At 68.9% G+C, this 54,774-nt stretch carries 61 protein-coding genes (2 of these 61 running past the window's edge); 32 read left to right on the top strand and 29 right to left on the bottom strand.

The annotated features are described in order from the left end of the window. Positions 1–200 carry the 5' portion of a DUF6412 domain-containing protein gene (locus tag ACWIBS_RS02935; protein WP_376125418.1) on the bottom strand. 100 nt of this gene lie to the left of the window's left edge, so the window shows 200 of its 300 coding nt (coding positions 1–200); the start codon lies at positions 198–200; the stop codon falls past the left edge of the window. A 147-nt stretch (positions 201–347) separates the two neighbouring features. On the opposite strand from ACWIBS_RS02935, the gene ACWIBS_RS02930 reads away from it, so the two are divergent. Next, positions 348–1,094 (top strand): sulfurtransferase, encoded by a 747-nt coding sequence (locus ACWIBS_RS02930; RefSeq protein ID WP_376125420.1) that lies wholly within the window; start codon positions 348–350, stop codon positions 1,092–1,094. Here ACWIBS_RS02930 and ACWIBS_RS02925 read toward each other — a convergent pair. The 8 genes from ACWIBS_RS02925 to ACWIBS_RS02890 all read right to left on the bottom strand — a co-directional run bounded on the left by ACWIBS_RS02925 (position 1,051) and on the right by ACWIBS_RS02890 (position 6,720). Next, positions 1,051–1,665, bottom strand: coding sequence for a hypothetical protein (locus tag ACWIBS_RS02925; protein ID WP_376125423.1), 615 nt, complete (start codon positions 1,663–1,665; stop codon positions 1,051–1,053). The genes ACWIBS_RS02930 and ACWIBS_RS02925 overlap by 44 nt on opposite strands. Next, complete coding sequence (locus tag ACWIBS_RS02920) at positions 1,662–2,489, bottom strand: endonuclease/exonuclease/phosphatase family protein (protein WP_376125425.1); 828 nt, start codon at positions 2,487–2,489, stop codon at positions 1,662–1,664. The genes ACWIBS_RS02925 and ACWIBS_RS02920 overlap by 4 nt, the downstream gene beginning before the upstream one ends. After that, complete coding sequence (locus ACWIBS_RS02915) at positions 2,486–3,238, bottom strand: glycosyltransferase family A protein (RefSeq protein WP_376125615.1); 753 nt, start codon at positions 3,236–3,238, stop codon at positions 2,486–2,488. Before ACWIBS_RS02915 ends, ACWIBS_RS02920 begins: the two co-directional genes overlap by 4 nt. 31 nt (positions 3,239–3,269) lie before the next feature. Next, a complete protein-coding gene (locus ACWIBS_RS02910) occupies positions 3,270–3,428 on the bottom strand; it encodes a hypothetical protein (RefSeq protein WP_376125427.1) in 159 nt (52 codons plus the stop codon). A gap of 131 nt (positions 3,429–3,559) precedes the next feature. Continuing rightward, positions 3,560–4,474, bottom strand: a complete 915-nt coding sequence (locus ACWIBS_RS02905; protein WP_376125429.1) for an ABC transporter substrate-binding protein — start codon at positions 4,472–4,474, stop codon at positions 3,560–3,562. Positions 4,475–4,496: 22 nt separating this feature from the next. Further along, positions 4,497–5,213: an ABC transporter permease gene (locus tag ACWIBS_RS02900; RefSeq protein ID WP_376125618.1), complete on the bottom strand. Its 717-nt coding sequence runs from the start codon at positions 5,211–5,213 to the stop codon at positions 4,497–4,499. Then, positions 5,210–5,884: an ABC transporter permease gene (locus tag ACWIBS_RS02895; RefSeq protein ID WP_376125431.1), complete on the bottom strand. Its 675-nt coding sequence runs from the start codon at positions 5,882–5,884 to the stop codon at positions 5,210–5,212. The genes ACWIBS_RS02900 and ACWIBS_RS02895 overlap by 4 nt, the downstream gene beginning before the upstream one ends. Then, on the bottom strand, positions 5,881–6,720 hold the full coding sequence (locus tag ACWIBS_RS02890; protein ID WP_376125434.1) for an ABC transporter ATP-binding protein: 840 nt from the start codon (positions 6,718–6,720) through the stop codon (positions 5,881–5,883). Before ACWIBS_RS02890 ends, ACWIBS_RS02895 begins: the two co-directional genes overlap by 4 nt. A gap of 151 nt (positions 6,721–6,871) precedes the next feature. On the opposite strand from ACWIBS_RS02890, the gene ACWIBS_RS02885 reads away from it, so the two are divergent. Beyond that, entirely contained in the window at positions 6,872–8,302 is a 1,431-nt protein-coding gene (locus ACWIBS_RS02885) for a dihydrolipoyl dehydrogenase family protein (protein ID WP_376125436.1), read from the top strand. Here the strand turns inward: ACWIBS_RS02885 and ACWIBS_RS02880 are convergent. Next, complete coding sequence (locus ACWIBS_RS02880; RefSeq protein ID WP_376125439.1) at positions 8,287–8,889, bottom strand: flavodoxin family protein; 603 nt, start codon at positions 8,887–8,889, stop codon at positions 8,287–8,289. The genes ACWIBS_RS02885 and ACWIBS_RS02880 overlap by 16 nt on opposite strands. A gap of 112 nt (positions 8,890–9,001) precedes the next feature. On the opposite strand from ACWIBS_RS02880, the gene ACWIBS_RS02875 reads away from it, so the two are divergent. The 17 genes from ACWIBS_RS02875 to ACWIBS_RS02795 all read left to right on the top strand — a co-directional run bounded on the left by ACWIBS_RS02875 (position 9,002) and on the right by ACWIBS_RS02795 (position 25,234). Beyond that, entirely contained in the window at positions 9,002–9,664 is a 663-nt protein-coding gene (locus ACWIBS_RS02875) for a DUF1345 domain-containing protein (RefSeq protein ID WP_376125441.1), read from the top strand. Between the two features lie 172 nt (positions 9,665–9,836). Further along, positions 9,837–10,439: a GyrI-like domain-containing protein gene (locus ACWIBS_RS02870; protein ID WP_376125443.1), complete on the top strand. Its 603-nt coding sequence runs from the start codon at positions 9,837–9,839 to the stop codon at positions 10,437–10,439. A gap of 103 nt (positions 10,440–10,542) precedes the next feature. Next, positions 10,543–11,106, top strand: a complete 564-nt coding sequence (locus tag ACWIBS_RS02865) for a PadR family transcriptional regulator (RefSeq protein ID WP_376125446.1) — start codon at positions 10,543–10,545, stop codon at positions 11,104–11,106. A gap of 38 nt (positions 11,107–11,144) precedes the next feature. Further along, positions 11,145–12,821 (top strand): ABC1 kinase family protein, encoded by a 1,677-nt coding sequence (locus ACWIBS_RS02860; protein ID WP_376125449.1) that lies wholly within the window; start codon positions 11,145–11,147, stop codon positions 12,819–12,821. Between the two features lie 219 nt (positions 12,822–13,040). After that, positions 13,041–14,765, top strand: coding sequence for a nitrilase-related carbon-nitrogen hydrolase (locus tag ACWIBS_RS02855; RefSeq protein WP_376125451.1), 1,725 nt, complete (start codon positions 13,041–13,043; stop codon positions 14,763–14,765). Continuing rightward, positions 14,762–15,631: a branched-chain amino acid ABC transporter permease gene (locus ACWIBS_RS02850; RefSeq protein ID WP_376125453.1), complete on the top strand. Its 870-nt coding sequence runs from the start codon at positions 14,762–14,764 to the stop codon at positions 15,629–15,631. The genes ACWIBS_RS02855 and ACWIBS_RS02850 overlap by 4 nt, the downstream gene beginning before the upstream one ends. Continuing rightward, a complete protein-coding gene (locus ACWIBS_RS02845; RefSeq protein WP_376125456.1) occupies positions 15,628–16,656 on the top strand; it encodes a branched-chain amino acid ABC transporter permease in 1,029 nt (342 codons plus the stop codon). The genes ACWIBS_RS02850 and ACWIBS_RS02845 overlap by 4 nt, the downstream gene beginning before the upstream one ends. Beyond that, positions 16,653–17,426 (top strand): ABC transporter ATP-binding protein, encoded by a 774-nt coding sequence (locus tag ACWIBS_RS02840; protein ID WP_376125458.1) that lies wholly within the window; start codon positions 16,653–16,655, stop codon positions 17,424–17,426. Before ACWIBS_RS02845 ends, ACWIBS_RS02840 begins: the two co-directional genes overlap by 4 nt. Beyond that, positions 17,423–18,142 carry an ABC transporter ATP-binding protein gene (locus ACWIBS_RS02835; protein ID WP_376125460.1) on the top strand — a complete coding sequence of 240 codons (720 nt, stop codon included), beginning with the start codon at positions 17,423–17,425 and terminating at the stop codon, positions 18,140–18,142. Before ACWIBS_RS02840 ends, ACWIBS_RS02835 begins: the two co-directional genes overlap by 4 nt. Before the next feature lie 67 nt (positions 18,143–18,209). After that, entirely contained in the window at positions 18,210–19,370 is a 1,161-nt protein-coding gene (locus ACWIBS_RS02830; protein ID WP_376125461.1) for an ABC transporter substrate-binding protein, read from the top strand. After that, on the top strand, positions 19,367–20,182 hold the full coding sequence (locus ACWIBS_RS02825; RefSeq protein ID WP_376125463.1) for an SDR family NAD(P)-dependent oxidoreductase: 816 nt from the start codon (positions 19,367–19,369) through the stop codon (positions 20,180–20,182). The genes ACWIBS_RS02830 and ACWIBS_RS02825 overlap by 4 nt, the downstream gene beginning before the upstream one ends. Continuing rightward, on the top strand, positions 20,179–20,970 hold the full coding sequence (locus ACWIBS_RS02820) for an SDR family NAD(P)-dependent oxidoreductase (protein WP_376125466.1): 792 nt from the start codon (positions 20,179–20,181) through the stop codon (positions 20,968–20,970). The genes ACWIBS_RS02825 and ACWIBS_RS02820 overlap by 4 nt, the downstream gene beginning before the upstream one ends. 32 nt (positions 20,971–21,002) lie before the next feature. Beyond that, a complete protein-coding gene (locus ACWIBS_RS02815) occupies positions 21,003–22,787 on the top strand; it encodes an FAD-dependent monooxygenase (protein WP_376125468.1) in 1,785 nt (594 codons plus the stop codon). A 42-nt stretch (positions 22,788–22,829) separates the two neighbouring features. After that, a complete protein-coding gene (locus ACWIBS_RS02810; protein ID WP_376125471.1) occupies positions 22,830–23,576 on the top strand; it encodes a maleate cis-trans isomerase family protein in 747 nt (248 codons plus the stop codon). Between the two features lie 19 nt (positions 23,577–23,595). Next, on the top strand, positions 23,596–23,907 hold the full coding sequence (locus tag ACWIBS_RS02805; RefSeq protein ID WP_376125472.1) for a Dabb family protein: 312 nt from the start codon (positions 23,596–23,598) through the stop codon (positions 23,905–23,907). Next, positions 23,904–24,536 (top strand): isochorismatase family protein, encoded by a 633-nt coding sequence (locus tag ACWIBS_RS02800; protein WP_376125474.1) that lies wholly within the window; start codon positions 23,904–23,906, stop codon positions 24,534–24,536. Before ACWIBS_RS02805 ends, ACWIBS_RS02800 begins: the two co-directional genes overlap by 4 nt. Next, positions 24,533–25,234 (top strand): SDR family NAD(P)-dependent oxidoreductase, encoded by a 702-nt coding sequence (locus tag ACWIBS_RS02795; protein ID WP_376125477.1) that lies wholly within the window; start codon positions 24,533–24,535, stop codon positions 25,232–25,234. Before ACWIBS_RS02800 ends, ACWIBS_RS02795 begins: the two co-directional genes overlap by 4 nt. A 24-nt stretch (positions 25,235–25,258) precedes the next feature. Here ACWIBS_RS02795 and ACWIBS_RS02790 read toward each other — a convergent pair whose 3' ends face one another. Then, positions 25,259–26,050: an IclR family transcriptional regulator gene (locus ACWIBS_RS02790; RefSeq protein WP_376125480.1), complete on the bottom strand. Its 792-nt coding sequence runs from the start codon at positions 26,048–26,050 to the stop codon at positions 25,259–25,261. A gap of 56 nt (positions 26,051–26,106) precedes the next feature. Between ACWIBS_RS02790 and prpB the strand changes: the two genes are divergently transcribed. Then, positions 26,107–26,997 (top strand): methylisocitrate lyase, encoded by an 891-nt coding sequence (prpB, locus tag ACWIBS_RS02785; protein WP_376125483.1) that lies wholly within the window; start codon positions 26,107–26,109, stop codon positions 26,995–26,997. A gap of 57 nt (positions 26,998–27,054) precedes the next feature. Beyond that, positions 27,055–27,828, top strand: coding sequence for an IclR family transcriptional regulator (locus ACWIBS_RS02780; protein WP_376125485.1), 774 nt, complete (start codon positions 27,055–27,057; stop codon positions 27,826–27,828). A 55-nt stretch (positions 27,829–27,883) separates the two neighbouring features. Here the strand turns inward: ACWIBS_RS02780 and ACWIBS_RS02775 are convergent, their stop codons facing one another. The 5 genes from ACWIBS_RS02775 to ACWIBS_RS02755 are packed head-to-tail and all read right to left on the bottom strand — an operon-like array spanning position 27,884 to position 33,308. Then, the gene (locus tag ACWIBS_RS02775) at positions 27,884–28,969 is read right to left on the bottom strand and encodes a Zn-dependent alcohol dehydrogenase (protein ID WP_376125487.1); all 1,086 of its coding nucleotides are present in this window, start codon (positions 28,967–28,969) and stop codon (positions 27,884–27,886) included. 16 nt (positions 28,970–28,985) lie between these two features. Further along, entirely contained in the window at positions 28,986–30,011 is a 1,026-nt protein-coding gene (locus ACWIBS_RS02770) for a sugar ABC transporter substrate-binding protein (RefSeq protein WP_376125490.1), read from the bottom strand. Between the two features lie 32 nt (positions 30,012–30,043). Next, complete coding sequence (locus ACWIBS_RS02765; protein WP_376125493.1) at positions 30,044–31,024, bottom strand: ABC transporter permease; 981 nt, start codon at positions 31,022–31,024, stop codon at positions 30,044–30,046. Then, complete coding sequence (locus ACWIBS_RS02760) at positions 31,021–32,532, bottom strand: sugar ABC transporter ATP-binding protein (protein WP_376125496.1); 1,512 nt, start codon at positions 32,530–32,532, stop codon at positions 31,021–31,023. Before ACWIBS_RS02760 ends, ACWIBS_RS02765 begins: the two co-directional genes overlap by 4 nt. Continuing rightward, the gene (locus tag ACWIBS_RS02755) at positions 32,529–33,308 is read right to left on the bottom strand and encodes an SDR family NAD(P)-dependent oxidoreductase (protein ID WP_376125499.1); all 780 of its coding nucleotides are present in this window, start codon (positions 33,306–33,308) and stop codon (positions 32,529–32,531) included. Before ACWIBS_RS02755 ends, ACWIBS_RS02760 begins: the two co-directional genes overlap by 4 nt. Positions 33,309–33,425: 117 nt before the next feature. Here ACWIBS_RS02755 and ACWIBS_RS02750 point away from each other — a divergent pair, with 117 nt between their 5' ends. Then, complete coding sequence (locus ACWIBS_RS02750) at positions 33,426–34,883, top strand: aldehyde dehydrogenase family protein (RefSeq protein ID WP_376125502.1); 1,458 nt, start codon at positions 33,426–33,428, stop codon at positions 34,881–34,883. A gap of 69 nt (positions 34,884–34,952) precedes the next feature. Here the strand turns inward: ACWIBS_RS02750 and msrA are convergent, their stop codons facing one another. Continuing rightward, the gene (msrA, locus tag ACWIBS_RS02745) at positions 34,953–35,495 is read right to left on the bottom strand and encodes a peptide-methionine (S)-S-oxide reductase MsrA (RefSeq protein ID WP_376125503.1); all 543 of its coding nucleotides are present in this window, start codon (positions 35,493–35,495) and stop codon (positions 34,953–34,955) included. Between the two features lie 92 nt (positions 35,496–35,587). Between msrA and ACWIBS_RS02740 the strand changes: the two genes are divergently transcribed. The 4 genes from ACWIBS_RS02740 to ACWIBS_RS02725 all read left to right on the top strand — a co-directional run bounded on the left by ACWIBS_RS02740 (position 35,588) and on the right by ACWIBS_RS02725 (position 38,510). After that, a complete protein-coding gene (locus ACWIBS_RS02740; RefSeq protein ID WP_376125506.1) occupies positions 35,588–36,943 on the top strand; it encodes a serine hydrolase in 1,356 nt (451 codons plus the stop codon). A 173-nt stretch (positions 36,944–37,116) separates the two neighbouring features. Beyond that, positions 37,117–37,521 carry a DUF3054 domain-containing protein gene (locus ACWIBS_RS02735; RefSeq protein ID WP_376125509.1) on the top strand — a complete coding sequence of 135 codons (405 nt, stop codon included), beginning with the start codon at positions 37,117–37,119 and terminating at the stop codon, positions 37,519–37,521. 38 nt (positions 37,522–37,559) lie between these two features. Further along, the gene (locus ACWIBS_RS02730) at positions 37,560–37,943 is read left to right on the top strand and encodes a PPOX class F420-dependent oxidoreductase (RefSeq protein WP_376125512.1); all 384 of its coding nucleotides are present in this window, start codon (positions 37,560–37,562) and stop codon (positions 37,941–37,943) included. Positions 37,944–38,036: 93 nt separating this feature from the next. Beyond that, the gene (locus ACWIBS_RS02725) at positions 38,037–38,510 is read left to right on the top strand and encodes a hypothetical protein (protein WP_376125514.1); all 474 of its coding nucleotides are present in this window, start codon (positions 38,037–38,039) and stop codon (positions 38,508–38,510) included. A gap of 8 nt (positions 38,511–38,518) precedes the next feature. Here ACWIBS_RS02725 and ACWIBS_RS02720 read toward each other — a convergent pair whose 3' ends face one another. Continuing rightward, positions 38,519–39,493: an aggregation-promoting factor C-terminal-like domain-containing protein gene (locus ACWIBS_RS02720; RefSeq protein ID WP_376125517.1), complete on the bottom strand. Its 975-nt coding sequence runs from the start codon at positions 39,491–39,493 to the stop codon at positions 38,519–38,521. A 204-nt stretch (positions 39,494–39,697) separates the two neighbouring features. On the opposite strand from ACWIBS_RS02720, the gene ACWIBS_RS02715 reads away from it, so the two are divergent. Continuing rightward, positions 39,698–40,441, top strand: a complete 744-nt coding sequence (locus tag ACWIBS_RS02715; RefSeq protein ID WP_376125520.1) for an NUDIX hydrolase — start codon at positions 39,698–39,700, stop codon at positions 40,439–40,441. Positions 40,442–40,450: 9 nt separating this feature from the next. Here ACWIBS_RS02715 and ACWIBS_RS02710 read toward each other — a convergent pair whose 3' ends face one another. Both ACWIBS_RS02710 and ACWIBS_RS02705 read right to left on the bottom strand, forming a co-directional pair. Beyond that, positions 40,451–41,707, bottom strand: a complete 1,257-nt coding sequence (locus tag ACWIBS_RS02710; RefSeq protein ID WP_376125522.1) for an RNA polymerase sigma factor — start codon at positions 41,705–41,707, stop codon at positions 40,451–40,453. Next, on the bottom strand, positions 41,685–42,104 hold the full coding sequence (locus tag ACWIBS_RS02705; protein ID WP_376125523.1) for a YciI family protein: 420 nt from the start codon (positions 42,102–42,104) through the stop codon (positions 41,685–41,687). The genes ACWIBS_RS02710 and ACWIBS_RS02705 overlap by 23 nt, the downstream gene beginning before the upstream one ends. Before the next feature lie 107 nt (positions 42,105–42,211). On the opposite strand from ACWIBS_RS02705, the gene ACWIBS_RS02700 reads away from it, so the two are divergent. Continuing rightward, a complete protein-coding gene (locus tag ACWIBS_RS02700; protein WP_376125526.1) occupies positions 42,212–42,613 on the top strand; it encodes a PPOX class F420-dependent oxidoreductase in 402 nt (133 codons plus the stop codon). Positions 42,614–42,678: 65 nt separating this feature from the next. Here ACWIBS_RS02700 and ACWIBS_RS02695 read toward each other — a convergent pair whose 3' ends face one another. From ACWIBS_RS02695 to ACWIBS_RS02675, 5 genes are all read right to left on the bottom strand, one after another. Continuing rightward, entirely contained in the window at positions 42,679–45,090 is a 2,412-nt protein-coding gene (locus ACWIBS_RS02695; protein WP_376125621.1) for a M14 family zinc carboxypeptidase, read from the bottom strand. A gap of 328 nt (positions 45,091–45,418) precedes the next feature. Further along, the gene (locus tag ACWIBS_RS02690; RefSeq protein WP_376125622.1) at positions 45,419–46,225 is read right to left on the bottom strand and encodes a M14 family zinc carboxypeptidase; all 807 of its coding nucleotides are present in this window, start codon (positions 46,223–46,225) and stop codon (positions 45,419–45,421) included. A 233-nt stretch (positions 46,226–46,458) separates the two neighbouring features. Then, positions 46,459–47,463 carry a TIGR03557 family F420-dependent LLM class oxidoreductase gene (locus ACWIBS_RS02685; protein ID WP_376125528.1) on the bottom strand — a complete coding sequence of 335 codons (1,005 nt, stop codon included), beginning with the start codon at positions 47,461–47,463 and terminating at the stop codon, positions 46,459–46,461. 10 nt (positions 47,464–47,473) lie between these two features. Then, positions 47,474–47,962 (bottom strand): Dps family protein, encoded by a 489-nt coding sequence (locus tag ACWIBS_RS02680; protein WP_376125625.1) that lies wholly within the window; start codon positions 47,960–47,962, stop codon positions 47,474–47,476. Between the two features lie 190 nt (positions 47,963–48,152). Beyond that, positions 48,153–48,449 carry a DUF503 domain-containing protein gene (locus ACWIBS_RS02675; protein WP_376125530.1) on the bottom strand — a complete coding sequence of 99 codons (297 nt, stop codon included), beginning with the start codon at positions 48,447–48,449 and terminating at the stop codon, positions 48,153–48,155. An 88-nt stretch (positions 48,450–48,537) separates the two neighbouring features. On the opposite strand from ACWIBS_RS02675, the gene ACWIBS_RS02670 reads away from it, so the two are divergent. Further along, entirely contained in the window at positions 48,538–49,032 is a 495-nt protein-coding gene (locus tag ACWIBS_RS02670; protein WP_376125532.1) for a bifunctional nuclease family protein, read from the top strand. 51 nt (positions 49,033–49,083) lie between these two features. On the opposite strand, the gene ACWIBS_RS02665 is transcribed toward ACWIBS_RS02670, so the two are convergent. Beyond that, on the bottom strand, positions 49,084–50,136 hold the full coding sequence (locus tag ACWIBS_RS02665) for an LLM class flavin-dependent oxidoreductase (protein ID WP_376125535.1): 1,053 nt from the start codon (positions 50,134–50,136) through the stop codon (positions 49,084–49,086). Positions 50,137–50,243: 107 nt separating this feature from the next. On the opposite strand from ACWIBS_RS02665, the gene ACWIBS_RS02660 reads away from it, so the two are divergent. Next, positions 50,244–50,912 carry an NAD(P)H-binding protein gene (locus tag ACWIBS_RS02660; RefSeq protein ID WP_376125536.1) on the top strand — a complete coding sequence of 223 codons (669 nt, stop codon included), beginning with the start codon at positions 50,244–50,246 and terminating at the stop codon, positions 50,910–50,912. A gap of 48 nt (positions 50,913–50,960) precedes the next feature. Here ACWIBS_RS02660 and arsB read toward each other — a convergent pair whose 3' ends face one another. Next, a complete protein-coding gene (arsB, locus tag ACWIBS_RS02655) occupies positions 50,961–52,079 on the bottom strand; it encodes an ACR3 family arsenite efflux transporter (protein ID WP_376125539.1) in 1,119 nt (372 codons plus the stop codon). Positions 52,080–52,125: 46 nt separating this feature from the next. Next, positions 52,126–52,476, bottom strand: a complete 351-nt coding sequence (locus ACWIBS_RS02650; RefSeq protein WP_376125541.1) for a metalloregulator ArsR/SmtB family transcription factor — start codon at positions 52,474–52,476, stop codon at positions 52,126–52,128. A gap of 86 nt (positions 52,477–52,562) precedes the next feature. Between ACWIBS_RS02650 and ACWIBS_RS02645 the strand changes: the two genes are divergently transcribed. Continuing rightward, on the top strand, positions 52,563–53,879 hold the full coding sequence (locus tag ACWIBS_RS02645; protein ID WP_376125543.1) for an NAD(P)-binding domain-containing protein: 1,317 nt from the start codon (positions 52,563–52,565) through the stop codon (positions 53,877–53,879). Positions 53,880–53,952: 73 nt separating this feature from the next. Continuing rightward, complete coding sequence (locus ACWIBS_RS02640) at positions 53,953–54,360, top strand: arsenate reductase ArsC (protein ID WP_376125546.1); 408 nt, start codon at positions 53,953–53,955, stop codon at positions 54,358–54,360. Between the two features lie 4 nt (positions 54,361–54,364). On the opposite strand, the gene ACWIBS_RS02635 is transcribed toward ACWIBS_RS02640, so the two are convergent. Beyond that, a protein-coding gene (locus ACWIBS_RS02635; protein ID WP_376125549.1) for a SulP family inorganic anion transporter crosses the window boundary here: on the bottom strand, positions 54,365–54,774 show its end. It continues 1,108 nt past the right edge of the window; only the last 410 of its 1,518 coding nucleotides appear in the window; the start codon falls outside the window, past its right edge; the stop codon is at positions 54,365–54,367.

Here is a 54,774-nt window from a genome sequence, read left to right as displayed (position 1 = left end):
AGCGGATGCGGCGGAGAGGCACCGCCCGCTGCGGGGTGCGTCATCGCGACGACGGTGAGCAGCACCGCCGCCGCTGCGAGCACCGCGACGGTGAGCGCGAGGGCGCCCGTCATGCCGCCGAGGGAAGCGAGGTCGACTCCGCCCGCGAACCCCAGGACCGAGAGCAGAATCTGCACGGAGGACAGCAGCGTGTCGAACATGCGCCTCCTCCTCGTCTCGGTTTCACGCTAACAGCTGCGCGGCTTGGGCTCGCGTGGACAGGAACCCGGAGAGAGGCCGCGCCGGATCACCCGTTCTCACACCGACGACTCCCACCGCTGCGGGCGCGAACTCGTAGGCTGGAGGCCGTGGCATCCGTTCTCAACATCTCCGCGTACCTCTTCACGAGGATCGACGACGCGACGGCTCTGCGCGCACCCCTGCGTGAGCGTGCCGTCGCTGCCGGGCTCGCCGGCACGATCCTCCTCGCCGAAGAGGGGATCAACCTCTTCCTCGCTGGAGACGCGGACGCCGTGCGGGGCTTCGTCGCCGACCTGCGCGCCGATGAGCGCTTCGCCGCGCTCACGACGAAGGAGAGCTGGTCCGCCGATCAGCCGTTCCGCAGGATGCTCGTCAAGGTCAAGCGCGAGATCATCCGCATGGACCACCCCACGATCCGCCCGGAGCACGGTCGCGCCCCCGCGGTGTCCCCGCAGACGCTGCAGCGCTGGCTCGACGACGGTCACGACGACGACGGCCGGGAGGTCGTCCTGCTCGACACCCGCAACGCGTTCGAGGTCGACTACGGGACGTTCCGCGGCGCCCTGGATTGGCGCATCGAACGGTTCACGCAATTCCCGGATGCCGCTGCCCGAGCCCGCGCCGACCTCGAGGGCAAGACGGTCGTGAGCTTCTGCACGGGCGGCATCCGCTGCGAGAAGGCGGCGCTCTATCTGCGCGAGCAGGGTGTCGACGCGCGGCAGCTCGAGGGTGGCATCCTCGGCTATTTCGAGCACGTCGGCGCGGAGCACTGGGCGGGGGAGTGCTTCGTGTTCGATGAGCGGGAATCGCTCACGCCCGAGCTCGCACCCGCCCTGCAGGGTTCGCCGCGCTGAGATCGCGGTCGAGGCGCACGTACGCGAGCAGGATGCCGGCGGCCAGCGCGCCGAGACCGCCCGCGGCCATGTCGCCGATCGTGTCGACGTAGGTCACGTAGATCTCATCGGTGATGAACGCGTAGCCGGCCCACTCGACCATCTCCCACAGCGCGCTCAGCGCGAGGCCGATGACCGTGACGAGCACGATCGGCACGCGGCGCGAGAAGGCGGGGCTACGCGGCTCCGGCACGACGCGCAGCCGCGCGAGCGCGAGGTATGCGACGGCGGCCATCACCGCCGTGCAGATGGCGTGGGCGGGGATGTCCCACCATGGGACGGAGCGGTACAGGTCGAGCACGTTGCTCCATGTCGCCAGCAGCACGGTGAGACCGTACGTGATGTCGAACCACGCCCGCACGCCGACGAACCTCGGCAGGAGGAGCCCGGGCAGAGCGAGCGCGAGGATGCCGGCATCCGTCGCCGAGAACCAGATCGCGGCGACGACGATGCTGAGGGCGCCGGCGACGCGCACGGCGTCGGCCGCGATCTCGCCGGGAGTCCTCGGCACGCGCAGGAAGCTCTCGATCACGACATCACCCCGATGCGCACGCGGGTCTGCACGGGGAGGTGGTCCGAGGGCCAGCCGCCCTCGATGGGACGGGCGTTGATGCCCGCTGCCACGACCTGCACGTCGGGCGTCACCGCGACGATATCGATGCGCGCGCCGCCGGAACGAGGCCGCCGGTAGTCGGCGAACGTCCCCCATGCCGGCGTCAGGCGCTCCTCGGCAGCGGGCCACGTGTCGCGCAGCGCGCCGCCCGCGAGGAGCTCGCGCACGGCCGCGGAGCCGGGCGCCGCGTTGAAATCGCCCGTCACGATCGCCGGAAGAGCGCCGCCCGCGACGATCCGACGGATGCGGTGTGCCGATCGGATCCGCGCCCAGGGTGAGAAGGGGTCGAGGTGCGTGTTGACGGCGACGAAGCACGCGCCGGTCGCGCGGTCGCGCAGCGTCGCGCGCACGAGCACGCGGGGCAGGGGCGCGCCCCACGATCGGGATCCCGCCCGCGCGGGCGTGGTCGACAAGGCCTCTTGCGAGTGCTCGAGCAGCTCGAGCCGCGTGGCGTCGTAGAAGAGGGGGCAGCCTTCGCCCCGGCCGTCCGCTCGTCGTCCGCGGCCGACGAACCGGTAGTTCGCGCCGAGCGCCGCACGGATCGCGGCCGCCTGATCGGGAAGGGCCTCTTGCGCTCCCACGAGCGTCGGCTGCTCCGCAGCGAGCAGCGCCGCCAGACGAGGCTGACGCGCCGCCCACCGGTCTGCGCGCCGCACGAGCGGAGCGTCGATCCGCCGGCGCACGTTGAACGTCATGACGTGCAGGTCGGGAGGAGCGGCGGGGCCGATGAGCGGATCGGTCATGCGGCGGCGCTCCGGGGCCGTCGAGGCCGCTGGCCGACGCCGAGACGGCGCAGCGCGAGCTTGACCCAGCGAACGGGCGGGAAGTCGGCCGGCCAGTGGACCACGACGGTGCGGGCCCCGCGCCACAGCCGCCGGGCGAAGGCGCGCCGACTCGCGAACGGCCTCATCGACATGCCCATCCCCGTGTCGCGCAGGTAGCGGATGCGGTGCCGTTCGCCGACGTGGAAGGCGAGGTCCAGATCGTCGTGCAGGTCAGGGTCGTCGCGATGCACCGATGAGCGGATGCCGCGCCACACCCTGCGCCGGAAGCCGAGGTTCGACCCGAAGAGGGGCAGGTGGCCGAGCGTCGGCGTGAGCACCGCGACGTAGGCGCCGAGGTACACCGCGGCGAGCGGAACCCGCAGCATCCGGGGGCCGTCGTCGAAGCGCGCCCCGCCGGTGATGAGGTCGACGTGGGGTCGGGCCGCGAAGGCGTCGATCATCGCTTCGACCCAGCCCTCGGTGGGGAGACAATCCGCGTCGAGTCGCAGCACGAGGTCACCCGTCGCGTGGTCGTAGCCGTGGGCGGCGGCGGCGGGGATGCCCGGTTGGATGCAGCGCACGACCTGCGCCCCCGCCGCCCGGGCGACATCAGCCGAAGCATCCGAGGAGCCGTTGTCGACGACGATGATCTCGTCCGGCCGGCGGGTCTGTGCCGCGAGTGCCCGCAGACAGCGGGCGAGTTCGCGGTCGTCGTCCTTCACGGGAATGACGACCGAGACGGTCCGCTCTCTGGCCGCCTCAGGCGCCCCCGGCGCGCGGCTGCGTCGGAAAGCCCGGCTCGTCGGGCGTGGGCGCGAGGGGCTCCTCCGGAGTCGGGGCGAGCGGCTCCTCGGGGTGCGGCGGCATGGGCTCGGGGCTCGTCGGGTCGCCGGGAGGGGGTGGGGTGGACATGCTCATGGCTGCTCCTCGGGGTACGGATCGGCGTGGCGGTCGATCCTTTCCAGAGTGGTGCCGGCACCGCCGGGCCGACAGCCCCTTGACCTCGTGCGCGGCGCCCGTTAGACCGCCGCGCACGAGGTGGACGGATCTCAGACGAGTCCCTCGGCGGCGAGCCAGTCGGCGGCGATGTCCGCGGTGGAGCGCTGATCGACGGTCGATTCGACGTTCAGTGCGACGAGGGCCTCGGGAGTGAGGGCGGCGCTCACGGCGTTGATGATGTCGGCGATCTCGTCGGCGATCTCGGCGCCCGCGACAGGCACGACGTGCGACGCGAGGAACAGCCCCTCGGGGTCTTCGAGCGTCACGAGATCCTCGGTCTCGATGCGCGGGTCGGCGCTGTACACGTTGGCCACCTGGATGTTGCCCGCAACCAGTTCGTCGACGGTCGTGTCGCCCGTCGCCTGGAACTGCACGTCGACGTCGTAGATCTCGGACAGGCCGCTCGGGCCGTACGGGCGCTCTTCGAGCTCGGGCGCCCCGCCGAGCACGAGACCCTCGACACCGGCGAGGTCGGCGATCGAGGTGAGACCGTTGTCGGCGGCGAACGCGGCCGTGACGTTGTACGAGTCCTGATCGGTCGCGGGGGACTGATCGAGAACCGTGAGGCTTTCGGGCAGCGCATCCTGCAGAGCCGCATAGACCTCGTCGGTGGCCGTCGCGGTCGCGGTGTCGTCGTAGTACTGCAGCAGGTTTCCGGTGTACTCGGGGAACAGATCGATCGAACCGCTCTCGAGCGACGGCATGTACGCGTCGCGCTGGCCGATGCTGAACTGGCGGTCGACCTCGAAGCCGGCGTTCTCGAGGGCCTGCGCGTAGATCTCTGCGATGATCTCGTTCGAGTAGTACGCCTGCGAGCCGATCACGATCGTCGACGTGTCACCGGACCCGCCGGGATCGCCCGTGTCGCCGCCGAGCGGGTCGCTCGAGGCGCAACCGACGAACGCGACGGTGGCCAGCACAGCGCTGCCGAGGGCGAGCGCGGCGCGAGTTCGTGAAGTGAGCATGGGATTCCTCCTGTGTGGGGGCTCAGGGTGAGGGGGTGAATGCAGGTGTGCGGGGTCTCGACGCGGCGCGCACGGGCAGGGCTGTGCGCGGTACGGCGAATCGGGCGAGCAGGGCGAAGACCGCGTCGAGCACGAGCGCGAGGGCCACGACGACGAGCGAAGCGCCCAGGATCTGATCGAAGCGCTGCAGGGGGATGCCCTGCAGGATGTAGAACCCGAGACCGCCGAGGCCGATGTAGGTCGCGATCGTGACGGTCGCGACGACCTGGAGCGTCGCCGAGCGCAGACCGCCGATGAGCAGGGCGAGACCGAGGGGCACCTCGATCTTCCACAGCACCTGCCACGGCGTCATCCCCATGGCACGCCCGGCGTCGATGACGGATCTGTCGATCGCCTCGATGCCGGCATAGGCGCCCGCGAGGATCGAGGGGATCGCGAGCACGACGAACGCCACGATCGCGGCCTCGGTCTTGAACGCGACGCCGAGCACGAGCCACAGCAGCACCACGAGCCCGAGGGAGGGCAGGGCGCGTGCACCGCCGGACAGGAAGACGGCGATCTCACGCCCCCTGCCCGTGTGACCGATCGCCCAGCCGGCGGGGATCGCGATAGCCGCCGCGATGAGCACCGAGATGAAGGTGAACCCCAGGTGCTGCGCGATCGCCGTCGGAAGGGGGAGCGAGCCGGTCAGCCGGTCGGGGGAGAAGATCCACGCGAACGCGTCGAAGAAGAGGTTCATGCCGCGACCGCCCGTCCCGTCGCCATGGGCCTGACCGTCGTGCGTCGTGACCACGGCATGAGCAGGCGGCCCAGCAGCAGGAGCAGCATGTCGATGACGAGCGCGATCAGGACGACGGCGACGACCCCCGCGACGACCTCGGCGATGATGCGCCGCTGCGCGCCGTTCGTGAACAGGTAGCCGAGGTTGGTGACGCCGATCAGGATTCCGACGGTCGCGAGCGAGATCGTCGAGACCGACGTCACCCGCAGGCCCGCGAGGAACACGGGGCCGGCGAGCGGCACGTCGACCGTCCAGAACCGCCGCCAGGAGCCGAAGCCGACGGCGACCGCTGCGTTGCGTGTGATCGGATCGACCGACGCCAGCCCGTCGGCCACCGAGCGCGTCATTATTGCGACGGCATAGATCGTGAGGGCGACGACGAGGTTGATCTCGGACAGCATGGGTACGCCGAAGACGGCGGCCAGAACCGCGAACAGGGCGAACGAGGGGATGGTGTACAGCAGCGACACCGCCGTGAGCACGGCGCCCCGCAGGCGCGAGTAGCGGAACGCCGCCCACCCGAGCGGGAGCGACAGGATGCTGCCGGCGACGATCGCGATGACGCTCTGCCGCAGGTGGTCGATCGTCAGCCGTCCGATGAGGTCGAGGTTGTCGATCACCCAGTTCACGGCGGGTCCTCTGCGGAGGGGTCATCGACGAGGACGCCCTGCGTGCGCCCCGCGCCGTCGACGAGCACGATGCCGCGCGGTGTGCGCTTGGCGCGCAGGGCACGGGCGCCGCGCTCGACGCCGATGAAGTCGGCGACGAAGTCGCTCGCGGGGTTCTCGATGATCTCGCTCGGGCTGCCCTGCTGCGCGATCCGGGCTCCTTTCTCGAGGATCACGACCTGATCGCCCAGCAGGAACGCCTCGTCGATGTCGTGCGTCACGAAGACGATCGTCTTGTCGAGTTCGCGCTGCAGCCGGGACGTCTCGCTCTGCAGCTCGCGACGCACGATCGGGTCGACCGCGCCGAACGGCTCGTCCATCAGCAGGATGTTGGGGTCGACCGCGAGAGCGCGCGCGACGCCGACGCGCTGCTGCTGACCGCCGGACAGCTGACTCGGGTAGCGCTCGGCGAGGGCGCGGTCGAGGCCGACCACGTCCATCAGCTCGAGGGCCCGTTCGTGCGCGCGCCGACGGCGCACGCCGGTCAGCACGGGGACCGTCGCGATGTTGTCGAGGACCGAGAAATGGGGCAGCAGGCCCGCGTTCTGCAGGACATAGCCGATTCCGCGGCGCAGGGTGACGGCATCCCTGTCTCTGATCGGCTCGTCGTCGATCGTGATCTCACCGCTCGTGGGCTCGACGAGGCGGTTGATCATGCGCAGCAGGGTCGTCTTGCCGCACCCCGACGAGCCGACGAGCACGGTCGTGCGGTGCGCGGGGATCACGAGACTGAAATCGTCGACGGCGAGCGTGCCGTCGGCGAACCGTTTCGTGACGGAGCGGAACTCGATCGCCATGGGATCCTTTCGGCCGGTTCCAGAAAACCACACGCCTCGGACATCGCGTGGTACCGGGCGCGGGGTTGACGCGATGCGCTCCGTGTGCTGGGCGATCGCGCCGCCTGTCAAGACCTCGCCCCTGTCGGTGACGGGGGCTACCGTGGCGGCCATGCGAACAAGCGAATACGACCTCGTCGTGATCGGGGCAGGGCCCGTCGGTGAGAACGTCGCCGATCGAGCCGCGCAAGGAGGATTGTCGGTGGCGATCGTCGAGCGCGAGCTCGTCGGCGGGGAGTGCTCGTACTGGGCGTGCATGCCGTCCAAGGCCCTCCTGCGCGCCGGCAGCGCGCTGCGCGCGGCGCGCGATGTCGACGGCGCGCGGCAGGCCGTGTCGGGCTCCGTCGACGTCCCGGGCGTGCTTCGCCGGCGCGACGAGATGGCGAGTCACTGGGACGACGCGTCGCAGGTCGAATGGCTCGAGAGCGCCGGGATCGACCTCGTGCGCGGGCACGGTCGGCTGGGCGGCGCGCGCGAGGTGATCGTGACGGATGCCGCGGGCGAGAGCACGACGCTCGTCGCTCGGCACGCCGTCGCCGTCTGCACGGGCTCGGCGGCGCTGCTTCCCGACATCCCGGGACTCGCCGATGCGGCGCCCTGGACGAGCCGGGAGGCGACGGCCGTCCGCGACGTGCCGACGTCGCTCGCGATCCTCGGCGGGGGAGTCGTCGGGGCCGAGATGGCGACGGCCTTCGCGTCGCTCGGGTGCGCCGTCACGCTCGTCGCCCGATCCGGGCTGCTCGGCGCGTGGGAGCCGTTCGTCGGCGAGACGGTGCAGAAGGCACTCGAGGACGCGGGGGTCGACGTGCGCACGCAGGTCGAGCTCGAGCGCGTCGCCCGCGTCGGCGACGACGTCGTACTGACGCTGTCCGACGGCGCCGAGGTGCGGGCGGCGGAGATCCTCGTCGCGACGGGCCGCGTGCCGCGCACCGACGACATCGGCCTCGAGACGGTCGGCCTCGAGCCCGGCGAATGGATCAAGGTCGACGACACGATGCGGGTCGTCGACCGCGACGGGCTCTATGCCGTCGGCGACGTCACCCACCGCGCGCTCCTCACCCACCAGGGCAAGTACCAGGCGCGCGCGGCGGGCGACGCGATCGCGGCGCGGGCCCGCGGCGAGACGCTCGATGACGGCCCGTGGGGGCGCCACGTCGCGACGGCCGACCACTCGGCCGTGCCCCAGGTCGTCTTCGCCGACCCCGAGGTCGCATCGGTCGGCCACACCGAGGCCTCCGCGATCGAGGGGGGCCTGCGCATCCGGGTGCTCGATCAGGACCTCGCGGCGATCGCGGGCGCGACGGCGCACGCCGACCACTTCGCGGGGCACGCGCGGGCGATCGTCGATCTCGATCGCGGAACGATCGTCGGCGCGACCTTCACGGGACCCGACATCGCCGAGCTGCTGCACGCCGCGACGATCGCGGTCGTCGGCGAGGTGCCCCTCGACCGTCTGTGGCATGCCGTGCCGGCGTTCCCGACCGTGAGCGAAGTGTGGTTGCGCTGGCTCGAGCAGTACGGGCGGCCTCAGCCGGCAGGGTAGGGGCGTTCCTTCAGCAGCGTCGCGAGGTGCGCCGCGTTGCGCGCGGCGTCCGCGGTCGTCTGCGCGACCTTCTCGGGCGTCTCGGCGAGATCCTTGTAGTCCGTCGTGTGCATCGCCTCGCCGTTCCAGTACACGCCGCCGAGCGGCGGGATCGTGAAGCTCAGGTCGGCCAGCGCCTGGTGCGCGTCGGCCATGATGGCGTGCGCGCCGTCCTCGTTGCCGAGCACGACCGTGAGCGCGACCTTGTCCGAGAGGATCGGGCGGCCCTGCGCGTCGGTCTCGGACAGCTCGGCGTCCAGGCGCTCCAGCACGCGCTGCGCGACGCTCGACATGTGCCCCATCCAGGTGGGCGTGGTGAACACGAGGATGTCGGCAGCGAGCACCTTCTCGCGGATGCGCGGCCACTCGTCGCCTTCCCCCATGTCCTTGTCGACCCCCGGCGCCACGGAGAAGTCCACGACACGCAGCTGTTCGCCGTGCACGTCGTGCCCCGCGAGCGCATCGAGCATCTGCTGGGCGAGCAGGTCGCAGCTCGAGGCTGCGGGGGAGGGTTTGAGAGTGCAGTTGAGCGCGAGGGCGCGAAGCATGGTGCATCCTTCCTGTCTGCCTGGCACGTTACGGGTGCGATCGGCGTCGGTCCCAGGGCTTGACACGGCGCCGTGCACGCGGCATCCGACGTCGCGGCGATAGCGTGGTCGCGTGTCGAAAGGGGTGCGCGTGGTCGGAGGCGTGATCGTCCGTGTCGTCGATCTCATCGTGCAGCTGGCGCTCATCGCCATCGGGGTGCTTCTCATCGACCCGAGCGACGACGGGCTCACGGTCGTTCTGCTCCTGCTGTGGTGTCTGCTCGGGACGGCGTACTGGGCCGCCTCGGCCATCGCGGTCGGGATCAGCGTGCGGCTCAGGCCGGCGGCATCCGATCGGTTCCGCCGGCTGGAACTGCACCCGGTCGTCGCGGCGATCTCGACCACGGCCACGTTCCTCACGAGCGTCGTGGGTCTCGTCGCCGTCGCGACGATCCTGCTGCTGCGCAACGACCCCGAATGGGCCGGGTGGGTCGAGCCGGTGGCCGTCTGGGCGATGCTCGTCTCGTGGGCGCTGTTCCACTGGGGGTTCGCGCGCATCTACGACCGCCGGTACCGACGTGCCGCCGATCCGCCGCTCGTGTTCCCGGGCACGCCGTCTCCGCGCCTGGTCGACTTCGTGTATTTCTCGTTCACGAACGCGACCGCCTTCTCGGTCTCGGACGTGCAGGTGACCTCGAGCCGCATGCGCTGGACGGTCGTCTGGCACACGACGCTGAGCTTCTTCCTCAACGCGCTCATCATCGTCCTCGCCTTCAGCACGATCATCAACGCCTGACCTTTGACCGCGAGACTGCAACGGCGCGCCGAGACAGCGGGTGACACCCGCAGTCTCGGCACGCACGTGCAGTCTCGCGGTCAGGGGTAGGGCGGGCGAGGGGGCGGGCGGGAGGGCGGCGCGACCCCCCGGTCTGGCGCCGCGGGCCGGCATCGGCCACGATGGCGAGAGCATGAAGATCGACCTGAAGAAGACGGTGCCCACCTACTCGGCGCGCGCGGGCGCGTTCGCGATCATCGAGGTGCCCCCGATGTCGTACCTCATGATCGACGGGGAGGGCGACCCGAACAGCGCACCCGAATACGCGGATGCCGTCCGCTCGATCTACAGCGTCGCCTACAAGCTGAAGTTCCTCAGCAAACGCGAACTCGATCGCGATTACGTCGTGCCACCGCTCGAGGCCCTGTGGTGGGCCGACGACATGGACAGCTTCACCGCGACGCGCGACAAGTCGCGGTGGCACTGGACCCTGCTGAACCTCGTGCCCGACTGGGTGGAGCCCGGCCTCGTCGATCGGGCCCGCGAGGCCGCCGACGCGCCCCTCGGTGAGCGGCTGCGTTTCGCCGTGCTCGATGAGGGGCTGTGCGTCCAGACGCTGCACGTCGGGTCGTACGACGACGAGGCTCCTGTCCTCGCCGCGATGCACGACGAGTTCATCCCCGACGAAGGCCTGCGGATGACAGGCCGCCACCACGAGATCTATCTCAGCGACCCGCGTCGCGTCGCCCCCGCCAAGCTGCGGACGATCCTGCGCCAGCCCGTCGAGCGCTCCTGAGTCTTTGCCATGGATGCCACCGTGCGATGACCGAATCGACGGGCATCCGATGTTCAGCGATATATCGTCATGTATCGGTAGGGCAATCGCGAGGAGGAGTGTCATGAGCGGATCATTCATGGGCGACGGGGTCGGCGGTCGCGGACGAGGCCAGGGCTGGCCGACGGCCGGCATCTGGGAGGCGATGGAGCAGCTGCGCGGTGCTTTCGAGCAGAAGGCGGGCCCGCGGATGGGCCGCGGCGACGTCCGCGCGGCGGTTCTGGCGTTGCTCGCCGAGCAGCCGATGCACGGCTACCAGATCATTCAGGAGATCAGCGAGCGCAGCGGTGGAACGTGGAAGCCGAGTCCGGGCTCGGTGTATCCGACCCTGCAGCTGCTCACCGACGAAGGCCTCGTGAGCGCCGAGGAGTCCAGCGGTCGCAAGACCTATTCGCTCACCGAGGAGGGCCGAGAGGCCGCGGATGCCGCGGGTGAGCGCACGGCGCCGTGGGAGACCCCCGGCGCTGCGGACAGCGCACGGATCATGGCGCTGCCGAAGGCGGGCATCGAGCTCGCGCAGGTGACCGCCCAGGTGGGGCGGACCGGATCGTCCGAGCAGGTGCAGCAGGCGGTCGCCGTGCTCGACGAGGCGCGCCGCAAGCTCTACGCCATCCTCGCTCAGGACTGACCGGATGCGGCTCGGCACGTCGGCTCCGGGGAGGCTCGATGACCGCCGCCGGTGATCTGCGTTCGCGGCGGGGGAGGATCCTGCGGTTCGCGGCGCGCTACCTCGTGCAGACGTGGTGGTTCGAGTTGCTGCTTCCCCGGGTGGGGCTCGGCAGGATCGCGGAACGCACGCGCGCCGCGCGCATGACACGCATCGCACAGCGGTTCCACGTGCTGGCGGTCGAGCTCGGCGGCCTCATGATCAAGGTCGGGCAGTTCATGTCGTCGCGCCTGGATGTGCTGCCGCCCGAGATCACGAAGGTGCTCGAAGGACTGCAGGACGAGGTTCCTGCCGTGCCGTTCCCGGCGATCCGAGCGCTCGCCGAGGCGGAGCTGGGCGTGCCGCTCGGCACGGCTTTCGCGTTCGTGGACGAGGTTCCGCTCGCGGCCGCATCCCTCGGGCAGGCCCATCGCGCCGTGCTCTCTGACGCGGATGCCGTCCAAGCGGGGATCCGCGACGTCGTCGTGAAGGTCCAACGCCCCGGCATCGACCAGGTGGTCGACGTCGACCTGACCGCGCTGCGGCGCGTCGCGCAGTGGCTGAGCCGTGTGCGCGTCGTGGCGAACCGCGTGGATGCGCCCGCCCTCGTGGAGGAGTTCGCGCACACGAGCCTCGAGGAGATCGACTACGTCCACGAGGCCGCCGGAGCGGAGCGGTTCGCAAACGACTTCTCGGGCGATGATCGTGTGAGCTCGCCCGAGATCGTGTGGGAGCGCACGACGCGGCGCGTGCTGACTCTTGAGGACGTCACGGCGATCAAGGTCAACGACGTCGCTGCGCTTCGGGCGGCGGGAATCGACCCGGCCGAGGTGGCGGCCGAGTTCGCGGCCGTGATGTTCGACCAGCTCTTCGTCAACGGGTACTTCCACGCCGATCCGCATCCCGGCAACGTCTTCGTCACGCCGACGCCTGGGGGGAGGCGTTCGTGGCGCTTCACCTTCATCGATTTCGGAATGATGGGCGAGGTTCCCCAGGATCTGCGCCGGGGCCTGCGTCGGATCCTCGTCGCAGCCGCGTCAAGAGACGGAGCGGGTCTGGTCGATGGGATCCGCGACGTGGGGGTGCTTCTGCCGACGGCCGACACCGCAGAGCTCGAACGGGCGATGACCAAGCTCTTCGCGCGTTTCGGCGGGATGGGCTTCGCACAGCTGCAAGAGGTCGACCCTCGCGAATTCCGCGAGTTCGCCACCGAATTCGGTGATGTCGTGCGCTCGCTGCCGTTCCAGCTGCCCGAGAATTTCCTGCTCATCATCCGAGCGATGTCCCTCACATCGGGCATGTGCAGCTCGCTCGATCCCGCCTTCAACATCTGGGATGCCGTCGAGCCCTACGCTGACCGGATCGTCCGCGACGAGAGCGGCAACGTCGTGCAGGCGTTCGCCCAAGAAACCGTGTCGACGCTGTCGGTGGCGGCAGGGCTCCCGCGCCGCCTGGACACGCTCACGACGCGGCTCGAGAGCGGCAGGCTCACCGTCGACACCTCGAAACTCGAGCAGCGCCTCCGGCGCATCGAGAAGGTCGGGCGACGGGCCGTCTCGGCGATCCTGTTCGTGGGACTGCTGATCGGCGGCGCGATCCTGCTTCCGGTCGCTCCAGTGGTCGGCACCGTGCTGATGGTGGCGTCCGCGCTGCCGCTGCTGCACGCCCTGCTCGCGGGCGTGACCGACCGGCGCTGACCGGCACCGCGCCTGGTGACGGCGGGTTCTTAGGTCAGGCGGCGGTTGCTGCCGTCCGGCCTGCCGCCGTCGGTGATCTTCGGGGCGCGCTGGCGTTTCGAATCGGGCGAGCGCTGATGCGCGCGCTATCCCAGCTTGACAACAGCTCGGGAAAGCCGTTGGATGACTTTATTCCACGTTACAGGATTACAGTTCCTATTATATGAGAATGGATCGAATGTGACGGTCTCCATCAAAGATGAGCGGGGCGCCACCGTACGAGTGGCCACGGCACAGTTCTTCTCGGGCACCGACGTCGCCGCAAACCTCGCGACCGTCGTCGGATACATGCGCGAAGCGGCCGCCGTCGGCGCTCAGCTGCTGGTCACCCCGGAGAACTCCAACCGGGTGCGCGATTTCGCCGACCGAGCGGAGTGCTTCGAGCGCAGCGAGACGCTGGACGGCGCTTTCGTGAGCGGGGTGCGCGCCGCAGCGCGCGAGCTCGGCATCATGGTCGCGCTCGGCGTGGACCTGCGCGGCGAGAATGCGCCCGACGTCTACATCACGCAGATCCTCATCGCCGCGGACGGCGAGATCCTGCACGTGCACCACAAGACGGTGTTCTGGGACTACGAGTACACCCTCTTCACCCCGGGTACGAAAGAGCTCGAGGTCATCGAGACCCCGATCGGACGCATCGGGATGCTGCTGTGCGCCGACGGCATCGTCCCCGAGGTGCCGCGCGTCCTGGCGCTCAAGGGTGCCCAGATCCTCACCAACTCGCTCAACTCGCGCGGACCCGACGAGATGCGCGTCCACGAGCCCCTGCGCGCGATCGAGAACCACGTCTGGCACGTCGCGGCGAACACCGTCGGCGGCCCGGCCGACGGGTACCCCTGGACGGGCGGATCCCAGATCATCTCGCCCACCGGCGAGATCCTCGCCAATGCCGGTGAGACCGAAGAGGGGATGGTGTGGGCCGACATCACGCCCGCCACGAGTCACCCCAAGCGTCTTGGCGCGATCGGCTCGCTCGATGCGTTCCGCCGTCCCGACCACTACCAGGAGCTGCTCGCCGACAACGACACTCATGTCGCGGCCGCCATGTACGGCCCTGTTCCCGACGATGCGCCCGCGCGGCCCCTGCGCGTCGCGACGCTGCAGACGTCGTGGTACCACTCCACGGAATGGACGCTCACGCGCGCCGCAATGCAGGTGGAGTACGCCGCGCGGCGCGGAGCGCAGCTCGGTGTCTTCCCCGAGCTGTTCATCCACGAACGCGGATCGATCGAGGCCGACGTCGCCGCAGCAGCCGACCTGTCCGAGCGCGCGCTGCAGATCGTGCGCGATGCGGCAGGCCGTCACGGCGTCTGGATCGTCGTCAACCTGATCGAGCGCGCCGGTGACCGCTATCACCTGACGGCGTTCCTCATCGGCGACGACGGCGAGATCGCCGCGCGCTACCGCAAGCTCCATCTCACCGAATCCGAGCGCGCGTGGGCGACACCGGGGGAGGACTTCGTCGTCGCCCGCACGCCCATCGGCAGCATCGGGCTGATGATCGGCGATGAGGTGTGGCTGCCCGAGGTCGCTCGCATCCTGACCCTCCGCGGCGCAGAGGTCATCGCCCACCCCGCCGATTGGGACCGCCTCGAGGCGGCGACGATGGCGGCGACCGAGCGCACGGAGGAGAACCGCACCCACCTCGTCTCGGTGGCCCGCACCGACAACGCCGCGCAGTTCGGGAGCCAGGTCGTCATCGCCGACCGGTTCATCCCCGGCCAGCCTGTCGCCGTCATGCGTTATCCCACCGCGGTGTGGTCGCGCACCGGCTTCGAAGAAGACCTCTTCGTCGACCTCGACCTCACCGACGCGCACAGCAAGGTGCAGGGTCACCATCTCGACCCGCTCGCCACACGCCAGCCCCACCTCTACGGTGCATTCCTGAAGGACACCACGTCGTGATCCTGCAATCGGTCGTCAGCGGCCTCGCGATCGGCGGCATCTACGCGTTGCTCGCCGTCGCGTTCCTCCTCACCTATCGCGTGGCGGGCGTGCTCAACTTCGCGCAGGCCGAGTTCGTCATGATCGCGGCCTTCGTCGCCGCGACACTGGCCGGCGCCGGCGGCGTGCCCCTGTTCGCCGCGGCGCTCCTGGGCATCGCGGCCTCCGCCGGCATCGGCGCGCTCATGGAGCGCGTCACCTACGCCCCGCTGCGCAACGGCCCCCCCGCGTCGATGATCATCTCCACCGTCGCGGTGGGCATCATCCTGCAGCAGGCCGCCCACCTCATATGGGGTCCCGACCCGCGCTCGCTGCCGTCGCTCGTGCCGAACATCTCGCTGGAGCTGTTCGGGAGCCGCATCAGCACGGTGTCGCTGTTCATCGTCGCCGTGTCGATCATCCTGATCATCGGGCTCAACCTGCTGCTGGCCAAGACCCGGCTGGGTCTGCAGATGCAGGCGACGTCCGTCGACTCCGACACCGCCAAGCTCATGGGCATCCGCACCGGCGGCATCGTCATCGTGGCCTTCATGATCAGCACGGCGCTCACGGGAGCCGCTGGTGTGCTGGTCGCCCCGATGTTCTCGGTCACGATCCACGTGGGCATGCTCATCGCCCTCAAGGCTTTCGCGGCGTGCGTCATCGGCGGCTTCGGCAACCTCACGGGAGCCGCCATCGCCGCTTTCGGGCTGGGCATCGTCGAGAGCCTCGCCGGCACCTTCATCGGCACCGAGAACAAAGACCTCCTCGCCTTCGCCCTCATGATCGTGTTCCTCCTCGTCCGTCCTCAGGGCATCTTCGGTTCGAAAGTCGGTGAGAAGCTGTGACCACGACCATCCTCTCCCCGGCTCCGGTCGGGCAGACCAAGCTCGTCTCGATCACATCGTGGGCGGTGTGGCCCGTTCTGCTGGCCGTCGCCGTGCTCATGCCGACCTTCATCGACAGCAACTACTGGCTTCAGGTCGCCGTCAACGCCGAGATCATGATCATCGCCGCGGTGGGGCTCTACGTCACCTTCGGTCTGTCCGGTCAGGTCTCGCTCGGTCAGGCCGGGTTCTACGCGATCGGCGGCTACACCGCCGGACTGCTCGTGACCAAACTCAGCATGGACTACGGCATCGCCCTCGTGCTCGCGATGATCGCGAGCATCCTCGTCGGACTGGCGATCGGCATCCCGGCTCTGCGTCTCAAGGGCCACTATCTGGCGTTGGCCACTCTCGGGTTCGGCCAAGTCGTCATGCTCATCCTCGTGAACTGGTCCTGGCTGTCCGGGGGAGCACTCGGCGTTCGGGGGATCGTCGCACCCGTCTTCGGTTTCGAACTCGTGAAGGTCTCGGACTGGGCCATCTTCGTCGGGGTCATCGCCGTCCTGGCGATCTACGTCGTGCAGCGCATCCGTCAGTCCTCGTACGGACGAGCCATGCAGGCCGTGCGCGACAGCGGCATCGCTGCTGCCGCGATGGGCGTCTCGCTGCCGAAGGTCAAGGTGCTCGCGTTCGTCGTGGGTGCAGCCTTCGCCGGCCTCGCCGGAGCGCTCAACGCCGGCTTCGTGACCTACATCAGCCCCGGAACGTACGACCTCGCGCTGTCGGTGTCGATCCTCGCGATGGTCGTCGTCGGCGGCTCCCGCAGCCCCTGGGGAGCCGCGCTCGGCGCGATCCTGCTGACGTTCCTCCCCGAGCTGCTGCGTTCGTTCGAGGCGTACTACCTGCTCTTCTACGGCGTCCTGCTGCTGGTCATGGTCGCCTTCGTGCCGTCGGGCATCTGGGGCGTCCTGCAGTGGATCGGCCGCTTCCTGCGCGACAAGCTGCGCCGAGGTCCCAGCCTCGCTAGCGAAGGAGGGGTCCGATGAAGGGCGCACTGGAGGTCTCCGGGCTGGTTCGCCGATTCGGCGGCGTCACCGCGGTTGCCGGGGTCGACATGACGGTCGAGCCGGGCCAGGTGCGAGCGCTCATCGGGCCCAACGGCTCGGGCAAGTCGACGATGATCAACTGCATCTCCGGCGTCGACCGGTGGGACGAGGGCACGATCGTGCTCGATGGTGTGCCGGTCAAGCCGGCAGCATCCACCGTCGCCGCCCGCCGGGGGATCGCCCGCACGTTCCAGACGCTGCGGCTGTTCGACGACATGACGGTGCTCGAGAACGTGCTCGTGGCGATGCATGACCGGCGCGGGTACGGCCTGCTGTCGGCGATCACGGGGATGCCGCGCTACGGCAACGCCGAGAAGCGCATGCGCGGACGCGCCCTGGAGCTCCTCGACTTCGCGGGCGTCGCAGAAGACGCGCATCGTCTCGCCGGCACGCTGCCCTACGGGCACCGTCGCCTCGTCGAGATCGCCCGTGCGCTGGCATGCGATCCCGCGCTGCTGCTGCTGGACGAACCCGCAGCCGGCATGAACGACAGCGAGACGGTGCGTCTGGCGCAGCTGGTGATCGAGATCGCGAAGGGCGACCTGTCGGTCGTCGTCGTCGAGCACAACATGGACTTCGTCGCCTCGGTCGCACGGCAGGTGACCGTGCTCGACAACGGCCATGTCATCGCAGAGGGAACGCCCGCGCAGGTACGTGCGGACCCCGAAGTTCTGCGCGCCTACCTGGGTGCGAGTGAGGAGCAGCAGTGACCGCGATCCTCGAGGTCACAGACCTCGTCCTCAGCTACGGTGCCGCGCGCGCCGTGCGCGGCCTGAGCCTCACCGTCGATGAAGGCGAAGTGGTCACGCTCATCGGCGCGAACGGCGCCGGCAAGTCCACGACTCTCAAGGGCATCGTGGGCCTGGTCAAACCGCAGTCCGGCAGTATCCGCTTCCAGGGCCGGAACGTTACGGGTCGACGGACGGACTGGTTCGCGCGCAACGGGCTCAGCCTCGTTCCCGAGGGCCGTCGCGTGTTCGCGGGGCTTACGGTCGAGGAGAACCTCGATGTGGCGGCGACGGCGAGCCGGCTCCGCGGCGCCGCGCTCCGTGACGCGATCGATGAGGTCATGTCGGTCTTCCCGCGACTCGAAGAACGGCGCAAGAGCCTGGCCTGGACGCTCTCAGGCGGCGAGCAGCAGATGCTCGCGATGGGTCGCGCGATCCTCGCGCAGCCCAAGCTCCTGCTCCTTGACGAGCCGTCGCTGGGTCTTTCGCCCAAGCTCGCTGTCGAGGTCGTGAAGCTCATCAGCGGCTACAGCCGCGATCACGGACTGTCGGTCCTGCTCGTCGAGCAGAACGCGCAGCTCGCGCTCGGCTCGTCTGATCGGGGCTATGTCATCGAGCACGGACGCATCGCGACCGAGGGCCCCTCGGCGTCGCTGATCCATGACCCCGAGGTGCGCAAGGCCTACCTCGGCTCCTGAACCGGTTGGCACGCAGGAGTGCACAGCGCGGTTTCGTCTTTCACTGACACTCACACAAAGGAACACCATGACTCGAAAGTTCACCTTCGCCGCCGTCGCCGCCCTCGCGGTGAGCGGGCTGGCGCTGTCCGGCTGCGCCGGTTCGGATGACGCGGGCTCCGGCGCCGCCGGCGAGGAGATCGTCGTCGGCGTCGCGCTGCCCACGACGGGCGGATCTGCTGTCCTCGGCGAGCCCATGAAGCACGGCATCGAGATGGCCGTCCAGGCGATCAACGACGCCGGCGGTGTCGACGGGGCCATGATCAAGGTCGTTCATGAGGACACCGGCGCCGACGACGCGACCGCCCTCAACGCCTTCAACCGGATCACTTCGTCCGACCCCGCCGCCGTGATCGGATTCCCGGTCTCGACGCAGGGCTTCGCCGTCATGACGCAGGTCGACCGCACCGGCATCCCGGTCATCGTGGGTGGCACGAACTCGAAGCTCGCCGACGCGAGCGACTGGGCGTTCTCGATGACGTCGCACGATGGCATCACGTCGACGGCCGCCGTGGAGTTCGCCTCGCAGACGCTCGGCGTGAAGAAGGTCGCGCTGCTGCGCGAGAGCGGCGAACTGGGCACGGGGGCGGCCGAGGTCGTCAAGGATGCGGCCGACGAGTTCGGGTACGAGGTCGTCACCGACCAGATCTTCCAGACCGGCGACGTCGACATGTCGACCCAGGCCAACAACCTGCGCTCCTCGGGCGCCGAGATGCTCTTCGTCTACGGCCAGCAGGCCGACTTCATCGTCGCCGCGAACGCCCTCGCCACGGCGGGCGTGAAGGTCCCGACCCTCCTGGCGGGCCTGCAGCCCGGTACGTACGCCGAACTGAACTACGACGGCTTCGAGACCATCTACAACCGCAACCAGTGTGTCCCGTCGGCTGCCACCGAGGGTGCACTGGCCGACTGGGCCGCCGCGTACGAGAGCGAGTTCGGGGCTGCCCCGACCGAGTACGCCGCGATCGCCTACGACGGCATGATGCTCCTGGGCGACGCGCTCGCTGCGGCGGGATCGACCGACCCCGAGGCCGTGCGCGACGCGCTGACCAACCTGCCCGCGAGCGAGGGCATCTGCGGGGCGCACTCCGGCAGCGAGTCCGGCCAGCTGTCCTTCGGTGTGACGATCGGACACTACGAGAACGACACGTACGTGGCCGACGAGACGCTGAGCGTGGACGTCGAGTGACACACGTCCTCATCACCGGGGGTGCGTCGGGGATCGGTCGATCCCTGGCGCACCGCCTGGCGGCGCTCGGACACCGCGTGTCGGTGCTCGACCGTCTCACCGGGCCGGATTGGTGGCTCGCACTGGCCGCCGATTCGCGCGGTGTATGGGTCATGGCGGACGTCACGGACACGGATGCCGTCACGGCGAGCATCGCCGAAGCAGAGGCCATCGCCCCCCTCACGGGGCTGGCCACGTGCGCGGGCATCGTCACGAATGACAGCGCGCTCGATGTCAGCCGCGAGGCGTTCACCGACGCCATCGACATCAACGTCTGGGGCGCGCTCGGCACCGCCCAGGCGTTCGCCCGGGTGCTCTGCAGCGCCGGTCGACCCGGCGCGATCGTCACGGTCTCCTCGACGGCGGGTCTGGGCTATGTCGCCGGGCTCGGCGTTGCCTATCACGCGTCCAAGGCGGCACTCGTGGGAGTCACTCGGTCGATGGCCGGAGACCTCGCACCGCACGGCATCCGCGTCTCGTGCGTCGCTCCGGGACTCGTGCGCACGCCGATGTCCGCCCGGGAGCGGGACAGCCTCGGCGAGGAGTTGCTGGCGGCTCGCGCTCCGGCGGGGCGCCTGGCCGAGCCCGAAGAGATCGCCTCGGCGATCGCGTGGCTGCTCTCGCCCGCGGCATCCCTCATCACCGGTCACGTCCTGCCCGTGGACGGAGGCCAGACCTCGCTCGCCGTGCCGCTCTCGGGCGGCTATCCGGCGCCCGAGGTCGACACACGCGACCTCTCCCACCCGATGTCCGACACCGAGGTGTACGCATGAGTCACGTCATCATCACGGGCGGCGCATCGGGTATCGGTGCCGCGACCGCCCTCCTGCTGGCGTCACGTGGCGTCCGGGTCTCGGTCCTGGACCGTTCCGGCTCCGAATCCGCCGGCTGGTGGGATGAGCTCGCTCCCGCCCAGCGCGGAGGCTGGGAGTCTGCGGATGCAGCGGATTCGACCGCACTGTCGGCTGCGATGGACCGCCTCGTCGGGCACGGCGTCACCGGTCTCGTCGCCTGCGCGGGCGTGTCGCTCAAAGAACCCTTCCTCGACAGCTCGCTCGGGGCCTGGCAGGACACCATCGCCGTCAACATCATCGGAACGGCTCTGGCATGTCAGTCGGCGGCTCGGGCCATGGTGTGTGGCGGTCGGGGGGGAAGCATCGTCACGGTGTCCTCCACCGCCGCGTTCGGCTACGTCAACGGCCTGAGTGCGCACTACCACGCGTCGAAGGGAGCGATCGCGGCACTCACGCGTTCGCTCGCGAGCGAACTGGGTGTCCACGGCATCCGGGTCAACTCCGTAGTCCCCGGCCTCGTGCGCACGCCGCTCACCGCAATGATGCGCGAGCGTCACGGCGAAGACGCTCTAAGCGCGTCGGTGCCGCTGCGTCACATCGCCGAACCGGGGGAGGTGGCTGAGGCCATCGCGTTCCTCCTCTCGCCCGGTGCCTCCATGATCACCGGTCACAACTTGTCGGCCGACGCCGGGCAGCTCGCCGTCGCAGGACAGCCGCTCGGCGGCTTTCCCGCCCCTCTCACACCCCGCGTTTCCCGGGTGCTCTGACACCCCGCACGCTTTCAAGAAAGGTATTTCGCGTGACCACTTCTTCCTCGCCCACCATCGTCGTCGCCGGCATGGGGCCGGTCGGCATGACGGCAGCCCTGAGCCTGTCGCGCCAGGGCCACCAGGTGACTGTCCTCGAGGCCGGCGATGACCTCGCAACAGAGTCTCGTGCCTCGACGTTCCACCCGCCGAGCCTGGAGATCCTGGATGACCTTGGCGTCGTCGATGAGCTGCTTGAGGTCGGCCTGCGTGCGCCGGGCTTCCAGTACCGGGGCCACAGCCGTGAGCTCATCGCACACCTGGACATGTCCGCGCTCGCGGGCGACACACGTTTCCCGTTCCGAGTGCAGTGCGAGCAGAGCAAGCTCACCCGCATCATCCGTCGGCACCTCGAGCAGATGCCTAATGTGACGCTCCGCTTCGGCGCGCGCATCGACCGCGTAGAACACGGCACCGACGCCGCGCTGATCTACCTCGAGGGTGACCAGTTCGACCCCTCCTACCGCGCCGACTGGCTGATCGCGGCAGACGGCGCCAACTCTGCCGCCCGCCGTTCGCTGGGGATCGCGTTCGAGGGGGTCACCTACCCCGAACGCTTCCTCGTCGCTTCGACGACCCACGACTTCGTCGACGACTTCGATGACCTCGCATACGTGAGCTACGTCTACGATCCCGATGACTGGGGAGTGCTGTTGCGCACGCCCGAGCACTGGCGCGTGCTCTTCCCCATCCAGGATGACGAGACAGACGAACAGGCTCGCGATCCCCAGCGCATCGAAGAGCGTCTGCAGGGTGTGATCGCCCTCGATGAGCCGTACCCTGTGCTGCACAGCACGATCTATCGCGTGCATCAGCGTCTTGCCCGCGTCTTCGCGCAGGGCCGCGTGCTGCTGGCGGGCGACGCCGCGCACATCAACAACCCCCTCGGCGGGATGGGTATGAACAGCGGCATTCACGATGCACACGCTGCTGTGCAGGCCGTGAACTACGCGCTGGCCGGAGGTGACCCCGAGCGCGCGGTGCAGACCTACGCGAAGGTCCGACGCGACGCGGCCGCCGTCGATGTGCAGAAGAACACGCAGCGAAACTACGACGAGATGCGCGAGCAAGACGACACCGCGCGTCAGGGACGCCGCGCCGAGATGGCCGAGATCGCCGCCGACCCGGTGCGGCTGCGCACCTACCTGCGCGGCACCTCAATGCTGAACTCCTTCGAGGTTTCCCGCCGCCGCATGCGCCGCGGACTTACGCCGTTGCTGTCAGGCTGCCAGACGCCGGCCGGTGCACAGCTGTCTGACCTGCTCCGCGACACGACGCTCGATGCCGACCGCGTGCGGCTCGTGACGGGCGGTGACGCACCCACCTCGCTCGATGGCCTGGTCGCCCTGGCTGATTCCGCGACGGTCCCGGTGATCGTCGAAGCCGCCGACCGGGCGGGGACCGCTGCCGCGGTCGAAGCCTTCGAGCGTTCGGGGATCGCGGCGGTCTACATCGCGGAAACGGCATCCGAGGAAGCCGCTACCGTCGCCGCAGCCGTGGCAGATGCCGTGGCCGCCCGACGCGACGTGCTCGTTTTCGCGGCGATCGCCGCTGCCGACGAGCAGGAGATCATCCGTCGAGGGCGGGCGTACATCGCCGCCGGCGCCGATGTACTCGTGATGCCGGTATCCGAGACCGGCGCGCTCGAGCGCGTGCACCGCGCGCTCCCCGAGGTGCCGCTGGCCGTCGCTCGTCGCACGGACCTGGCCTCGCTCGACGAGCTGTACCTCGTCGGAGTCGGTCTCGTGCTCGCCGGAGTCGAACCGGCTCTCGTCTGAGCACGTCCGCCTAGAGATATATAGAGAATCAGGAGTCAACGCATGACCAGTTTGACGGCGCCTCGGGCCCAGTTCGGCCTCATCCTCCCCTCGACGAACACGACCGTCGAGGCGGAATTCGCCTGGATGTGCACGGAAGGGGTCTCGTGGCACACGGGGCGCATCTACATTCCCGAACCCGAACTCAACGACGACGCTTCGTTCGTGACCTTCCTCGAGGGGCTGCGCACCGAGATCGGCCGCGCCGTTCGCGATGTAATCACCGCCAAGGTGGACTACCTCGTCATGGGTATGAGCGCCGAGACGTTCTGGGGTGGCAAGAACGGAGCGGCGGAGTTCGCCGCACACATGGCCGAGCTATCCGACGGGCTCGGGGTCACGACCGGTGCTGTGGCGGTCGACGAGGCGCTCAAGATCTATGGGGCCAAGAAGATCGGTGTGATCACGCCCTACCAGCCGATCGGCGACCAGCAGGTGCGTGAGTTCTTCGAGCAGACCGGATACGAGGTCTCGGGCGTGCACGGCCTCAAGTGTGATTCGGCGACCTCGATCGCCGACGTGACGCCCGAACAGCTGCGCGCCGCGTTCGCCGAGGTGGACGGTGACGACGTCGACGTCCTCGTTCAGGCGGGCACCAACATGGCCTGCGCGAAGTTCGCTGCCGAACTCGAGGCGGAGTTGGGCAAGCCGGTCATCGCGATCAACACTGCGACGGTATGGCACGCTTACCGGACGAACGGCATCGACGACAAGATCGAAGGGTTCGGCTCGCTGCTCGCCGAGCACTGAGTCCGAAGAGAGGATGCACATGTTCACCCACATCGGGATGCTCACGCTGGCGGATGATGCGACACCGGAGCACCGTCAGGCTATCTCCGACGGACTCACCGGTCTTGCCGGTCTGATCGACGGACTGGTCGCCGTCCGGGTCGGCATCGACCTCGGGCTGACCGAGGGAAATGCGGACGTGCTGTTCCAGCTCGAGTTCGACTCTGAAGATGCCTGGCGCTCGTACGGCGCCCACCCCGCCCACAAGGCGGTCATCGCGGAGTCCATTGCCCCCGTGCTGAAGAGCAAGTCGTTCGTCCAGGTGGCAGGCTTCGCCGAGGCGCGGGCGTGACCAGCGATCTCTCGCGCGAGGACTACGCCGGTGCCGGGCTTCAGGGTGTCCTGCAGCCCGGTAGCCGGCCCGCCCTCGTGGTGATCGACCCCGCCCGGGCGTACATCGACCCCGACTGCCCGCTGTACGCGGGTGTCGAGCAGCCTTGCGAAGTCATGCGGACACTGCTCCGCGAGGCCAGAACCGTCGGGATCCCGACGTTCGTGACGCGCGTCGAGCATGATCATTCGCGTCGCGACGGCGGCGTGTTCGCTCGCAAGGTCCCCGCGACGAGATGGTTCGCGCTGGACAGCCCGTTCTCGGCATACATCGAGGGTCTCGAACCCCAGGACGGCGACATCGAGATCGTCAAGCAGTATCCGAGCGCCTTCGCGGGGACTCACCTCGCGGCTACGCTCGCGTCGATAGGGGTGGACACCCTCGTCATCACCGGTCTGTCCACGAGCGGGTGCGTGCGGGCGACCGCGACCGACGCCATGCAGTCGGGCTTCATCCCAATCGTCGTGCGGGATGCTGTGGGGGACAGGCTGGAAGGACCACACGAAGCGAACCTGTTCGACATCCAGGCCAAGATCGGCGAGGTCGTCTCGGTGGCCGAGGCGCGCACCATCATGGGAATCGGCACGTGACGCGCACTGTGCTGATCACCGGCGGCGCCGGGGAGATTGGGCGTGCCCTGGCGCGGGGCTACGCCGATGAGAACACGACGGTACATCTGGTCGACGTGGCGGATGCGGTGGTCGAGGCTGCCGCCGATGTCGACGGTGTCGCGTGGCGCATCGACCTGTCACAGGCCGACGAGGTCGCCCGGCTCGGCGAGATCGAGCGTCTCGATGTTCTCGTGAACGGCGTCGGCTATTGGCCGCCCACCCACGTGGACGAGCTGACTCCTGGCGAGTTTGCCCGATACGTCGAAATCAATCTGACCTCGGCGTACAGCGTGACTTGGACCCTGCGAAACGCGCTGCGTGCCGCCTCGGGTGCCGTCGTGAGTCTGTCTTCGGCGATCGCGATGAAAGGCCACGCCGACATGGTCCACTACGCGGCCGCGAAGGCCGGGGTACTGGGGATGACGAAGTCGTTGGCGCTGGCGCTGGGTCCGGATGGCGTGCGGGTTAACGCTGTGGCGCCTGGTCTGGTCTCGACGGCACGCAATCGCGCCGTCTGGACGCCGGAGCAGCAGGCCGCGTTCCGTGCGACGCGTGCCCTGCCCGTCGACGTCGAGATCGATGACGTCGTCCAAGCCGTACGCTTTCTCGCCTCGCGGGCAGCTCGTGTCGTGACCGGCCAGACGCTCGTCGTTGATGGTGGCACGGTCATGCACTGACGCGCCGAGACAGCGACACGCTCGCTACGGGGCGTGCGACAGTCGGTATTCCAAGGTCTCGGCGATGGCGGTGGCACCGTCGACGATGAGCTTTCGGATCAGCATGCGCTTCTCGCCGTCGGTGCGAAAAAGCGGCGCGGCGCACCCGATGGCGCCGTACATGACCCCTCGCGCGGTGATGGGGGCGGCGACGCCCCAGATGCCCTCATCGATCTCTTCGAAGCTCTCCGCCCAACCGTCCACGGCCACGCGATCCAGCGCTTCGGGGCGTAGGAGCGGACGGTCACGATCCTCCTCGGAGAGGTGGTCGAGGTAGCTCGCACGCTCGTGTGCGGGCATGGAAGCGAGGAGCACGCGAGACAGCGATCCGGTGTGCAGCGTCATCGCCTGCCCAGGTTCGAACTGAAGGCGCACCGGCCGACGCGATTCGACGCGGTCGACCGTGTATACCCGCCATCCCGATCGACGTGCGATCAGGACTGTTTCATCGATCGCGTCGCGGATGCGGCTGATGATCGGCACGGCGACCTCGCCGATCGGCGCACGGCCCGCCGTCGCGGCAGCCGCGAGCGATGCGGCCAGGTCGGTCACGCGATATTTGTTGTCTGGCGCCGCGTCCACGAGCCCCACTTCGCGCAGCAGTCCGATGTAGCGATAAACCATCGAAGCGCCCATGCCGAGCGTTTCGGCCAGCTGGGCGACCGTCCACAGCGGACGGCTCTCCGAGAAGCTCAACAGGACGCTGAGGAGTCGACGCCCGCTCTCTGCTCCAGGCACGCGTCCGCTGGGGGGTGTAGCGTCCTGAGCACGGGCCATGCGCGCGAGATTAGCATATGCTGGGATTCTGATTCCCAGATTGTGTGAGGTTGCACGTGCTTTACTCCGCCGTACCGCCCTCCGAGAAGCGACGGCAGCTTCGGCGGCGGCTCACCGCAGGGGAGCTCACCGTGCTGCCGGGCGCCTTCAGCGCTGTGTCTGCCCAGCTCATCGCGCGCCGCGGAGCGGCCGGGGTCTACGTCTCCGGCCACATGATCGCGGCGGATCTTGGCCTCCCCGATCTCGGCTTGACGACGATCACCGAGGTAGCTGAGCGCGGCCGCCAGATCGCGCGCATGGTGGATGTGCCCGTTCTGATCGACGCCGACACGGGCTTCGGTGAACCGCTCAATGCCGCGCGCAGCATCCAGAGTCTCGAAGAGGCCGGCGTCGCCGGGTGCCACATCGAAGACCAGGTCAACCCCAAGCAGTGCGGACACTCGGAGGGCATCGCCGTCGTCGACTCCAACGTCGCGGTGCGTCGCGTGCGCGCGGCCGTGGATGCCCGGCGCGATCCTGACTTCGTCGTCATCGCGCGTACCGATGCCCGCGCCGTACAGGGGCTCGATGCCGTGATCGACCGCGCGCGCGCGTTCGTCGACGCCGGAGCGGACGTTATTTTCCCCGAGGCGCTGCGCACCCCCGACGAGTACGCCGCGTTCCGGCGCGCGATCGATGTGCCCCTCATGATCAATCTCAACGAGTTTGGCCGCGGCACGCCGCTCGCTCAAGCCGAGGTGCGTGATCTCGGCTACGAACTCGCGATCTACCCTGTGACGCTCCTGCGCCTCGCGATGAACGCTGCGCTGCGCGGTATCGACGCGATCCTCGCCGACGGGTCGCAGCACGAGCTTCTGCCCGACATGCAGACCAAGGACGAGCTGTACGACCTCCTCGGCTACGACCGCTACCGCGCGTTCGACGACGCGGTGTTCGTCGCGCGCTGAGCGCGCGGCGGCATTCCGCCACTACCGTAGAACACGCATCACACCGACGGAGGAGTCATGGCGCGGACGAATGCCGAGGCGATCCCGGGCGCGGGCAGCGCGCGGAAGGTCTTGGACGTGCTGTTCTGCTTCACTGCTTCGCGGCCGGTGTGGTCTGCGCCCGAACTCGCCTCCCGGATCGACGTCTCAGCCGCCACGATGTACCGCTATCTCGCGCTGCTGCGCGACGTGGGGGTCCTCGACGACGACGGCAACGGCTCGTACCGCATGTCGATGCGCGTGCAGGCGTTTACCGCCGCGGCCGAAGCGGCGCGTTCGACGATGGAGAACATCGCGATGCCGATCATGAATCGCATCCGCGACGAGGTCGACGAGACCGTCCTGCTTGCACGCCGCGCAGGCACCCACGCCTTCTCGATCGAGCGCGTGGAATCGCGACACCAGGTGAGGATGCAGTTCGACATCGGCCAGGCCATGCCCCTCCATCTCGGGTCGATGCCGCGTGTGCTCTTGGCTGCGATGCCGGCAGCCGAGCGCGCCGATTATCTGAACAGCGTCTTCGGCGACGCGCCTCGCCCCGGCGAGCTGACCGAGGAAGCGCTGCGCGAGGTCGTCGCCAACGGCTACACCCAGAGCTTCGGCGAGATCGACGATGGGATTTGGGGCGTTGCCGCCGCGATCTCCATTGGCGGAGCGACCGGTGCCGCGCTCGGTGTCGCGGCACCGATGTACCGGCTCGACGCGCGCCAGCGCGAGCGGATCATCGCCGCGGTGCGTGATGGCGCCCGTGAGATCTCCGAGCTCGTCGCCTTCGGGTCACACGTACGCTGATGACGAACGGTCCGCCGCGCGAGTGCGCGACGGACCGTTGCTTCGACTGTTCGGGTCAATCGAAGACGACGACGGAACGAGTGATTCCGTCTCCGGCTTCGAGGGCGACTAGCGCGTCGTCGGCCTCCTCGAGAGAGATGCGAGCGGTGATCAGCTCGTCCAGCAGGAGGCGTCCGTCGCGGTACATCTGCAGGTAGCGCGGGATGTCAACGCGGAAGCGGTTGGAGCCCATGTTCGAGCCCTGCAGAGTACGGCCGAAGGTCAGGTCGACGCCGGACACCGAGATCTGCTCGCCTTCGGGAAGCAGGCCCACGATTGTCGCCGTGCCGCCGACCGTGAGCATGCGGAAGGCAGCCTCTGCGGTCACCCGCCGCCCGACTGCTTCGAAGGCGTGCTCGACGCCCCCAGAGGTCAGCTCGAGGACCTGGTCGACCTCGGTGCCGTCCGCAACCACGACGTCGGTCGCCCCGAACGTTCGCGCGGCTTCGGCCTTGGTCGGGGAGCGGTCAACCGCGATGATGCGGCCGGCGCCAGCGATTCGGGCACCCTGGACGACATTGAGTCCGACGCCGCCGCAGCCGACGACGACGACGGTCTCGCCGGGGCGGACCTTCGCGGTGTTGACGGCCGCCCCGACGCCCGTCGTGACGGCGCAACCCACGATCGCGGCGACATCGAGGGGAATGTCGGGATCGACTTTGACGAGCGCTCGCTCGTGGACGAGCATCATCTCGCTGAAGCCCGAGAGGTTCACGAACTGCGAGACCGGCTGACCGTTGCGCGACAGGCGGGGCGCCCCGCTATCGCGGCTCAGCCCACCCTGTGCGCAGAGATACATTCGCCCGCTGAGGCAGTACGAGCATTCACCGCAGAAGGCCGTGAGACAGCCGACGACGGCGTCGCCGGGTCGCAGGTAGGTCACCTGCGACCCGACGGCTTCGACGATGCCGGCGCACTCGTGTCCGAGCACGAGGGGGAGCGGGAAGGTGGTCCACGTGCCCTGCCGGAAGTGCAGGTCGCTGTGGCAGACCCCGCAGGCCTTCGTGCGGACGAGGACTTCGTGGTCCCGCGGCTGGTCGAGGACGAGGTCGTCGACCAGTTCCTGGGGCTGACCGACCTCGGTCAGAACGAGTGCGCGCATGCGTGACTCCTTCGAATCAGTTGATGCCGGGGAACGTCACGCGGGCGTCGTAGGCGACCCAGTCATCGACGTTGTCGGTGGTCCATTCGGCGAGGTCTGTCACGGTGAAGACCTCGGTCTGGGTCGGACGCGGCGACGAGCCGTCGACGATCGCGATGATGCGATCCGCCAGCTGCAGGCCGATCTCGGTGGGCTCGAGGTCCCACGTCGCGTGGATGGCGCCCTGGCGGATGCCGTCGATGCCCTGGCTCTCGGCGTTGAGGCCCGTCACGATGACATCGCGACCGGATGCCTGTACGGCGAGACCGGCACCGAGTGCGGGGCCGTCGCCCATGGTCCACATCGCGGTGAGGTTCGGGAAGCGCGTCAGCAGGTCTTCGGCGATCGGGCGCGCCGTCGCCGCGTCATCGGGGATCGCACGCTCGCGCGCGACGATCTCGAGATCCGGGCATTCCGCCTCGATCGTGTTGAGGAATGCGTCCCAGCGCTCGGCGAGGACGGGGATGTCGACGGCTTCGATGAGGGCGATCTCGCCGGTGCCGCCGGTCTGTTCGCACATGTAGTGACCGGACAGCTCGCCGAGCTCGGTCGAAGGCAGATCGACCTGCACGAGGACGTCATCGTTCCCGGTGCCGCCGATCGAGTAGAGGTCGATGCCTGCGTCGGTTGCACGCTGCAGAGAGCCCTGGATCGCGTTGGGGTCACCAGCGAGGTTGAGCACGATCGCATCGACGCCCTGGTCGATGAACTGGTCGACCTGCGACACCTGGGCGTTGATGTCCAGCGCGGCGTCGAGGAATTTGACCTCGATGCCCGCTTCGATGAGGCCGGCAGCGAGCGCCTCGTATTGTGCACGCGCGCCTTCGATCGCGTAGTTGGCGCCCGAGATGCCGACGACGTAGGTTCCGTCGCTGTCGGCGCCTGGTGCTGTGGTGCCTTCGCCGGCGGGCGTCGACGAGACGCTGCAGCCGGCAAGAGCAATACCTGCGGCGAGCGTCATCGCCGCCGTGACCGTCCAGCGACGGTGAGTGAGTCGTGCCATGGATTCTCCTTGTTCGTGGTGGTAGTGCTGAGTCACGTGCGATTGCGGATGCGGTCCAGCGCGATGGCGAGGACGAGGATGATGCCCGTCGCGATGCCCTGCCAGTACGACGGCACACCGGCGAGAGTGATGCCGTTTGCGATGACGCCGAGGAAGAGCACGCCGATCGCGGTGCCGCCGATGTTGCCCGCGCCGCCTGAGAAGCTCGCGCCGCCGAGCAGCACGGCTGCCGCTGCTGAGAGCTCGAGGCCGAGAGCGCCGCTCACGGGTTGTGACGACGTGAGTCGTCCGGCCAGCATGATCGCCGCGATGCCCGCGGTCAGCGCGGCGATCGCATACACCGTCAGACGGATGCGGCGAACGTTCACGCCCGCGAGCCGGGCTGCCGCGGCGTTTCCACCCACGGCGTACACCGAACGCCCGAAGCGCGTCCAGCGCATCACGATGAACGCGACGATGCCGACCGCGATGGCGATGAGCACGGGGATGGACAGCCCGTTGATCGTGCCGTCGCCGATGATCTGCACGATCGGGTAGGGCATCGTCGAGACGGGGATGCCGTTGCTCAGCACGAGCGCCGCGCCGCGGAACAGCTCCATCATGGCGAGCGTGACGACGAAGAAGTTGAAACCCCCGTAGGCGATCAGCACACCGTTGAACACCGTCCCGAGCAGCGTGCATCCGATGACCGTGAGGAGGATCGCCAGGATCGGGTCGATGCCTGAGACGAGCATCATGGCGAGCATCACGCCGCCGAGGGCCGTCATCGATCCGAGCGACAGGTCGAGCCCGCCGCTGATGATGACGAAGGTCATGCCCACCGCGATGACGAACAGCACGGAGTTCGTGCGCAGGATGTTCAGGATGTTGCCGTAGGTCAGGAAGTTCTCCTGCGTCACGGCGAGGACGAGAACGAGCACGATGAGTGCGGCGCCCACACCGAGGTAGCGCAGGGCGAGGGACTGCAGCGAACGGCGCGGCGCGGCGTTCATGATCGGCAGCGTGTCGGTCATCGGTGGGTCCCTTCTGCGGTGGCGACTTCGTGCGCCCCGGCTGCCTGATAGGCGATGAGTTCTTCCGTCGCCTCGTCCGCAGAGAACTCCGCGACGATGCGCCCGTGGAACATGACGTAGATCCGGTCGCAGACACCGAGGAGCTCGGGCAGCTCGGACGAGACGACCAACAGGCCCATGCCCTGCGAGACCAGCTCAGCGATCTCGGCGTAGATGTCCTCCTTGGCGCCCACGTCGACGCCCCGCGTGGGCTCGTCGAGCAGAAGCACGCGCGGTTTCGTCGCGAGCTCGCGGGCGATGACGACCTTCTGCTGGTTTCCGCCGGACAGCTGGGAGACGATCTGCTCGGGGCTGCTCGCCTTGATGCGCAGGCCCCGGGAACCCTGTTCGTAGGCTTCGCGGTCGAAGCGCTTGGTGATGAACGAGAGCGGTCCGCGCTCGTTCATGAGCGCGAGGGCGGCGTTGCGCAGGATCGACCAGCCCATCACCAGGCCCTCGGCCTTTCGGTCCTCGGGCACGTAGCCGATGCCGAGTCGGTGGGCGTCGCGAGGACTGCGGATCTGCACCGGCGTGCCATCGAGCTTGATGACGCCGCGCTTGGCCTTTCGGGTTCCCATGATCGTGCGCAGGATGGCGCTGCGGCCGCTGCCGACCAGACCCGCGATGCCGACGACCTCGCCCGAGCGCACCGTGAGGTCGATGTCGCGCAGGTGTCCGCGCGTGAGTCCCTGGATCTCCAGGACCGGTGAGCCCGGATCGACCTCGGCCTTGTGCCAGTAGTCGGCCAGATCGCGACCGACCATCATGGCGACGAGCGCGCGCTCGTTCGTGTCGGCGATGAGGGTCGCTCCGACATAGCGGCCGTCGCGCAGGACGGTCGCCCGGTCGGCGATCTCCATCACCTCTTTCATGCGGTGCGAGATGAAGGCGATCGCGACGCCTTCATCTCGAAGACGCTCGAGCACCGCCACCAGGCGGATGACGTCGGCCTCATCCAGCGAGCTGGTCGCCTCGTCCAGAAGAAGCACGCGGGGGGTGACGACGAGGGCCTTGGCGACTTCGACGAGCTGGCGACGCCCCGTCGAGAGCGAGCTCACGGGCGCCTTCGAGTCGATGCCGAAGCCGAGGCCGTCGAGCAGGGCCTGAGCCTGACGATGCACTGCCCGCCAGCTCACCCCGCCCCTGCCGGGCAGGCGCCCGAGCATGATGTTCTCACCGACGGTGAGTGCCGGTGCGAGCTGGGGCTCCTGCTGGACGAGCGCGATGCCCAGGTCCTTGGCCTTTTTCGGGGTCAGGGTCGCCCGTGCCTCGCCGAAGACGACGAGTTCACCGGCCGTGGGCTCCTGCGAGCCGGCGATGAGGGAGAGGAACGTCGACTTGCCCGAGCCGTTCTCGCCCATGACGGCATGGATCTCTCCCGGATAGAGCTCGAGTGCCGCGTCCTTCAGTGCGACGACGCCCGGGTAGATCTTCGTGACGCCTGTGGCGCGGATGACGGACTCGGTCATGAGCGCTGGATGCCGCCGTCGATGCTGATGATCTGACCGGTCATGAAGTCGGACCCCGCACTCGCAAGGAACACCGTCAGCGGCCCGATCTCGTCGGACCGGCCGACGCGACCGAGGGGCGTCGTGGACTCGATCGCGGTCATGACTTCGGGCAGCGAGAGCAGGTGTGAGTTGATGTCGGTCGCGAAGGCGCCGGGCGCGATCGAGTTGACGGTAAGAGTCGGTGCCCACTCCCACGCGAGGGTTTTCGTCATGGCGATGACGGCACCCTTGCTCGCCGAGTAGGCGACCCATCCCTCGCTGCCGCGGATGCCGATATCGGAAGCGACCGTGACGAGCTTGCCGTGGCCCTGGTTGAGCATGCGCGACCCGAACGCCCGCAGCGTCGAGAAGGTGCCGTTGACGTTCGTCTTCAGGATTCGGTCGAACTCGTCGATCGAGGTCTCTCGTGCGGGCTTGGTGAGTGAGATGCCGGCGTTGGCGAAGACGACGTCGACGCCGCCGGTCGCCTCCCAGATCGCTGCAGCGGTGCTCTCCACCGCCGGGGCGTCGGTGACGTCCAACGCGTAGGGGAGCGCGGTGCCCACGCCGTCGGCGCCGATCAGCTGCACCGTCTCATCCAGAGCGGCGAGGTCGCGGCCGGTGACGACGACGGCCGCACCGGCGAGGGCGGTTGCCCGGGCCATCGCTCGACCGAGTCCGCGGCTCGCGCCGGTGACGACGACCGTCTTGCCCTCGAGCGTGCGGGTGGCAGGGTGCACGGATGCTTCGGACATCGTTGTTCGCTCCTCTTGATCCGCGGCCCCCGATCCGACTACATTCGCATCATGTGCGACTGGGCTCGCAGTACTTGAGAATAGGGATGCTCAGGTGTCGGGGTCAAGAACCCGAACATGTCGATATACAAACGAAAGCGAGCGGCCGCCATGACGATCGATCGGCAGCGATTCTTCATCAACGGCGAGTGGGTCGCCCCGGCGGACCCCTCGCGCAGCATCCCGATCTACAGCTCGGTCACGGAAGAGGTGCTCGAGACCGTCCCCGCGGGGACCGCCGATGACGTGGACCGAGCCGTGCGCGCCGCACATGCCGCGTTCCCCGCCTGGTCGGCGCTTCCGGTCTGCGAGCGCGCCGCCTATCTGCGCAAGCTCGCCGCGGGCCTGCGCGCCCGCGTCGACGACATTGCGCCCCTCATCAGCCTCGAGGTGGGCATGCCCATCGCGGGAGCGCGGGGGTACCAGACGCTGCGTGCGGCCGATTTCTTCGAGATCTTCGCCGACCTCGGCGAATCGATGGCCTTCGAGGAGCGCCTCGGTGACTCCCTCATCATCAAGGAGCCCGTCGGAGTCGTCGCCGCGATCAGCCCGTCGAACTTCCCGCTGCTGCTGACCCTGGTCAAGCTCGGCCCTGCGCTCGTAACCGGCTGCACCGTGGTGGTGAAGCCGCCTGAGACGGCGCCCGGCGCCCTGTTCCACCTCGCCGAGGTCGCCGAAGAGATCGGGATGCCGCCGGGGGTCATCAACCTCATCACGGGCTACGGACCCGAGTCGGGCGAGCCTCTGGCGACGCACCCGCTCGTGGACATGATCAGCTTCACGGGCTCTACCGGCGTCGGCCGTCGTCTTCTCGAACTCGGCTCGCAGACGATCAAGCGCGCCCACCTCGAGCTGGGAGGAAAATCGGCCGCCATCGTGCTGGATGACGCCGACCTGTCGGTCGCACTGCAGCGCGCCACCGACCAGGCCTTCACGAACGCGGGTCAGGTCTGCTTCGCGTGGTCCCGCCTCCTGGTACCCCGTTCACGTCTCGCCGAGAGCGAGGAGATCCTGCGCGAGATCGTCGGCGCACATCGTGTGGGCGACCCGCTCGACCCCGAGACGACACTCGGTCCGATCGTCACGAGCGCTGCACGCGATCGTGTTCGTAGCTACATTGATGGCGCAATTGCCGACGGAGCGCGCGTGGTGACGGGCGGCCGCGCTCTGCCGCGCGGGATCGATCGTGGATACTTCGTCCAGCCGACGATCCTCTCTGGTGTCGACAACGGCATGCGGATCGCCCAGGAGGAGGTATTCGGTCCTGTCGTCGCCCTTATCGCGCACGACGGTGATGACGATGCCGTGCGCATCGCGAACGACTCGATCTTTGGTCTGCACGGGGCAGTCTTCTCACCGGACGAAGACCGCTCGCTTTCCGTCGCCCGGCGGATGCGCACGGGACAGGTGGATCTCAACGGGTTCAAGCTCGGTGGTGAGGCACCCTTCGGCGGTTTCAAGCAGTCCGGGCTCGGCCGCGAGCTCGGAGCCCACGGCATCCAGGAGTATCTCGAGATCAAGTCGATCCAGCTGTAGCCTCACGTCGGGCCGCGTTTGATCGATGCGGCCCGACGGATATCGATGCGGCCCGACGGATGCAGCCCGCTACGCGCGCACGTCGCGGCGGGGCAGCACCCACCCGGCGCGGGGGAAATGGCAGGTGTACCCGTTCGGGTACGTGATCAGGTAGTCCTGGTGCTCGGGCTCGGCCTCCCAGAAAGGGCCGGACGGCTCGATCGTCGTGACGACGGCACCCGGCCAGAGGCCCGAGGCGTCGACGTCGGCGATCGTGTCGCGCGCGACCTGCTCCTGCTCGGGCGTCACGGGGAAGATCGCGGACCGGTAGCTCGTGCCGATGTCGTTGCCCTGGCGATTGAGCGTCGACGGGTCGTGGATCTGGAAGAAGAACGCCAGGATGTCGCGATACGACGTCTGCGCCGGGTCGAAGACGACCTCGATGGCCTCGGCGTGCCCGGGGTGGTTGCGGTAGGTCGGGTGGGCGTTCTCGCCGCCCGTGTATCCGACGCGCGTCGCGAGCACGCCGGGCTGCCGGCGGATGAGGTCTTCCATGCCCCAGAAGCATCCGCCCGCGAGGACGGCGGTCTCGGTGCCGGGGGTCTGCGTGATCGTGCCGGTGTCGTCGGTCATGGCTTCTCCTGAGCGGTGCGCGGGCGTCCTCCAGCAGTATCTCAGCCCACGGGGGGAGGAGGGCCGGACCCGACATGAGGCAGGCTGGAACGATGGTCACTTTCACCGACAAACGACCGATCCGCCGCGCGGCGGCCGGCTTCGCAGCTGCCGTGCTCGCCCTCGCGCTCGCCGCGTGCGCCGTGACGCCCGACGCGCCGACCGAGACGTTCGAGATCCCGGACACCGCCGTGGGGAGTCAGGCGCAGTGGGTGCTCGACGAGATCAACGCCGACGCGGTGAGCGACGCGGCCGAGATCGAGGAGCGCTTCGACCCCGTCATGCTCGAGGAGGTCTCCGTCGAGGATCTGCGGTCCATCCTCGGCCAGATGCAGGACGCCAAGCCGTGGCGCGTCGAGACGTACGACGGCGGCGACGAGCAGGCGCGCGTGCGCATCGCCTCGTCGGCGGCCGAGTACGACATGACCGTCTCGGTCGGCTCGGACGGGCGCATGAACGGGCTCTTCTTCGGGATGCCGCAGCCCGACCGCGTCCCCGCGGCGAGCTGGGACGAACTGCGCGCCGAGATCGAGGCCCTGCCGTACGACGCCTCGCTGCAGGTGCGGACCGTCGGCTCCGACGCGCCCGACGAGCTCATCGGCGATGCGTCGGCCGCTCCGATCGGATCGATCTTCAAACTCTACGTGCTCGGCGCGGTCGTCGACGCCGTCGAGCGCGGCGATCTCGCGTGGGAGACCCCGCTCACGATCGACGGCGAGGTGCGGAGCCTGCCCAGCGGCGAGCTGCAGGATCTGCCCGACGGCTCGACTGTGACGGCGCTCGAAGCGGCCGAGAAGATGATCGCGATCAGCGACAACACGGCGACCGACGCCCTCATCCGTGCGGTCGGCCGCGAGGCCGCCGAGGCGGCGCTCGCCGAGATGGGGCACCACGACCCCGCGATCAACACGCCCTTCGTGACGACGCGCGAGCTTTTCTGGCTCGGATGGGCAGACCCGTCGCTGCGCGAGCGGTGGGCGGATGCCGCGACCCCGGCCGAGCGCGAAGCGATCCTCGCCGACGTGCCCGCGGGCGTGCCCGACATCGCGAGCGGCGACTGGGCGGTGACGGCCTGGCAGTCGGGCGTCGACTGGTTCGCGACGCCCGACGACATCGCGCGGGCGCACATCGCCCTGCAGGAGCGGGCATCGACGGATGCCGGGGCGCCGGTGCGCGGCATCCTCTCGGCCAATCCCGGGCTCGACCTCGGCGAGGAGTGGTCGTACGTCGGCTACAAGGGCGGCAGCTCGATCGGCGTGCTCGCCGGGTCGTGGTACCTCGAGCGCGACGGCGCCGAACCCGTCGTGCTGACGGCGTTCGCGCGCTCGGACGACCCGGCCGCCGTCGCCGACCCGACGGCGTTCTTCGCGATCGCCGAGGACGCCGCCGCGCTGCTCGCCGCCGGCTGATCGCGGCCCGGTGGCGGGCGGCCCGGTGGCCCGAGGCCCGGCGGCCCTGGCCGTTCGCGCGCACGAAACCTGCGGTCGCGGATGCCGCTGACGTGCGCGTGCGCGGTTTCGACGCGCGCGAACTCCCACGCCATCCCGACGTCGCCCCGAGGCACGAGCGATACCCTCGATCCGTGACCTCGAACCAGTCGGGCGGCGCCGTCGACGCGGCACCGAGCTATCCCGCGAAGCCGCTCATCCTGTCGTTCCTGATCGACGCCGTACTCGTCACGATCTTCGCGGCGATCGGGCGCGCGAGCCACGACGACCATCCGCTCATCGGTCTGTGGGACACCGCGTGGACGTTTCTCCTCGCCCTCGTGATCGCCTGGGGCGTGAGCCTGGCGTGGCGAGCACCGATGGCGCCGGTGCGCACGGGGCTGCCGGTGTGGGCCATCACGGTCGCGGGCGCCATGCTGCTTCGGATCCTGAGCGGTCAGGGCACGCAGTTCGCATTCGTCATCGTCGCGGCATCCGTGCTTCTGGTCATGCTCGTCGGCTGGCGGCTCATCGCCGGACTCGTGACCCGCGCGCGCTGAGGGTCGGCGCCCCGCGCTGACCGGGCGACAATGGACGGATGCCCGAACCTTCGAGTCCGATCGCCGATCACGAGTACGTCTTGCTCACGACCTACCGCAAGACCGGCGTGCCGGTGGGCACCCCCGTGTGGATCGTCCGCGACGGCGATGAGCTGCTCGTCACGACCGGAGGCGGTTCCGGCAAGGTCAAGCGCCTCCGGCACACTCCGCGTGTCACCCTGACCCCGTGCGATGCGCGCGGCAATCCCGCCGACGACGCGGACTCCGTCGAAGCGACCGCCGTCGTGCGGGATGACGCGGCGACACTGGGTCGTCTCGATCGCGCGCTCGCGGCCAAGTACGGCGTGAAATACAAGATGCTCCGTGCGGCGCAGAAGCTCCGTCGCGCGCAGAGCGCGTCGGTCGCGCTCGTCATCTCGTAGCGAGCTTCCTCCCCAGGCGGGGCGATCGCCGACGTTCTCCACCGACCGGGATCTGCACGTCGCGGGGCGCTGGGGCGCCGTCAGGGTGGACGCATGACACCGACCAGACGAGACCTCGACCGCAACCGGATCCTCACGAGCGACGAAGCCCTCACCGATCAACTCGGCCTGCTGCTCGAGCGGGCGATCAATCCACGGCAGCTGTGGCTGCTGTTCCTCGACGCGGGCGATCGATTGACCGACTCGATCATGCCGTGCGACGACTACCCGCAGGACCCCGACGAGATCGTCCGAGTACCCGATCTCGGGCATGTCACGAACGCGAGCGTCCTCGCGGCGCACCTGGGGGATCTCTGCACGTGGACGGATGCCGCGAGCGTCGTGCTCGTCTGGGAGCGGCCCGGTCCGCCCGAGTTCGGCTCCGACGAGCTCAGATGGGCACGTGCCATGTCAGACGCGTGTCGCCACGCCGAGGTGCCGCTGCGCGGGCAGTTCCGTCTGCACGACGACGGTGTGCGGATTCTGACCCCCGACGACTACCTCGGTGAAGCGGCGATCGCGGTGTGAGCGCTGACTCAGTACCAGCCGACCGACTGCGAATGGCCCCACGCGTTGCACGGCGAGCCGTAGCGCCCCGCGATGTACCCGAGGCCCCACGCGACCTGCGTGCTGGCGTTGGTCTGCCAGTCGGCACCGGCGCTGGCCATCTTGCTGCCGGGGAGCGCCTGGGGGATGCCGGTGGCACCGCTCGAGGCGTTGTAGGCCTGGTAGTTCCAGCCCGACTCCTTGTTCCACAGCGAGACGAGGCATCCGAACTGGTCGTCGCCCCAGCCGTAGTTGCCGAGCATCGCCCGCGCGGATGCCTGCGCGCCGGCCGGGCTGTTGTCGCCGACGGCACCGCCGGTCGCGAAGACGGGGGCGGATGCCGCGGGCCGGGCGGGAGCGGCAGCAGCAGCGGCCGCCGCCGCGGCTGCGGCTTCGGCTTCGAGGCGGGCCTGCTCGGCGGCCTCCTGCTCGGCCTTCAGCGCGATGGCGGCGTCGAGGCTGCCGCGCAGCGCTGCGACCTCGGCCTCGATGGGGTCGATGAGCGTGGTCACTTCGTCGGTCACGGTCGGCAGGAACACGACCGCGCTCGCCTCGGTGCCGGCGTCGAGGCGCTCGACGGCCTCGACGAGCTCGGTCGTGTCGACGACGGTGACGGGGGCATCGATCTCGAGACCGGATGCGGCGATATCGGCGGTCACCGTCTCAGCCGCGGCGATCGTCGCCTCAGCGGCGGCGAGGGCGTCGTTCGCCTCGGTCAGCACGTCGCCGTGGGTGTCGTCGGTCGTCGTCGCGTCGTGGAGCGGAGTGACCGCTGACGCGAGCACGAAGCTCCCGAAGGGTCCCGCGGCTTCGGCCTGTGCCACGGGACTCGCGGCGGTCATGCTCGCGGTGGCGACCAGGCCCAGGGCGAGTGTCGCGGCGATGACGGTGGGGCGGCGGCGCGCTCGCTGTTCGGCGAGGCGGCGCAGGCGGCGGGCAGGAGAGAAAGACGTGTTCGAGCGCATGAATTCTGGTTCCGTATCGGGGTATTCGCGCCATCGGGCAGACGCGTGGTGCCCGTCTCCGCAGGCACAAGTCAGCGAGTCTGCTCCCCGTTTCTGGACGATTCGGGTGCGTTACCTGAGCGTTACATGGATGCCGGGAGCTTCGCGCAGCGTCGGCAAGCGGCTGTCCGCCGCGGCGTCACCGGACGGCGATAGCCTGGATCGATGCCCACCGACCTCGATCCGCAGAGCGCGCGGATGCAGCTCGCAGCGCTGGCCGACGCGGTCGCGACGGGGCGTGGCGGGTCAGGATTCACCGCCTTCGCGGACGAGCCTGTACTGCGGGACGCCCGATCGGCGGCGGTGCTCATCCTCTTCGGCGTGCTCGACGATCTTCCGAGCGATCACGATGCGCAGGCGTCGGCGGTCAGCCGCGATCTCGACGTGCTGCTGCTCGCGCGCGCCGAGACGCTGCGCGCTCACCCCGGTCAGATCGCGTTCCCCGGTGGGCGCCTCGATCCGCACGACGACGGGCCGGTCGGCGCGGCCCTGCGCGAAGCACAGGAGGAGACCGGGCTCGATCCCGACGGCGTCGACGTGCTCGGCACGCTGGAGGCGGTGCCGCTCACCTTCTCGCGTCATCTCGTCACGCCTGTCCTGGGCTGGTGGCGGCATCCCAGCGCGGTCCGCGTGGTCGATGAGCGGGAATCCGCCGACGTCTTCCGCGCTCCCGTCGCGGATCTCCTCGACCCCGCGAATCGCGGGTCGATCGTGGTCACGCGGGGTGAGCAGCGGTTCCGCAGCCCCGGGTTCCTCGTGCCGCGCGCCGATCGGCCCGGCGCTCATCTGGTCTGGGGCTTCACGGGAGCGCTGCTGGACGGATTGTTCGACAGGCTCGGGTGGACAGAGCCCTGGGATGCCGCCCGCGAACTGCCTCTTCCGCCTCTCGGCGACGACAACGGGCGCTGACCCGTCGCGTCACGCCAGCGTCTCCGCCTTGGCTTCGAGGACAGAGCGCTGGGCGGCGTTCCGTGCGAGGGATGCCGCGGTTCGCAGCTCGGAACGCGCCTCGTCGACGCGCCCGAGCCGGGCGAGCAGTTCTCCGCGCACACTCGGCAGGAGGTGCGAGCCGTTCAGCGCGCCGCGGGCCTCCAGCTCGTCCAGTATCGGCAGGGCCTGCGCGGGACCGGTCGCCATCGACACCGCGACTGCGCGGTTGAGCTCGACGACCGGGCTCGGCGCGACACGGCCAAGGGCCTCGTACAGCACGACGATCCGCGACCAGTCGGTCGTGTCGACGCTCGGCGCGACGGCATGACACTCGGCGATCGCCGCCTGCAGCGCGTACGGGCCGCGACCGGATCGGCGCGCTGCGGCCGCGGCATCCGCTCTCTCCAGGAGCCCACGCGCGCGGGCGATCTGGCCGTGGTCCCAGCGTGCACGATCCTGGTCGGCCAGGAGCACCGGGGCGCCCGACGAGGTCTCGCGCGCGGCGAAGCGCGAGCGCTGGAACTCCATGAGGGCGACGAGGGCGAGGGGCTCGGCCTCGCGGGGGAGCAATCCGCTCACGACACGTCCGAGACGCAGGGCTTCGTCGGCGAGATCGGGGCGCAGCCATCGGTCTCCCGTCGTCGCGGCGTAGCCCTCGGTGAAGACGAGGTAGACGACGCCGAGCACGGTGCCCAGGCGCGCTTTCCATTCCGCGGGGTCCGGAGTCTCGAACGGGATGCGGGCGGCGCTGAGGGTCTTCTTCGCGCGGGTGATGCGGGCTTGCACGGTCGGCACGGTCGTCAGCAGCATCCGTGCGATCTCGTCGGTCGACAGGCCCGCGACGACGCGGAGCGTGAGCGCGACCTGCGACTGCCGCGAGAGCACAGGGTGGCATGCGGTGAAGACGAGGCGCACGATGTCGTCGTCGATCGGCTCCCATTCGGCATCCGCCGCCTCGTCGAGGGTGACCGCGATCCGGGCGTAGCGCTCGTCGCGGCGCTCTCGCCTGCGCCAGGAGTCGATGGCTCGGCGCTTCGCCACGGCCGTGAGCCATGCGCCGGGGTTCGACGGCACGCCGTCTGCGGGCCACGACCCGAGCGCTTCGACGACGGCTTCCTGCGCGACGTCCTCGGCGAGGCCGAGGTCGCCGGTCATCTTGGCGAGGGAGGCGACGATCCGCACGCCTTCGATGCGCCAGACGGCCTCGACCGTGCGGCGGACGTCATTCGGTGCCGAGCTCGGCACGCCACTCCTTCTCTTTGCGGATGAACTCGTTGTCGGAGTAGTCGGCGAAGTCGCTCTCGTCGGTCACGCGCCGCACCTCGAGCTTCGCTCCGGGACCGAGCGGACAGCGCTTGGCCCACTCGAGCGCCTCTTCGGCGGTCGCGGTCTGCACGATCCAGAACCCGTTGAACAGCTCGTGCACCTCGCCGTAGGGCCCATCGCTCACGACGGGGGCTTCGCCGTCGAAATCCACGACGTAGCCCGGCTCGGGTGCGAGCCCGTCGCCGGCGACGAGGACCCCGGCGGAGATCATCGACTCGTTGTACGCGCCCATCGCGTTGATGACCGCTTCGAAATCCATCTCGGCGTACGCGTCGGCGGCCTGCGACGTCGCGCGCATGATCAGCATGTGCTTCATGGGGTGCTCCCTGTTCGGCGGGGATCGGTCATCCCCTCTCACTATGACGTCGAACGGGCGGCCGCGGAATCGACATGCTGCCGAAATCTTCGGGGCAGACTATGACCATGCCCCATGTCGACGAGATCGTCCCCGCTGAATACCGCCGTCTGCTCGAGTTGCCGCTGTACGGGCACCTCGGCACGATTCGACCGAACGACACCGTGCAGGTCACTCCGATGTGGTTCGAGTTCGACGGTGAACATGTCCGATTCACGCACACGAACTACCGCCAGAAGTACCGCAACCTGCAGCACAACCCGTCGATGGCTCTGTCCATCCTCGATCCGGACAGCCCGTTCCGCTATCTCGAGGTGGCCGGGCGTCTCGTCGAGGTCGTGCCCGACCCCGAGGGGGCGTTCTACGTGCAGCTGCAGAACCGGTACGGCAACCCCAGCACGACGCCCCCGCCGGACAAGGCCGACCGCGTGATCCTCGTCATGTCGATCGAACGCTCGACGAAGCAGTAACCCGCGCTCGATGAAAACACGGAAGCCCGTGACCGAATCGGTCACGGGCTTCCGCTTTCAGAGGGTCAGCCGCAGTTGGTTGCGGCGTAGGTGACGCTCGTCGTCAGGTCGTTACGGTCACCGGCGGTGCCGGTGATTCCGATGTCGCCTGCCGTCAGCGTCGCGGTGCGGGTGTTGATCGAGACCGAAACGGTCTTGCCCGGCTGCACCGCCGTGAACGACTTGCCACCGTGGTCACTGGTGACCGTGATGTCCGCCGGGACGGAGTCGTTGTTCTTGACGGTGACCGAGGTGTACACCTTGCCTGCGAGGCAGCGCGTGGTGACCTGAGCATCCAGGTCGACCAGGCTGCGGTCGTAAGCGACGCGCATCATCTCCATGAGACCGTTCGAGTACTCCTGCGACTCGGGGTGAGCCGCGGCAGCCGTCGGGTTCTCGCTCGTGAACGGGGGCTGGAAGGAACGACCGACCTCGAAGTTCCACGCGTAGATGCCGTGCTTGTACCACAGCATGTCACCCGAGTTACCGGCGGCCGAGTAGAGCACGTCGATGATCGGGCCGGTGCGGGCCGGGGTCACCGACAGGCCGCGGTGGCGCTTGATCTCACCGAGGATGCGCTCCGAGGCTTCCCAGAAGTACGCCTCGTCCTCGGCGCTCGGACGCGGGGCGGGCTCGCGGCCGGGGACCTTGTACGCACCCGGCGACCACATGAAGTAGTCACCCGAGCTGTGCAGGTTCATCGAGAACGTGATGTTCTGGTGGTTGGTCGCGAGCCAGTCGATGTTGGCCGACTCGGGCTCGCTCAGCTCCGCCGGACCCGCATACGAGCCACTGGTGCAGGAGTGCGAGGCGCCGCTGTAGCCGTCGAACAGGCTGTACGTGTCGTAGTTGCGGTTGTTGTCGACACCCCACGAGTTGCGCGAGTTGTAGTCCGCGGTACCCGTGATCTCACAGTGGTTCGTCATGTTCTTGCGCTGCGACGCAAAGTCGTAGAACGAGTAGTGACCACCATCGGGGTTGACGGACGGCAGGATCCAGATGTCGAGGTTCTCGACGAGCTTGCGGACCTCGGCGTTGGACTCGTAGTTGCGCAGCAGACGCTCGGCCGTCTCGATCGTGACCAGCGGCGGGACCCACTCACGAGCGTGCTCCTGGGCGTACGCCATGACGCCCATCTTCGAGCCGTCGCGGGTGGTGCCGATGCGGATGCCGTAGACCGTCTGCGGCTCGCGCGAGACGGATGCCGGTGCCGACAGGCCGTCGGTGAGCGTCGCGGTCGCCGCGGCGACCGTGCCCAGGCCCGCGTTGCCGCGGTAGGTGTACGCGTTGACGAGCGCGGATGCAGCCTCCGAGCCGTTGATCGCGGCGACGACCTGTGCGGCCGTGGTCGTGATCGCGCCCTCGGCGTCGGTTGCGGGCGTCACCGTGACGGTGGTGCCGTCGACGGCGACACCGAGCGCGGCGTTCGCGCCGGTGGGTGCGGCGATCGAGACGACGATGCCGTTGCCACCTTCGTGGCCCCACGCCTTCGAGTCGACACCGACGATGCTGGCGTTGCCCGTGCCGACGATGCCCTGAGCGAGGCGACGGTAACCGTTGGTCTGGTAGGGCATCTCGACGATCTCGGAGATCTCCGGGAACTCAGCCGCGAGGCTGTAGATGCGAGTGTAGAGCTCGGTCGGGGTGAGGTAGGACGTGATGAAGTCCTTCTCGAGGGGGCCGAACGGGTCCTCGTCATCGATGGCCAGCCAGTCGTTCACCTCTGCGGTGACGACCTCACCGGTCGGGCTCGTGATGCTGATCATCTCCGGACGGGTCTGGACAGCGGCAGCGCCACGGTGCTTGATGTAGACGCTGGCGTCCACGAAGCGCGTGATGTTCTGCTGTCCGCCCGAGCCGATCTCGGTGCCGGGGCCGCTGTCGCGACGCACGACCATCGGTGCGGTGTTGGTCTGGCCATCGGCGAAGCGGGCCTCGACCGAGAGGTAGCCGACACCGAACGACGTGTAGTAGTCGACGCGCAGGATCTCGATGGACGACACGTCGTCCGCCTGGGCAGCCCGACTGAAGGACCGGTTCTCGGCGAGTGTCTGCGTGCGGAACGCCTCGCGCTCGGCGAGCACGTCCTCGGTGTCCTGCTCGGTGTACAGCACCGAGCCGATGGTGAAGCCGCGTGCCTCGAGGGCTGCGACCTGGCTGTCGGAGACCACGGCCTGCACGGTCAACGAGCCGTTGTCGTGCTGATCCACGCCGTGGTCGAGGTCGACGCCGGTCGCGATCAGACGGTCGAGTTCGTCACGGTCGGGAACCGTCACTTCGACGACATTGACCGCGTCGTCGGCTTCGAGGTGCAGATCGAGGTCGTCCTCGGACCCGACTGCACCGATGGGTGTCAGGGTTGTCAGGAGCAGGCCGGCGAGCGCGGCACTGACCGCGACACCTCCGACTGCTTTTCTTCTTCTCACAGCGGACAACATCAAGCATCCCCTCCTTGGGTGCGTGAACAGCATCGTGCAGCGAAGCGGGGTGGTGCGGGTCGAACGGTGCATCACCCCGAGGGCGAGTCCCAAGCTCATCCGCGAGCGGGGGTCATCGCGTTGTCCAATGTCTATCGGTTGTATGCACCGGGGGTCAAGCTATTTCTAAGTATCCGCTGTGAATCGGCGTAAACGGATCGCACAGCGAGATGCAGCCAGACCCGTCAGACTGGCGGCGAGATATCGTCCTGCATCAGCATCCTGCGCAGGAGGACACAAGCGTGAGGCCCGCGACCGAACCGGTCACGGGCCTCAGGCTTCCGAAGGGTCAGCCGCAGTTGGTCGCGGCGTACGTGACGCTCGTCTCCAGGTCGGTCCGGTCACCGGCGGTGCCGGTGATGCCGATCTCTCCTGCCGTCAGCGTCGCGGTGCGGGTGTTGATCGAGACCGAGACGGTCTGGCCCGGCTGCACCGCCGTGAACGACTTGCCGCCGTGGCCGCTGGTGACCCTGATGTCCGCCGGGACGGTGTCGTTGTTCGTGACCGACACCGACGTGTAGACCTTGCCGGCGAGGCAGCGCGTGGCGACCTCCGCGTCGAGACCGACCCTGCTGCGGTCGAGAGCGACGCGCATCAGCTCCATGAGCCCATTCGCGTACTCCTGCGACTCGGGGTGAGCTGCCGCGGCGGTCGGGTTCGCGCTCGTGAACGGAGGCTGGAGCGACCGGGCGACCTCGAAGTTCCACGCGTAGATGCCGTACTTGTACCAGAACATGTCACCGGAGTTGCCGGCCGCCGAGTACAGCACGTCGACGATCGGTCCCGTGCGCGCCGGCGTCACGGAGAGTCCGCGGTACCGCTTGATCTCGGTGAGGATGCGCGAGGAGGCCTCCCAGAAGTACGCCTCGTCCTCTGCGCTCGGCCGCGGCGTGGTCTCGCGACCGGGTAGCTTGTACGCACCGGGGGACCACATGAAGTAGTCACCCGAGCTGTGCAGGTTCATCGAGAAGCGGATCTTCGGGTAGTTCGCCGCGAGCCAGTCGATGTTGCGTGACTCGGGCTCACTCAGCTCCGACGGACCGGCGTGCGTGTCGCTGCTGCACGACGTCGAGGCGCCGCTGTAGCCGTCGAACAGGCTCTAGGTGTCGTAGTTCCGGTTGACATCGACACCCCACGAATTGCGGGCGAGGAAGTCACCGGTGCCGGTCGTCGGGCAGTAGTTCACCATGTTGCGGCGCTGCGAAGCGATTTCTCCGCATCCGCTGTGAATCCGGCGTCGTCGTGTCGCGTGGTCAGACCGCCGCCGATCCATCAGCGCGCCGGCGGGCGCACGGCAGGCTTCAGCCCCGATCAGGCGCGATCAGAGAGTCATCGGCCGGTCGCGCCGGAATCGCGTCGAACGCCCGAGGAGAGAGCGCGCATCTTCTCGAGCAGCGGCTCGGCGACGTCGGCGAGGAAGTCGTCCTGACGCTCATCGCCGATCTGGACCACCGCGATGTCGGTGAACCCGGCTTCGGTGTAGGGGACCACGCTCTGGGCGAGTTCATCGAGGTCGGGTCCGCACGCGATCGATTCCGCGACGTCCTCACGGCGTACGAAGCGGCTCGCCGCCTCGAACCCGGCCGGAGTCGGCAGGTCGGCGTTGACGGCCCATCCGCCGCCGAACCAGCGGAACTGGTCGTGCGCGCGCTCGATCGCGGCGTCCCGATCCGGATCCCACGAGATGGGCACCTGGCCGATCTTTCGCGACGGCCCATCGTGCGCGGCATCCCACGCCTCGATCAGCGACGCTTCGGGTTGCACGGCGATGAGATGGTCGCCCAGGGGCGCGAACGCCTCGACCGACTGCTCGCCCGAGACGGCGACACCGACCTCGAGCGCCGTGTCGGGCACGTCCCAGATGCGCGCGGAGTCGACGCGGAAGAACGTGCCGTCGTAGGTGACGAGGTCACCGGTCTGCAGCTCACGGATGATCTCCAGCGCTTCGACGAGCATCGACTGACGCGTGTCGACGCTCGGCCACCCGTCGCCGACGAAGTGCTCGTTGAGGCTCTCGCCCGATCCGATTCCGAGCAGGAACCGGCCTTCGCTGAGGATCTGCATCGTCGCGGCCTTCTGCGCGACCACCGCCGGGTGGTAGCGCATCGTGGGGCACGTGACGTAGGTCATCAGCTCGACGCGCGAGGTCGCCTGGGCTACCGCGCCGAGCACGGTCCAGGCGTAGGGCGAGTGTCCCTGACTGGTCAGCCACGGTGAGAAATGGTCGCTCGACACTTCGAAGTCGAATCCCGCGTCCTCCGCGGCCTGTGCGTAGCGCACGAGCTCGCGCGGTCCGCTCTGTTCGGTCATGAGGGTGTAGCCGAACCTCGTCATGACAGCGTCCTCAGCGGGTCGCGGTGCGGTTCTCGGCGCTGACCATCCACGCGAACTGCTCGAGAGACTCGAGGATGGCGTGCAGGATGTCGGCGCTCGTCGGGTCCTCCTCATCGACGTCGTCATGCACGTCGCGGCAGGTCGCGACCGCGGCGTCGAGGCGCTCGGTCACGAGGTCGACGACGTCGGCCGTGTCGATCTCCCCCTGGGGGAACTCCGGCAGCGTCGTCGTCTCGGTCACCGTGTCGCTGCGGCCATCGGGGAGCGCGTGCAGCGCCCGCATCCGCTCGGCGATCGTGTCGCTGAAGCCGCGCGCGGCCTCGATGATCTCGTCGAGCTGCCGGTGCATGTCACGGAAGTTCTTGCCCACGACGTTCCAGTGGGCCTGCTTGCCCTGGCTCGCGAGCTCGAGCAGATCGACGAGCACGCGCTGAAGGTTCTCGCTCAGCGACTCCGAGGCGCGGAAACCGCTCTCGGCATTCTGCTCGCTCGTGAGCATCGCGCCGCTGCGGGCGGGGCGCCGCTTGTTCTTCGTCGCGGACTTCTTCGACGCGTCGCTTGCGGTCTTGCTCTTCGAACCGTTCTTCGTGGTGGTCGCCATGATGTCGTCTCCTTCGAGCTGTCCTTCGACGGTACGAGCTCGCCGGCACGTGCGCCCGGGGATTGCGGATGCCGCATCCCGGTGCTATTCAGTCGTCGCTCGAGTGCAGCCCGCGGCGCGATGACAGCACCGTGACCTCGGGGTGCTCGTCGGCGAGGAGGTGCTCTGCGCGATCGAGCACGTCGCGCACGTGGGACGCGTCCGCCGCGATGATGGACACGCCGATCGCGGTGCGGCGGTGCAGGTCGTGCGCACCGACCTCGGCGACGGCGACCTCGGTGCGCCGGCCCAGATCGGCCAGAAGCGGCCGCAGGATGCTGCGCTTCTCCTTGAGCGACCGCACGTCGCCCAGCAGCACATCGAACTCCATCCAGCCGATCCACATGCAGGTGAGTCTGCCACTGCGTTGCGCGTCCCACGCGCGCGCAGTCTGCCTACCATGGCAGGAGCACCTCGACCGGAAGGAGCCGCCCGTGGTCCAGGTCCGCGTTGCCGGCATCGCGCTCGACGAGTCGGGGCAGCACGTCTTGCTGCTGAAGCCGATCGACCAGCTGCCCGGCGCCGGGCGCATGCTCCCGATCTGGATCGGGGCGCTCGAGGCGACCTCGATCCTCATCGCGGTCGAGGGCGCGAGCGTGCCGAGGCCGCTCGCACACGACCTCATGAAGGGCGTGATCGAGTCCGTCGACGCGAGCGTCGAGCGCACCGAGATCACCCGCATCGACGATGGCACGTACTATGCCGAGATCACGCTCGTCACGCCCGGCGGCATCCGCATCATCGACGCGAGACCCTCGGATGCCGTCGCTCTGGCATCCCGTGCCGGAGCGGCGCTGTGGGTCGCCGACGCCGTCATGGAGGAGGCGGGCGTGCCCGATCTGATGAGCGACGAGGTCGATGCCGAAGAGAGCGTGGACGAGTTCAAGAGGTTCCTCAACGACGTCGACCCCGACGACTTCCGCGGCTGAGGCTCCACCGCGAGGCCGTCGGACGCGTCGCGACCCCGGCGTGACGGCCGGTCAGTCCTGAGTGGACGGCGTCCGGCCCGCGGTGGCCGGCTCCCAGCCGAGGGCGGGGGCGACGTGCGTCGCGAACGACTCGACGATGCGCAGGTTGAACTCGACCCCGAGCTGGCTGGGGATCGTGAGCATGAGGGTGTCCGCCGAGCGGATCGCGGCATCGTCGAGCAGCTGCTCCACGAGCACATCCGGCTCGGCCGCATAGCTCTGCCCGAACGTCGACCGCATGCCGTCGATGACGCCGACCTGATCTCCTTCTCGGGTGCGCCCGAAGTAGAGCGCATCCTCCGCCGTCGTGATGGGGAAGATCGAGCGGCTCACCGAGACGCGCGGCTCACCGCCGTGCCCGGCCGTGCGCCACGCGGCACGGAACGCGTCGATCTGCTGTGCCTGCAGCTCGTCGAACGGCAGGCCGCGGTCTTCGGTCAGCAGCGTGGAGGACATCAGGTTCACCCCGATGCTGCCCGCCCACTCGGCCGTCTCGCGCGTGCCGGCACCCCACCACACCCGAGAACGCAGCCCGGGGGAGTGCGGCTCGATCCGCTGCATGCCCGTGCCGCCGCCGAACGGCGAGTTCGCGTCGCGTTCGGCGAGTCCTTCGCCGTCGATCGCGCGCAGGAACAGGTCGAAGTGCTCGCGCGCGATATCGGCGCCGCGCGGATCGGCCGAGCCCGTGTATCCGAACGCCTCGTATCCGCGAACCACGGTCTCGGGTGATCCGCGACTCACGCCCAGCGCCAGCCGTCCGCGTGAGATGAGATCGACCGCCGCGGCTTCTTCAGCGAGGTACAGCGGGTTCTCGTAGCGCATGTCGATGACGCCGGTGCCGACCTCGATGCGCTCCGTTCGTGCCGCGATCGCGGCGAGGAGCGGCATCGGCGAGGACTGCTGACGTGCGAAGTGGTGCACGCGGAAGTAGGTGCCGTTGACACCGAGGTCGTCCATCCCCTGGGCGAGATCGATGGCCTGGTGCATCGAGTCGGCGGCGGTGAGCTGGCGTCCGCCGCCGAGGGGACCGTAATGACCGAACGAGAGGGTTCCGAAGCGCTGCATGACGGATGCAACCGCACCTGTGCGGTATCCATTCCGGTGAATGCACGTCGGTGGTGGTGCGTGTCAACCCCGCCCCGTTCGTCGGTGCCGGGACATAGGCTCGCGGTATGTCGACTCGCATTCTGCTCATCGGCGGCCACGGCAAGGTCGCGCTCCTGCTCGAACCGATCCTCGCCGATCGCGGCGACACCGTCACGGCGGTCATTCGCAATCCCGATCATGAGGCCGACGTCGCCGCGACCGGTGCGCAGCCGCTCGTCGCGGACATCGAGGAGTTCGACACCGAGCAGCTGACGAACCTCGTGAGCGGCAACGACGTGGTCGTCTGGTCGGCGGGAGCGGGCGGCGGCGACGCGGCCCGCACCTACGCTGTGGATCGGGATGCCGCGATCCGATCGATCGAGGCGGCGGTCGCCGCCGGCGTCCGGCGCTACGTCATGGTGTCGTACTTCGGCGCGGGCGCTGATCACGGTGTCGACCCCGACAACTCGTTCTTCGCCTACGCCGAGGCCAAAGCCGCCGCCGATGCGCATCTGCGCGCGAGCGGACTGGACTGGACGATCGTCGCGCCGAGCGGTCTGACGCTCGACGAGCCGACGGGGCGCATCGACGTCGAAGCCGACGAGTCGGGCACGGTGTCCCGTGCGGACGTCGCGGCCGTCGTCGCGGCCGCGCTCGCCGACGATTCGACGATCGGGCGCACGATCCGATTCAACTCCGGTGACGTGCCGATCCCCGAGGCGGTCGCGGGCACGGGCCGGCGAAGCCGGGAGTAGCCCGAACGCCGCCGCCGGTCGTGGTGTCCCGCGCGGACACCGCTGCCCTCACGGACTGAGCTGGCGCACATCCGATGGAGCACGCTCCTGCGGCGGACTGCCGGTCTGCGGATACGATCTCGCCGCGGAGTACCGCGGGCGCAGCCACAGCGCGACGTAGACGAGAGCGACCAGAACGGGCACCTCGATGAGCGGCCCGACGATGCCCGCCAGCGCCTGTCCGCTCGTGGCGCCGAACGTGCCGATGGCGACCGCGATGGCCAGCTCGAAGTTGTTGCCGGACGCGGTGAACGCCAGTGACACGGTGCGCTCGTACGAGAGGGCGATCAGCCTGCCCGTCAGGAAGCCGATGAGGAACATCAGGACGAAATAGGCCAGGAGCGGGAGCGCGATCCGCGCCACGTCGAACGGCCTGTCGATGACGTGCTGGCCCTGCAGGGCGAAGAGCATCACGATCGTGAAGAGCAGCCCGCCGAGCGCGAACGGGCCGACTTTCGGGAGGAAGACGGACTCGTACCACTGGCGTCCCCGGCGCCGCTCGCCGATGACGCGCGACAGGTACCCCGCGATGAGCGGGACGCCGAGGAACACCAGGACGCTGACCGTGATCGCCCAGACCGAGAACTCGGCGCTCGTCGTCGACAGGCCGAGCCACGTCGGCAGCACCTGCAGATAGAACCATCCGAGGCCCGCGAACGCGACCACTTGGAACACGGAGTTGACGGCCACGAGGAAGGCGGCCGCCTCGCGGTCCCCGCACGCGAGGTCGTTCCAGATGAGCACCATCGCAATGCACCGCGCGAGTCCGACGATGATCAGCCCGGTGCGGTACTCCGGCAGGTCGGGAAGCAGAAGCCAGGCCAGCGCGAACATGAGTGCGGGGCCGACCAGCCAATTGAGGATCAGCGACGAGACGAGCAGGCGCCTGTCCCGCGCGACGACGGCGACATCGGAGTAGCGCACCTTCGCCAGCACCGAGTACATCATCACGAGCAGACCGAGCGCGATCGGCACGCTGACCGATCCGATGGATGCTGCATGCAGCAGGTCGCCGAAGGCGGGAGCGAATACCGCCAGGGCGAGTCCTGCGGCCATGGCGAGAAGGATCCACAGCGGCAGAAGCTGATCGAGACGGGACAGTCTCGCCGGCGCGACGGCGTGTGTCATCGTGCTCCGCGCCGACCCTTCGCGATGATGTGTGCGCGACACGAGTTCAGGACCCCACGAGGAGCTGCGACACGCGATCGAGCGCTCCGGGGACGAGCCGGAAATACGCCCAGGTTCCGCGCTTGCTCCGCGTGAGGAAGCCCGCGGTCGTGAGGATCTTCAGGTGGTGCGAGACGGTCGGCTGGCTGAGACCCACCGGCTCGATGAGGTCGCAGACACACGCCTCGAAGTCCTCCGAAGCGGCGACGATCGACAGCAGTCGCAACCGCGTCGGATCGGCCAGCGCCTTCATCGTCGTCGCCAGCCGTTCCGCTTCCGCCGCCGTGAGCGGCTCGCGTACGAGAGGGGCGCAGCACGCGTCGGCGCGGACGTCGGTCGGCTCGAGCATCGTGGTCATGTATCGAGGGTAATCGATATTGACAGGCGTCGATAGAGCGACCAGAATCGGACAGCATCGACGCTCATCGATATCTGGAGGCCATCGTGACCCTGCTCGACCTGACGCCGCGTGTCACCGAGACGAGTCGGCTCTCGACGCTGCCCGTGGCCATCATCGGTGCGGGACCGATCGGACTGGCGGCCGCGGCGAACCTGCTCGAGCGCGGGATCGACTTCGTCGTCCTCGAGGCGGGGGAGCACGCGGCATCCAGCATTCTCGAATGGGGGCACACGCGGCTCTTCTCTCCGTGGAAGCACCTCGTCGACCCGGTATCCCGCCGACTTCTCGAAGCGCGCGGGTGGGAGCTTCCCGATCCCGAGCGCGCCCCGACGGGCGCCGAGCTCGTCGAGCGCTATGTCGCCCCGCTCGCGGAGGTCGACGAGATCGCAGCGCGTGTGCGCACGGGCGTCGAAGTCGTGGGCGTGACACGTGAGGGAATGGACCGCACCCGCAGTGCGGCACGAGCGGATGCGCCGTTCAACGTGCGCATCCGAACGGGAGGCGGCGGCATCGAGGATGTCCCTGCGCGCGCCGTGATCGACGCATCCGGCACGTACCGGTCGCCCAATCCGCTGTCGTCGAACGGCCTCGACCTGCTCGGGATGCCGGAGATCGCCGACCTCGTGACCCCCGCGCTCCCCGACGTGCTCGGCCGTGATCGTGCGCAGTTCGCCGGGCGTCGGGTCACGGTCGTCGGTGCGGGGCACTCGGCCGCGAACACGCTCCTCGCCCTGATCGACCTCGCGCGGGAGGAGCCGGACACCAGCGTGACCTGGCTCATCCGCACGGCTCGAGCGGTGCGGGTCTCCTCCTCGCCCGATGACGAGCTGATCGGACGCGCGCACCTCGGCCGCCGCGTCGATCGGGCCGTCGAGCGCTCGGAGATCGCGTTGCTCGACGGCTTCGAGATCATGACGGCCCGACGGGTCGCGGACACCGTCGAACTGGGGGGCCGTCGACACGGGGATCTCGCCGTGCACGAGGCCGACGTCGTCGTCAACGCGACGGGCTTTCGTCCCGACCTGGGCATGCTTCGCGAGATCCGACTCGACCTCGATGAGGTCGTCGAGGCTCCCCGGCGCCTCGCCCCGCTCATCGATCCGAACATGCACTCCTGCGGCACGGTCGAGCCGCACGGCTTCGGCGAGCTCACGCACCCCGAGCACGGCTTCTTCATCGTCGGCATGAAATCCTACGGACGCGCGCCGACATTCCTCCTCTCGACGGGGTACGAGCAGGTCCGATCCGTCGCGGCGTGGCTCGCCGGCGACATGGCCTCCGCGGCGAAGGTCGATCTGGTGCTTCCGGCCACCGGCGTGTGCTCGACGGACCCCGGTATCGATGGCGGATGCTGCGCGTGAACGGATCGCGCGTGCGCGCCACCGGTCGGGGGCAGCCCTCCGCCAACCGTCCGCGACGAGAAGGAACGACCTCATGACACGCAAGCCCACCGTCCTCTTCGTCTGCGTGCACAACGCCGGACGATCCCAGATGGCCGCGGGCTACCTTCGGGCCCTGGGCGGCGATGACGTCGAGGTGCTCTCGGCGGGTTCCGCGCCCAAGGACGCCGTCAACCCCGTCGCGGTGCGGGCGATGGCCGAGGAAGGAATCGACATCGCCGGCGGCATCCCGAAGATCCTGACGGTGGACGCGGTTCGGGAATCCGACGTCGTGATCACGATGGGCTGCGGTGATGCGTGCCCGATCTTCCCCGGCAAGCGGTACGAGGACTGGGAACTGGACGATCCGGCGGGGCAGGGGATCGAGGCGGTCCGCCCGATCCGCGACGACATCCGCGCTCGCATCGAAGCGCTGTTGGCGACGTTGCTTCCCGCTCGCTGAGGGCTCAGGCCTCGGGTCCGCTGCTGAGCCGGCGGTGCAGGCGCGCCGTCGCCTCGTTCATGCCCTCGAACACGACCGTCTTGCCGAGGTGGGTGTACTTGGTCTGGATGGCATCCAGCGCGGCGACCGTCGAAGCGTCCCACACGTGCGAGCGCGCCATGTCGATGACGACGCGGTCCGGATCGCGCGAGTACTCGAACTGCGTCGTCAGATCGTTGCTCGAGGCGAAGAAGAGCTCGCCGTCGACCGTGTAGTGGGCCACGGGGGAGCCGTCCGTCTCGGCGACGCGCCTCGTCACCGTGACGAAGTGCGCCACGCGGCGAGCGAAGAGGATCATCGCGGCGACGACGCCCGCCCCGACGCCGATCGCGAGATTCTCGGTCCCGACCGTCATGGCGACCGTGATGAGCATGA

It is taken from the genome of Microbacterium sp. NPDC055442 (assembly GCF_053644215.1).
This window is presented reverse-complemented; position numbering and strand designations above follow the sequence as displayed.

Excerpts from the sequence above, each read along its gene's own strand:
- ACWIBS_RS02830 (WP_376125461.1), top strand. The coding sequence starts at position 18,210 with ATGACTCGAAAGTTCACCTTCGCCGCCGTCGCCGCCCTCGCGGTGAGC.
- ACWIBS_RS02750 (WP_376125502.1), top strand. The coding sequence starts at position 33,426 with ATGTCGATATACAAACGAAAGCGAGCGGCCGCCATGACGATCGATCGG.
- ACWIBS_RS02865 (WP_376125446.1), top strand. The coding sequence starts at position 10,543 with ATGAGCGGATCATTCATGGGCGACGGGGTCGGCGGTCGCGGACGAGGC.
- ACWIBS_RS02720 (WP_376125517.1), bottom strand. The coding sequence starts at position 39,493 with ATGCGCTCGAACACGTCTTTCTCTCCTGCCCGCCGCCTGCGCCGCCTC.
- ACWIBS_RS02685 (WP_376125528.1), bottom strand. The coding sequence starts at position 47,463 with ATGACGAGGTTCGGCTACACCCTCATGACCGAACAGAGCGGACCGCGC.
- ACWIBS_RS02870 (WP_376125443.1), top strand. The coding sequence starts at position 9,837 with ATGAAGATCGACCTGAAGAAGACGGTGCCCACCTACTCGGCGCGCGCG.
- ACWIBS_RS02890 (WP_376125434.1), bottom strand. The coding sequence starts at position 6,720 with ATGGCGATCGAGTTCCGCTCCGTCACGAAACGGTTCGCCGACGGCACG.
- ACWIBS_RS02775 (WP_376125487.1), bottom strand. The coding sequence starts at position 28,969 with ATGCGCGCACTCGTTCTGACCGAGGTCGGTCAGCCCCAGGAACTGGTC.
- ACWIBS_RS02755 (WP_376125499.1), bottom strand. The coding sequence starts at position 33,308 with ATGTCCGAAGCATCCGTGCACCCTGCCACCCGCACGCTCGAGGGCAAG.
- ACWIBS_RS02695 (WP_376125621.1), bottom strand. The coding sequence starts at position 45,090 with ATGTTGTCCGCTGTGAGAAGAAGAAAAGCAGTCGGAGGTGTCGCGGTC.
- ACWIBS_RS02705 (WP_376125523.1), bottom strand. The coding sequence starts at position 42,104 with ATGAAGCACATGCTGATCATGCGCGCGACGTCGCAGGCCGCCGACGCG.
- arsB (WP_376125539.1), bottom strand. The coding sequence starts at position 52,079 with ATGACACACGCCGTCGCGCCGGCGAGACTGTCCCGTCTCGATCAGCTT.
- ACWIBS_RS02790 (WP_376125480.1), bottom strand. The coding sequence starts at position 26,050 with ATGGCCCGTGCTCAGGACGCTACACCCCCCAGCGGACGCGTGCCTGGA.
- ACWIBS_RS02880 (WP_376125439.1), bottom strand. The coding sequence starts at position 8,889 with ATGCTTCGCGCCCTCGCGCTCAACTGCACTCTCAAACCCTCCCCCGCA.
- ACWIBS_RS02820 (WP_376125466.1), top strand. The coding sequence starts at position 20,179 with ATGAGTCACGTCATCATCACGGGCGGCGCATCGGGTATCGGTGCCGCG.
- ACWIBS_RS02760 (WP_376125496.1), bottom strand. The coding sequence starts at position 32,532 with ATGACCGAGTCCGTCATCCGCGCCACAGGCGTCACGAAGATCTACCCG.
- ACWIBS_RS02805 (WP_376125472.1), top strand. The coding sequence starts at position 23,596 with ATGTTCACCCACATCGGGATGCTCACGCTGGCGGATGATGCGACACCG.
- ACWIBS_RS02680 (WP_376125625.1), bottom strand. The coding sequence starts at position 47,962 with ATGCTCACGAGCGAGCAGAATGCCGAGAGCGGTTTCCGCGCCTCGGAG.
- ACWIBS_RS02665 (WP_376125535.1), bottom strand. The coding sequence starts at position 50,136 with ATGCAGCGCTTCGGAACCCTCTCGTTCGGTCATTACGGTCCCCTCGGC.
- ACWIBS_RS02660 (WP_376125536.1), top strand. The coding sequence starts at position 50,244 with ATGTCGACTCGCATTCTGCTCATCGGCGGCCACGGCAAGGTCGCGCTC.
- ACWIBS_RS02740 (WP_376125506.1), top strand. The coding sequence starts at position 35,588 with ATGGTCACTTTCACCGACAAACGACCGATCCGCCGCGCGGCGGCCGGC.
- ACWIBS_RS02715 (WP_376125520.1), top strand. The coding sequence starts at position 39,698 with ATGCCCACCGACCTCGATCCGCAGAGCGCGCGGATGCAGCTCGCAGCG.
- ACWIBS_RS02640 (WP_376125546.1), top strand. The coding sequence starts at position 53,953 with ATGACACGCAAGCCCACCGTCCTCTTCGTCTGCGTGCACAACGCCGGA.
- ACWIBS_RS02730 (WP_376125512.1), top strand. The coding sequence starts at position 37,560 with ATGCCCGAACCTTCGAGTCCGATCGCCGATCACGAGTACGTCTTGCTC.
- ACWIBS_RS02905 (WP_376125429.1), bottom strand. The coding sequence starts at position 4,474 with ATGCTCACTTCACGAACTCGCGCCGCGCTCGCCCTCGGCAGCGCTGTG.
- msrA (WP_376125503.1), bottom strand. The coding sequence starts at position 35,495 with ATGACCGACGACACCGGCACGATCACGCAGACCCCCGGCACCGAGACC.
- ACWIBS_RS02725 (WP_376125514.1), top strand. The coding sequence starts at position 38,037 with ATGACACCGACCAGACGAGACCTCGACCGCAACCGGATCCTCACGAGC.
- ACWIBS_RS02920 (WP_376125425.1), bottom strand. The coding sequence starts at position 2,489 with ATGACCGATCCGCTCATCGGCCCCGCCGCTCCTCCCGACCTGCACGTC.
- ACWIBS_RS02650 (WP_376125541.1), bottom strand. The coding sequence starts at position 52,476 with ATGACCACGATGCTCGAGCCGACCGACGTCCGCGCCGACGCGTGCTGC.
- ACWIBS_RS02765 (WP_376125493.1), bottom strand. The coding sequence starts at position 31,024 with ATGACCGACACGCTGCCGATCATGAACGCCGCGCCGCGCCGTTCGCTG.
- ACWIBS_RS02700 (WP_376125526.1), top strand. The coding sequence starts at position 42,212 with ATGCCCCATGTCGACGAGATCGTCCCCGCTGAATACCGCCGTCTGCTC.
- ACWIBS_RS02885 (WP_376125436.1), top strand. The coding sequence starts at position 6,872 with ATGCGAACAAGCGAATACGACCTCGTCGTGATCGGGGCAGGGCCCGTC.
- ACWIBS_RS02860 (WP_376125449.1), top strand. The coding sequence starts at position 11,145 with ATGACCGCCGCCGGTGATCTGCGTTCGCGGCGGGGGAGGATCCTGCGG.
- ACWIBS_RS02910 (WP_376125427.1), bottom strand. The coding sequence starts at position 3,428 with ATGAGCATGTCCACCCCACCCCCTCCCGGCGACCCGACGAGCCCCGAG.
- ACWIBS_RS02810 (WP_376125471.1), top strand. The coding sequence starts at position 22,830 with ATGACCAGTTTGACGGCGCCTCGGGCCCAGTTCGGCCTCATCCTCCCC.
- ACWIBS_RS02770 (WP_376125490.1), bottom strand. The coding sequence starts at position 30,011 with ATGGCACGACTCACTCACCGTCGCTGGACGGTCACGGCGGCGATGACG.
- ACWIBS_RS02780 (WP_376125485.1), top strand. The coding sequence starts at position 27,055 with ATGGCGCGGACGAATGCCGAGGCGATCCCGGGCGCGGGCAGCGCGCGG.
- ACWIBS_RS02675 (WP_376125530.1), bottom strand. The coding sequence starts at position 48,449 with ATGTGGATCGGCTGGATGGAGTTCGATGTGCTGCTGGGCGACGTGCGG.
- ACWIBS_RS02900 (WP_376125618.1), bottom strand. The coding sequence starts at position 5,213 with ATGAACCTCTTCTTCGACGCGTTCGCGTGGATCTTCTCCCCCGACCGG.
- ACWIBS_RS02840 (WP_376125458.1), top strand. The coding sequence starts at position 16,653 with ATGAAGGGCGCACTGGAGGTCTCCGGGCTGGTTCGCCGATTCGGCGGC.